The sequence below is a fragment of the Dysgonomonas reticulitermitis genome (assembly GCF_054601275.1).
The window spans coordinates 1-56,597 of sequence record NZ_BAAHWU010000013.1; the positions used below are offsets into that span (position 1 = coordinate 1).

The 56,597-nt window shown below is 39.1% G+C and carries 65 protein-coding genes and 3 pseudogenes; 15 read left to right on the plus strand and 53 right to left on the minus strand.

The genetic code is table 11. The features are described from left to right. Positions 1-122: 122 nt before the first annotated feature. Complete coding sequence (locus ACYPZI_RS07075) at positions 123-281, minus strand: hypothetical protein (protein WP_459600034.1); 159 nt, start codon at positions 279-281, stop codon at positions 123-125. Between the two features lie 184 nt (positions 282-465). Between ACYPZI_RS07075 and ACYPZI_RS07080 the strand changes: the two genes are divergently transcribed. From ACYPZI_RS07080 to ACYPZI_RS07110, 7 genes are all read left to right on the plus strand, one after another. Then, positions 466-810 (plus strand): hypothetical protein, encoded by a 345-nt coding sequence (locus ACYPZI_RS07080; protein ID WP_459600035.1) that lies wholly within the window; start codon positions 466-468, stop codon positions 808-810. 8 nt (positions 811-818) lie between these two features. Further along, positions 819-1,901, plus strand: a complete 1,083-nt coding sequence (locus ACYPZI_RS07085; protein ID WP_459600037.1) for a T9SS type A sorting domain-containing protein — start codon at positions 819-821, stop codon at positions 1,899-1,901. Positions 1,902-2,089: 188 nt separating this feature from the next. Next, entirely contained in the window at positions 2,090-3,844 is a 1,755-nt protein-coding gene (locus ACYPZI_RS07090; RefSeq protein WP_459600039.1) for an OmpA family protein, read from the plus strand. 44 nt (positions 3,845-3,888) lie between these two features. Beyond that, positions 3,889-4,341: a TraQ conjugal transfer family protein gene (locus tag ACYPZI_RS07095; protein WP_459600041.1), complete on the plus strand. Its 453-nt coding sequence runs from the start codon at positions 3,889-3,891 to the stop codon at positions 4,339-4,341. A 135-nt stretch (positions 4,342-4,476) separates the two neighbouring features. Continuing rightward, on the plus strand, positions 4,477-4,869 hold the full coding sequence (locus ACYPZI_RS07100) for a hypothetical protein (RefSeq protein WP_459600043.1): 393 nt from the start codon (positions 4,477-4,479) through the stop codon (positions 4,867-4,869). 218 nt (positions 4,870-5,087) lie between these two features. After that, entirely contained in the window at positions 5,088-6,488 is a 1,401-nt protein-coding gene (locus ACYPZI_RS07105; protein WP_459600045.1) for a DUF6047 family protein, read from the plus strand. Positions 6,489-6,527: 39 nt separating this feature from the next. After that, positions 6,528-7,490, plus strand: a complete 963-nt coding sequence (locus ACYPZI_RS07110) for a DUF2695 domain-containing protein (RefSeq protein ID WP_459600047.1) — start codon at positions 6,528-6,530, stop codon at positions 7,488-7,490. Between the two features lie 75 nt (positions 7,491-7,565). On the opposite strand, the gene ACYPZI_RS07115 is transcribed toward ACYPZI_RS07110, so the two are convergent. The 15 genes and pseudogenes from ACYPZI_RS07115 to ACYPZI_RS07185 form a co-directional block, all read right to left on the minus strand. Further along, entirely contained in the window at positions 7,566-8,009 is a 444-nt protein-coding gene (locus tag ACYPZI_RS07115; protein ID WP_459600049.1) for a hypothetical protein, read from the minus strand. A gap of 33 nt (positions 8,010-8,042) precedes the next feature. Continuing rightward, positions 8,043-8,588 (minus strand): fibroblast growth factor, encoded by a 546-nt coding sequence (locus tag ACYPZI_RS07120; RefSeq protein WP_459600051.1) that lies wholly within the window; start codon positions 8,586-8,588, stop codon positions 8,043-8,045. Beyond that, positions 8,575-8,733, minus strand: coding sequence for a hypothetical protein (locus tag ACYPZI_RS07125; RefSeq protein ID WP_459600053.1), 159 nt, complete (start codon positions 8,731-8,733; stop codon positions 8,575-8,577). The genes ACYPZI_RS07120 and ACYPZI_RS07125 overlap by 14 nt, the downstream gene beginning before the upstream one ends. Positions 8,734-8,767: 34 nt before the next feature. Then, positions 8,768-9,835: pseudogene (locus ACYPZI_RS07130) on the minus strand (LPD29 domain-containing protein). Between the two features lie 93 nt (positions 9,836-9,928). Further along, entirely contained in the window at positions 9,929-10,150 is a 222-nt protein-coding gene (locus ACYPZI_RS07135) for a hypothetical protein (RefSeq protein ID WP_459600055.1), read from the minus strand. Positions 10,151-10,168: 18 nt separating this feature from the next. Then, a complete protein-coding gene (locus tag ACYPZI_RS07140; protein ID WP_459600166.1) occupies positions 10,169-10,375 on the minus strand; it encodes a hypothetical protein in 207 nt (68 codons plus the stop codon). 148 nt (positions 10,376-10,523) lie between these two features. Further along, positions 10,524-10,778 (minus strand): hypothetical protein, encoded by a 255-nt coding sequence (locus ACYPZI_RS07145; RefSeq protein WP_459600057.1) that lies wholly within the window; start codon positions 10,776-10,778, stop codon positions 10,524-10,526. 22 nt (positions 10,779-10,800) lie between these two features. Beyond that, entirely contained in the window at positions 10,801-11,085 is a 285-nt protein-coding gene (locus tag ACYPZI_RS07150; RefSeq protein ID WP_459600059.1) for a DUF4120 family protein, read from the minus strand. Between the two features lie 94 nt (positions 11,086-11,179). After that, entirely contained in the window at positions 11,180-12,106 is a 927-nt protein-coding gene (locus tag ACYPZI_RS07155; protein ID WP_459600061.1) for a DUF932 domain-containing protein, read from the minus strand. A 76-nt stretch (positions 12,107-12,182) separates the two neighbouring features. Next, on the minus strand, positions 12,183-12,389 hold the full coding sequence (locus ACYPZI_RS07160) for a hypothetical protein (RefSeq protein WP_459600063.1): 207 nt from the start codon (positions 12,387-12,389) through the stop codon (positions 12,183-12,185). Beyond that, positions 12,386-12,634: a hypothetical protein gene (locus ACYPZI_RS07165; protein ID WP_459600065.1), complete on the minus strand. Its 249-nt coding sequence runs from the start codon at positions 12,632-12,634 to the stop codon at positions 12,386-12,388. Before ACYPZI_RS07165 ends, ACYPZI_RS07160 begins: the two co-directional genes overlap by 4 nt. Further along, entirely contained in the window at positions 12,631-13,581 is a 951-nt protein-coding gene (locus tag ACYPZI_RS07170) for a hypothetical protein (RefSeq protein ID WP_459600067.1), read from the minus strand. The genes ACYPZI_RS07165 and ACYPZI_RS07170 overlap by 4 nt, the downstream gene beginning before the upstream one ends. A gap of 100 nt (positions 13,582-13,681) precedes the next feature. Next, positions 13,682-13,987 carry a hypothetical protein gene (locus ACYPZI_RS07175; protein WP_379997225.1) on the minus strand — a complete coding sequence of 102 codons (306 nt, stop codon included), beginning with the start codon at positions 13,985-13,987 and terminating at the stop codon, positions 13,682-13,684. A gap of 11 nt (positions 13,988-13,998) precedes the next feature. Beyond that, positions 13,999-14,223, minus strand: coding sequence for a hypothetical protein (locus ACYPZI_RS07180; RefSeq protein ID WP_459600069.1), 225 nt, complete (start codon positions 14,221-14,223; stop codon positions 13,999-14,001). Between the two features lie 27 nt (positions 14,224-14,250). Continuing rightward, complete coding sequence (locus tag ACYPZI_RS07185) at positions 14,251-14,541, minus strand: DUF4326 domain-containing protein (RefSeq protein ID WP_459600071.1); 291 nt, start codon at positions 14,539-14,541, stop codon at positions 14,251-14,253. A gap of 334 nt (positions 14,542-14,875) precedes the next feature. Between ACYPZI_RS07185 and ACYPZI_RS07190 the strand changes: the two genes are divergently transcribed. Both ACYPZI_RS07190 and ACYPZI_RS07195 read left to right on the plus strand, forming a co-directional pair. After that, complete coding sequence (locus ACYPZI_RS07190; RefSeq protein WP_459600073.1) at positions 14,876-15,274, plus strand: hypothetical protein; 399 nt, start codon at positions 14,876-14,878, stop codon at positions 15,272-15,274. Between the two features lie 10 nt (positions 15,275-15,284). After that, complete coding sequence (locus ACYPZI_RS07195; RefSeq protein ID WP_459600075.1) at positions 15,285-16,013, plus strand: NYN domain-containing protein; 729 nt, start codon at positions 15,285-15,287, stop codon at positions 16,011-16,013. Between the two features lie 117 nt (positions 16,014-16,130). Here ACYPZI_RS07195 and ACYPZI_RS07200 read toward each other — a convergent pair whose 3' ends face one another. The 5 genes and pseudogenes from ACYPZI_RS07200 to ACYPZI_RS07220 form a co-directional block, all read right to left on the minus strand. Further along, on the minus strand, positions 16,131-16,307 hold the full coding sequence (locus ACYPZI_RS07200; protein WP_459600077.1) for a histone H1: 177 nt from the start codon (positions 16,305-16,307) through the stop codon (positions 16,131-16,133). A gap of 123 nt (positions 16,308-16,430) precedes the next feature. Next, positions 16,431-17,072: a nucleotidyl transferase AbiEii/AbiGii toxin family protein gene (locus tag ACYPZI_RS07205; RefSeq protein WP_379997217.1), complete on the minus strand. Its 642-nt coding sequence runs from the start codon at positions 17,070-17,072 to the stop codon at positions 16,431-16,433. Positions 17,073-17,076: 4 nt separating this feature from the next. Further along, the gene (locus ACYPZI_RS07210; RefSeq protein WP_459600079.1) at positions 17,077-17,589 is read right to left on the minus strand and encodes a helix-turn-helix transcriptional regulator; all 513 of its coding nucleotides are present in this window, start codon (positions 17,587-17,589) and stop codon (positions 17,077-17,079) included. 129 nt (positions 17,590-17,718) lie between these two features. Next, a pseudogene (locus tag ACYPZI_RS07215) lies at positions 17,719-20,722 on the minus strand (N-6 DNA methylase). Positions 20,723-20,740: 18 nt separating this feature from the next. Continuing rightward, positions 20,741-21,691, minus strand: a complete 951-nt coding sequence (locus ACYPZI_RS07220) for a hypothetical protein (RefSeq protein ID WP_459600081.1) — start codon at positions 21,689-21,691, stop codon at positions 20,741-20,743. A 16-nt stretch (positions 21,692-21,707) separates the two neighbouring features. Here ACYPZI_RS07220 and ACYPZI_RS07225 point away from each other — a divergent pair, with 16 nt between their 5' ends. The 3 genes from ACYPZI_RS07225 to ACYPZI_RS07235 all read left to right on the plus strand — a co-directional run bounded on the left by ACYPZI_RS07225 (position 21,708) and on the right by ACYPZI_RS07235 (position 22,737). After that, a complete protein-coding gene (locus ACYPZI_RS07225; RefSeq protein WP_459600082.1) occupies positions 21,708-22,043 on the plus strand; it encodes a hypothetical protein in 336 nt (111 codons plus the stop codon). A gap of 17 nt (positions 22,044-22,060) precedes the next feature. Next, positions 22,061-22,372, plus strand: a complete 312-nt coding sequence (locus ACYPZI_RS07230; protein ID WP_459600084.1) for a helix-turn-helix domain-containing protein — start codon at positions 22,061-22,063, stop codon at positions 22,370-22,372. Between the two features lie 68 nt (positions 22,373-22,440). Then, positions 22,441-22,737: a helix-turn-helix domain-containing protein gene (locus ACYPZI_RS07235; protein WP_459600086.1), complete on the plus strand. Its 297-nt coding sequence runs from the start codon at positions 22,441-22,443 to the stop codon at positions 22,735-22,737. Positions 22,738-22,832: 95 nt separating this feature from the next. Here the strand turns inward: ACYPZI_RS07235 and ACYPZI_RS07240 are convergent, their stop codons facing one another. Beyond that, positions 22,833-24,077, minus strand: coding sequence for a site-specific integrase (locus tag ACYPZI_RS07240; RefSeq protein WP_459600088.1), 1,245 nt, complete (start codon positions 24,075-24,077; stop codon positions 22,833-22,835). A gap of 58 nt (positions 24,078-24,135) precedes the next feature. Then, positions 24,136-25,362: a tyrosine-type recombinase/integrase gene (locus ACYPZI_RS07245; protein WP_459600090.1), complete on the minus strand. Its 1,227-nt coding sequence runs from the start codon at positions 25,360-25,362 to the stop codon at positions 24,136-24,138. Between the two features lie 360 nt (positions 25,363-25,722). On the opposite strand from ACYPZI_RS07245, the gene ACYPZI_RS07250 reads away from it, so the two are divergent. Both ACYPZI_RS07250 and ACYPZI_RS07255 read left to right on the plus strand, forming a co-directional pair. Then, a complete protein-coding gene (locus ACYPZI_RS07250; protein ID WP_459600092.1) occupies positions 25,723-26,283 on the plus strand; it encodes a hypothetical protein in 561 nt (186 codons plus the stop codon). 16 nt (positions 26,284-26,299) lie between these two features. Then, the gene (locus ACYPZI_RS07255) at positions 26,300-26,440 is read left to right on the plus strand and encodes a hypothetical protein (RefSeq protein WP_459600094.1); all 141 of its coding nucleotides are present in this window, start codon (positions 26,300-26,302) and stop codon (positions 26,438-26,440) included. A gap of 913 nt (positions 26,441-27,353) precedes the next feature. Here the strand turns inward: ACYPZI_RS07255 and ACYPZI_RS07260 are convergent. From ACYPZI_RS07260 to ACYPZI_RS07275, 4 genes are all read right to left on the minus strand, one after another. After that, the gene (locus tag ACYPZI_RS07260) at positions 27,354-27,743 is read right to left on the minus strand and encodes a DUF5053 domain-containing protein (RefSeq protein ID WP_459600096.1); all 390 of its coding nucleotides are present in this window, start codon (positions 27,741-27,743) and stop codon (positions 27,354-27,356) included. Positions 27,744-27,788: 45 nt separating this feature from the next. After that, positions 27,789-27,953: a hypothetical protein gene (locus tag ACYPZI_RS07265; protein ID WP_459600098.1), complete on the minus strand. Its 165-nt coding sequence runs from the start codon at positions 27,951-27,953 to the stop codon at positions 27,789-27,791. Positions 27,954-28,087: 134 nt separating this feature from the next. Next, a complete protein-coding gene (locus ACYPZI_RS07270; protein WP_459600100.1) occupies positions 28,088-28,282 on the minus strand; it encodes a hypothetical protein in 195 nt (64 codons plus the stop codon). Further along, positions 28,245-28,622 (minus strand): helix-turn-helix domain-containing protein, encoded by a 378-nt coding sequence (locus ACYPZI_RS07275; protein ID WP_459600102.1) that lies wholly within the window; start codon positions 28,620-28,622, stop codon positions 28,245-28,247. The genes ACYPZI_RS07270 and ACYPZI_RS07275 overlap by 38 nt, the downstream gene beginning before the upstream one ends. Positions 28,623-28,791: 169 nt before the next feature. Here ACYPZI_RS07275 and ACYPZI_RS07280 point away from each other — a divergent pair, with 169 nt between their 5' ends. Next, entirely contained in the window at positions 28,792-29,007 is a 216-nt protein-coding gene (locus ACYPZI_RS07280; protein ID WP_459600104.1) for a hypothetical protein, read from the plus strand. A 165-nt stretch (positions 29,008-29,172) separates the two neighbouring features. On the opposite strand, the gene ACYPZI_RS07285 is transcribed toward ACYPZI_RS07280, so the two are convergent. The 26 genes and pseudogenes from ACYPZI_RS07285 to ACYPZI_RS07410 all read right to left on the minus strand — a co-directional run bounded on the left by ACYPZI_RS07285 (position 29,173) and on the right by ACYPZI_RS07410 (position 56,388). Further along, a complete protein-coding gene (locus tag ACYPZI_RS07285) occupies positions 29,173-32,451 on the minus strand; it encodes an efflux RND transporter permease subunit (RefSeq protein ID WP_459600106.1) in 3,279 nt (1,092 codons plus the stop codon). A 35-nt stretch (positions 32,452-32,486) separates the two neighbouring features. Then, positions 32,487-33,971, minus strand: coding sequence for a TolC family protein (locus tag ACYPZI_RS07290; protein ID WP_459600108.1), 1,485 nt, complete (start codon positions 33,969-33,971; stop codon positions 32,487-32,489). Between the two features lie 10 nt (positions 33,972-33,981). Further along, positions 33,982-35,205, minus strand: coding sequence for a 6-bladed beta-propeller (locus tag ACYPZI_RS07295; protein WP_459600110.1), 1,224 nt, complete (start codon positions 35,203-35,205; stop codon positions 33,982-33,984). Then, positions 35,190-35,510 carry an NVEALA domain-containing protein gene (locus ACYPZI_RS07300; protein WP_459600112.1) on the minus strand — a complete coding sequence of 107 codons (321 nt, stop codon included), beginning with the start codon at positions 35,508-35,510 and terminating at the stop codon, positions 35,190-35,192. Before ACYPZI_RS07300 ends, ACYPZI_RS07295 begins: the two co-directional genes overlap by 16 nt. Positions 35,511-35,718: 208 nt before the next feature. Then, the gene (locus tag ACYPZI_RS07305; protein WP_459600114.1) at positions 35,719-38,814 is read right to left on the minus strand and encodes an efflux RND transporter permease subunit; all 3,096 of its coding nucleotides are present in this window, start codon (positions 38,812-38,814) and stop codon (positions 35,719-35,721) included. Positions 38,815-38,863: 49 nt separating this feature from the next. Continuing rightward, entirely contained in the window at positions 38,864-39,451 is a 588-nt protein-coding gene (locus tag ACYPZI_RS07310) for a hypothetical protein (protein ID WP_459600116.1), read from the minus strand. Then, the gene (locus tag ACYPZI_RS07315; protein WP_459600118.1) at positions 39,444-40,727 is read right to left on the minus strand and encodes a 6-bladed beta-propeller; all 1,284 of its coding nucleotides are present in this window, start codon (positions 40,725-40,727) and stop codon (positions 39,444-39,446) included. Before ACYPZI_RS07315 ends, ACYPZI_RS07310 begins: the two co-directional genes overlap by 8 nt. A 75-nt stretch (positions 40,728-40,802) precedes the next feature. Further along, the gene (locus ACYPZI_RS07320) at positions 40,803-41,183 is read right to left on the minus strand and encodes an NVEALA domain-containing protein (protein ID WP_459600120.1); all 381 of its coding nucleotides are present in this window, start codon (positions 41,181-41,183) and stop codon (positions 40,803-40,805) included. A 238-nt stretch (positions 41,184-41,421) separates the two neighbouring features. Then, entirely contained in the window at positions 41,422-42,489 is a 1,068-nt protein-coding gene (locus ACYPZI_RS07325) for an efflux RND transporter periplasmic adaptor subunit (protein WP_459600122.1), read from the minus strand. Positions 42,490-42,491: 2 nt separating this feature from the next. After that, entirely contained in the window at positions 42,492-44,318 is a 1,827-nt protein-coding gene (locus ACYPZI_RS07330; RefSeq protein WP_459600124.1) for an O-antigen ligase family protein, read from the minus strand. A 20-nt stretch (positions 44,319-44,338) separates the two neighbouring features. After that, positions 44,339-45,235, minus strand: coding sequence for a signal peptidase I (gene lepB, locus ACYPZI_RS07335; protein ID WP_459600126.1), 897 nt, complete (start codon positions 45,233-45,235; stop codon positions 44,339-44,341). Between the two features lie 359 nt (positions 45,236-45,594). Beyond that, a complete protein-coding gene (locus ACYPZI_RS07340) occupies positions 45,595-45,804 on the minus strand; it encodes an NVEALA domain-containing protein (RefSeq protein ID WP_459600128.1) in 210 nt (69 codons plus the stop codon). A gap of 274 nt (positions 45,805-46,078) precedes the next feature. Then, complete coding sequence (locus tag ACYPZI_RS07345; protein ID WP_459600130.1) at positions 46,079-46,732, minus strand: hypothetical protein; 654 nt, start codon at positions 46,730-46,732, stop codon at positions 46,079-46,081. A 12-nt stretch (positions 46,733-46,744) separates the two neighbouring features. Beyond that, positions 46,745-47,824: a 6-bladed beta-propeller gene (locus ACYPZI_RS07350; protein WP_459600132.1), complete on the minus strand. Its 1,080-nt coding sequence runs from the start codon at positions 47,822-47,824 to the stop codon at positions 46,745-46,747. A 150-nt stretch (positions 47,825-47,974) separates the two neighbouring features. Further along, positions 47,975-48,289, minus strand: coding sequence for an NVEALA domain-containing protein (locus tag ACYPZI_RS07355; RefSeq protein ID WP_459600134.1), 315 nt, complete (start codon positions 48,287-48,289; stop codon positions 47,975-47,977). 64 nt (positions 48,290-48,353) lie between these two features. Continuing rightward, positions 48,354-49,511 (minus strand): 6-bladed beta-propeller, encoded by a 1,158-nt coding sequence (locus tag ACYPZI_RS07360; RefSeq protein ID WP_459600136.1) that lies wholly within the window; start codon positions 49,509-49,511, stop codon positions 48,354-48,356. 268 nt (positions 49,512-49,779) lie between these two features. Continuing rightward, positions 49,780-50,181, minus strand: a complete 402-nt coding sequence (locus ACYPZI_RS07365; RefSeq protein ID WP_459600138.1) for an NVEALA domain-containing protein — start codon at positions 50,179-50,181, stop codon at positions 49,780-49,782. Between the two features lie 185 nt (positions 50,182-50,366). Then, positions 50,367-51,341, minus strand: coding sequence for a BF3164 family lipoprotein (locus tag ACYPZI_RS07370; protein ID WP_459600140.1), 975 nt, complete (start codon positions 51,339-51,341; stop codon positions 50,367-50,369). Positions 51,342-51,346: 5 nt separating this feature from the next. After that, positions 51,347-51,634 (minus strand): NVEALA domain-containing protein, encoded by a 288-nt coding sequence (locus tag ACYPZI_RS07375; RefSeq protein ID WP_459600142.1) that lies wholly within the window; start codon positions 51,632-51,634, stop codon positions 51,347-51,349. A 29-nt stretch (positions 51,635-51,663) separates the two neighbouring features. Then, positions 51,664-51,879: pseudogene (locus ACYPZI_RS07380) on the minus strand (hypothetical protein); the annotation flags it as partial. A gap of 76 nt (positions 51,880-51,955) precedes the next feature. Further along, on the minus strand, positions 51,956-52,549 hold the full coding sequence (locus tag ACYPZI_RS07385) for a hypothetical protein (RefSeq protein ID WP_459600144.1): 594 nt from the start codon (positions 52,547-52,549) through the stop codon (positions 51,956-51,958). Continuing rightward, the gene (locus ACYPZI_RS07390) at positions 52,539-53,783 is read right to left on the minus strand and encodes a 6-bladed beta-propeller (RefSeq protein WP_459600146.1); all 1,245 of its coding nucleotides are present in this window, start codon (positions 53,781-53,783) and stop codon (positions 52,539-52,541) included. The genes ACYPZI_RS07385 and ACYPZI_RS07390 overlap by 11 nt, the downstream gene beginning before the upstream one ends. A 65-nt stretch (positions 53,784-53,848) precedes the next feature. Beyond that, entirely contained in the window at positions 53,849-54,211 is a 363-nt protein-coding gene (locus ACYPZI_RS07395) for an NVEALA domain-containing protein (protein ID WP_459600148.1), read from the minus strand. A 61-nt stretch (positions 54,212-54,272) separates the two neighbouring features. Beyond that, a complete protein-coding gene (locus ACYPZI_RS07400) occupies positions 54,273-54,623 on the minus strand; it encodes a DUF1573 domain-containing protein (RefSeq protein WP_459600150.1) in 351 nt (116 codons plus the stop codon). A 60-nt stretch (positions 54,624-54,683) separates the two neighbouring features. Next, positions 54,684-55,856 carry a 6-bladed beta-propeller gene (locus tag ACYPZI_RS07405; RefSeq protein ID WP_459600152.1) on the minus strand — a complete coding sequence of 391 codons (1,173 nt, stop codon included), beginning with the start codon at positions 55,854-55,856 and terminating at the stop codon, positions 54,684-54,686. A gap of 154 nt (positions 55,857-56,010) precedes the next feature. After that, entirely contained in the window at positions 56,011-56,388 is a 378-nt protein-coding gene (locus ACYPZI_RS07410) for an NVEALA domain-containing protein (protein WP_459600154.1), read from the minus strand. Between the last annotated feature and the right edge of the window lie 209 nt (positions 56,389-56,597).

Sequence of the window (56,597 nt, forward strand, 5' to 3'; positions counted from 1 at the left end):
AGCGCATAGTCACTCGTTTCTTCTTTTGCATAAACTGATTGCTCGTTAAATGTTTGTTAACTCCTGATTATGCAAAGGTAAAGACTATGAATATCTCAAAAAAGATGCATCTGACCGAATGCTTACACCGTTACCAACGGCACAACGACGCCTACAGTCAGCCTTCCTGCCGGAACTGCAAGCGGGAATGTACTTAAATGGAACGGTACGGCATGGGTATCTTCATCCGAAACAGGTATCACTACAGAGGCGGATGGTATTATCGGAAATGAGGTTGTCAACGCTACAACAGATGGCGGCCTTGTCCGTGCAGGTTCCGGTACGGTAGCCGACCCTTACACGCTGGGCATAGCAGACAATGCTATTACATCGGCCAGGATAGCTAACGGTACGATTAAAGCCGAAGATTTAAACGGTATGGGTGCAAGCTACCGGCAGGTGCTTGCCTATGACGGGTTTGGCTGGGTGCCCTCTACGAATTATGCCTCTCCGGTAACTATAACGGAAGCGAGTACGAGCACGGGAAGCGTTACCTCCGGCGGTTACAGCGACGTATATACATGGACCAGCCTGCAACCCGGCCTGTACAGCCTGCGCGTCAGGATGAACGGAAACAGCACGGCCAGATTCAAGCTGGCATCGGACGTAGCCTTCGGTACTTCCGTCCTGTTCGAGGTCAATGGCGATTCCGCAGACCATACGGCGGAGATCATGTTCAACTTTTTTTATACAGGCACATTAAGGCTGAAAGCGGATTGTACGGGCAACTGTCCGACCCGCCTGCTTAATTTATACCTGGCGCGGTTTTAATAAACTGAATGGAAAAAGTAAAGGATATGAAACGAGGATATATTATAAAACTTACCTTCCAGCCGCTTTTGTACCTGTGCGCAATAGCAACGCAAGTAAGTGCGCAGGATATACAGACGGCATGGCATGGGAAGGTCAGTATCGGGGATGTCCCGGTACTAATGAATGGGAATATCGCCTTACAGTCCGATGGCGAGTTGTTTACAAACAACGGGCGTCTGGAACTTGAAGGCAGCTACTATGGCGAATCCGGCTCCAGGGCTTACCGCTATGTCAGTACAGCTATTGATACCGGTATAGACGCATCCCTTTTCCTTGATGCTTCCACAGTCGGAGGCTCCACAGAAATTATCCCTGAATTTGATGAAAGCTGGGACGGTTCTCCTGTAGCGCTGGTAAAGGCAAGGCAGGCTATTACAGAATCCGGCACAGACGTTGACACAGATATTAACACAAAAAACGGCGTCTTTTATATCGAATCCGTCCTGCCGGATTGCGGTGACTACTATGTGCAGTTGCAGCATAAGACAGATGAAAGCAACTCCCTCTGGTCTGTCACCGGAACTACCACTTTACCCCTGATAAAGCAGCTCCGTAACCATACTTTGCTAATCAATAACAACCCTGCTACCAATGAGAAGCATAGTTTCAGCTATTATAAATGGTACAAAGACGGTAGATTATTGAAGGAAGGCTCCCAGGCAGAACACGGCGGTAGCTATTACACAGGTGGAGGCAACCTCGATGCAGACGCGGCCTATATGGTCGAAGTGACGGATGCCGACGGCAAGCATTACTTCTCCTGCCCGTACAACTATACCCCTAACGCATTGCCTGCCAGCGTAAAAGTTTACCCGAATCCCGTCAGCAGGGATAACAGCCGCGTTTATGTGCAGGTGGAAACAACCAATGAAAAGCTGCTGGAGCACGCGGAAGTAGAGGTTTACAGCTATACGGGACGCTATTACGGTAAAGTACAGGCTAAGGGACAGCATACGATCCCTATTGACCTTCCGGGGGAAACAGGCGTCTATATACTGAAGTTCAAATCAAAAGAACTGGAAACAGGGCTCAAGGCGGTAGTACAATAATCAATGGGCTAATTTGAAAATGTGCCGATGTGCCAATTTAATTAGCAAATTAGCAGATTTGAAGATGAGCAAATGGTGCAAAGCGGTAAATTGTTAGCCTATAGCTTATGGTTTTCGTCGCTTTGCGCCGCTAATGGCTAATAGCTAACAGCTAACAGCTTTTTTACTGAATTTAAAAACAGAAAGAAATGAAGAATATAAAAGATAGAGAAAATATAGAAGAACGGACAGGACAGCCCAAGATACCTAAAATATGCCTGCACAGGCTGTATCCGCTGTTGCTGGCCTGCCTGATGGGATTCCAGACAGCCTGCGCCCAGACAGGGGATAATCAGGAATGGAAGGATGATACGGAAATAATAATAAACGACAGCCTGCTGCTGGCTCAATATCTGGAGGATGCTTATGTCCCCCATGAGCTGAACCTGTGGATGGCAGGCGGATTATCTACATTAAACTACCGGCCGAATATTGGAAAGGCCAATACAGGTACGGGCTATGCCTTCGGTATCGGCTATACGCGCTATATAAGCCGGAACTGGGGTGTTTCCACAGGACTGGAATATGCCTTCCATAGCAGGAACATAAGCATCGGTAATGTAAACAGTTCCTACACAACTTATGATGCAGACGGCAACCCTATCGAGTACCGCTCTCTGGTAGACAGCTACAGGGAATACCAGCGTAGCGGATTGCTGAATATCCCCATTTCCTTGATATACCGCATGGGAAAGGATAACAGGTACTATGCTTCCTTGGGATTCAAGCTGGGCATTCCAGTTTACGGCAGGTACACGGCAAGCGGCGGTATAGTTACCACTTCCGGATACTATACGGATTATTATCAGGAAGAGATATGGCAGAACGACCTCGGCTACGGGACTTTTCCCGTAAGGACAATGGAAAAGCCGTTAAAGATGGGATTATCCTATACCGGAACACTGGAAGCGGGCATGAAATGGAATGTAGGTATTGGTGCAGACTTATATACGGGTGTCTATATAGACTATGGCTTGAATAATGTTGTCCGGGGATACGGAAAGGAGAGGTTTGTCGGGTATAATTATGAAAATCCGTCTGATCCTCATATCAACGGCCTGCTGGCTTCCGTATATGGAAGCCCTGGCAACAGGTTGTCCTTTATGGAGAAGGTATCGCCATTAGCCATAGGCATAAAGCTAAAACTTGCCTTTGCCATCGGTAGCGGCGACTTGCTGGCCGAAAGGCGGAGATACAGGGAGATGCAGTATTCCGGCGGATGGGACGATATCTATGGTTATCCAGCAGGAAATACGGATACCGGAACAAAAGACAGGTCTGCGGAACCAATCCGGATACGGATGCAGGAACGAAAGAAGGAGCAGGAACAGCAACAAACACTGATTGAAAATGATTCCGCAACAGCAGATAAACCTGTCGAATCTAACACACCTGCTGTACCTGCTATAAATTCAGTCGTAAAAGATATGGAAGAAACAGTTGGCAATACCCAAAACGATTCTGTAGTGCCCCCGACAGGTACAGTTATCACCGATACGACCGTGGAAATAAAAGGGACAGGGGAACAAAACGCAGGTACAAAAGGGTGTGATTGCGGTTCCGGCTTACCGTCTGTAATAATCATAGGTGGTTACAAGCTGGGACAAACCGCGCTGTCGCCCGAACAAAGAATTGTGCTAGACGGATATATCAACTTATTGCAGGCAAACCCGCAGGCGCATATCGAAATCACCGGGCATACTTGTAATATAGGCACGGAAAAGGGCAATATTCGTATGGGACAAAAGCGGGCGGATAAAGCAAAGGATTATCTGGTGGGCAAAGGCATATCATCTGCATATATCAGTGCATACAGCAAGGGCGACACTGAGCCTGTCAGTCCGGATAATAACGACGAAAGCCGGAGTAAAAACCGCAGGCTGGAAGTAAGGATAAATAAATAATTTTTGACAATATAAAGTAATAACTAAAATATAAAAGGACAGCAATGAAAAATATGCTAACGAAAATAAAGCGTGCATTCGCGCAAATAATCTGGCTGGCAGCGATAATGCTGCTGGCCTGTGCCTGTAGCGGCAATCTTGATATTAAGCAGGATTATGAATTCAAGGTTACTCACCTGCCTGTGCCGAAAAAGATAAAGAAAGGGGAGACCATTGAAATCCGCTGCCAATTGGAGCAGGCCGGATATTATAAGGATACCGGGTATGTATTGAGATATTTCCAGACAGGAGGCCGCGGCCTTTTAAGGATGGGAAACAATGAGCCACTTTTGCCGAATGACCTGTATGAATTGAAAGAAGATACATTCCGCCTGTACTATACCTCACAGTCGGAAGAACAGGCTGTCATCGACATATATTTTTTTAGTTCGGAAGGCAACAGCTTCATACTCAGTTTCAGTTTTAATAATGACAATCCGGAGGGGGAACAGCCATGATGACAATGATGATCGTATCGTATATCCTCAATTGGGTATTTATAATTTATTCACTGGCGACTGCGAAAACGGATGCAGAACTGTGGAACGAAGAAATAGAATAAGAATATATTAAAAATCAAAAATTAAAAAATTATGTTATCAGATTTTTTTAGAATAAACCTGCCGTATGGTTTGGCAAGAAATGAAAACGGGGAATGGATGGCTTTCAACAGGGAGTATAAACCGTTGGGCTTCAATACGACAGAAACATCGACAGATGCCCGTACACTGAAAGAAAACAGCAGGGAACTGCCCCTGTTCTCTTTGTTCTTCGGCTTAACAAACCGTTTTATCCAAGAAATAACGGAATATGACGAGAGCGCTGTCAACAGGGATGAACAAGGCAATATCCATCGCTTCTGGCTTTATAACGACAGTACCAATCCGATGAACCAGCCGGATAAAGATAATGAATATTGGAGTATCTATTGGAAGAAGCTGGAAAAGATAGCCCGGTTGAATGTGCATCATAACACCAGATGGTAATACGGGTTTCCTTACCGCACATCTACAATTCGGGGAGGAAATCAGGTGCCGGGCAAAAATACATTTGTTTATTTTTGCCCGGCTGCCCACTGTCTATACAGTAATTAACCGGATGATATACAAATACCAATATTTATATTGCGGGTCCAATGCGGTTTAAGGGAAAATAAGTTTTTACATTGAGATCCGTTATTCAAAAAACTTTAAATTAATTATCTATGTCGGTTGAGAATCCGAAAAACGGGTATGACGGCTATAACGCTATTGAAACAGATAAGGGCGTATTGCTGTTCTCCAGAACAAAAGGAGGTTCCAGGCTGTTTCACGACTGTATGGCTTTATTTATGGACAACCTGTACAATCCCTTATGCAACAATACTTACTTCAATATCCACTATATCGAATCGGATAATCCTTCACTGCGGGAGAAATGCGATATCGCCCTGAAGTTTCCTGATAAGCATCTGCCGTTACAATTTCCGCTCAAAGACGAATGTTTTACGGATACGGGTGTCCTGCAAGACAGCATCGGTATAAAGATAAACGGCTGGGAGCCAAACCCGGAACAAATACAACGGATCACGAATCATGTTGACGGCGTACATATTCCCGTCAGGGGGGATACCTTCCATATAAGTACGTTGCAGGAAATAGCCGGGGGGATTTCATATAACAGGGTTCTGTTGAACGGAGCAATGCCGGACTTCAAATACGAAAAAGAATTTCTGGAGTTGGCAAAGAAAATGGAAGGGTGTTCCGGCGCCACGGCAAATAAACTTATGCAGGATATAAGGGAGCTGGCTTCCGGTATACTGAAACGCGATTATCCGGATATCCGGAAAGGGGCGGCAATACCGCTCAAAGAGAGACGGTATGGAGAGTATGACCATCTGAGAAAGGATGGACCGGGCTGTTATAATGCCATTGAAACGGATAATGGCGTACTGTTATTTTCCAGGACAGCGGAAGGGAAAGAGCTGTTTCAAAAGAACCTGGAAATGTATCTGGATAATTTTTATAATCCGGCATACGACAATACTTATTTTAATCTTCATTATCTGGAATGTGACAGCGGCGTTTTAAGGGGGATGAGTGATCTAGCCATCAGGTTCCCGATGGTACAGCAGGCCGGGTTTCCACCTGACCGGAGCTTCTTTTTGGATAAAAGTGTATTGCAATACAGCCTGCAGGAAGCGAAATTCAGTTGGGATGCGGAACCATATGCGGCAGCCGGTTTGATAAACAATATGTGGGATGGGAAATATTTACCTGTGAAATTGGATGGGGATACCTGTAATATCAGTGTCTTGAAAGAAATAGCCTCCATGGAATTTTATTATTTCACAAGTCTTTCCGGCCTTGCGGGCCATGGCATTTTGGGTATCGATCAGATGCCCGGCTTTAGGTATAAAGATGATTTCAGGGAGTTGGCCGGTAAGGCATTGGATTTTTCAGGGCATATACATGAGTATAAGGTATTGGGCGCTATGCGGGATAAAGCCAATGAGATATTGAAACGTGATTATCCAAACATCCGGAAGGATAACAGGCTTTCTGTCGAAAATAAGAAACCGGTAGTCCATAAGTCGCCGCAAAATAAAAAAGGGCGTGGATTATGAATATGCGAATCAAATAATAATTGTAATTTTACAATGCTTATGAATCCTGCAAATCAATATCCTGCAATTCGGCGATGCCCGGGGAGCGATACCTTTACCACCAAGGTATTGCAGCAGATAAAATTAAAGAATCCCGAGCCGCAGATCGCGAATATTGTTTGCGGTACGGGAGAGCAAGCCTTGTTGCTGGCCGGGACATACAGGAAAGGAACCGTTACAGCCGTCGATAGGGACGGATTGTTCTTTCCATCTATCCGGGCCAAAGCAAAAGGGAGTCGTATCGGGGACAGGATAAAAACACATTTGTCCTCATATACCGATTTGCCTTTTACGGAAGAAAGCCTGGATTTACTGCTATCCGAAGGCGCCTTTGAAGAATTGGATTTTGGTAAACGCTTGTCCCTGTGGAGAAAATATATCAGGCCCGGTGGTTACCTGGCTATGTCTGAATTATGCCTGCTGACAGATAAAGAGCTTCCCGGTGAAGTGTATGATTATTTTGAAAATGCCTTTCATAACCGGGAGTTGGAAAGCATAGACTATCACCTTGCCCGGATAAAAGAAGCAGGCTACAGGCTGCATACCCGTTTTACCCTGCCGGATGAATGCTGGTACGGTTATTTCGATTCAATGAAAAGGGGGATGGGCAAACAGTTTGCTTCCGCTATAGAGGAAGAACAGGAATTTTACCTGACATATAAGGACTGTTTTGCTTATGTCTATTTTGTTATGCGCAGGACTCCGCTTATCTCCGGCAATTCCGTTTATGCTACTGTCCTGGATAAGAAACAGCGGGATTCCCTCCGGAACCATCTGATTGAGAAACTGTCCTGCAAGGAGTGTAACAACACATTACGCTATACCGAAAATTGGCTTACGGATAATATTGTCTACGAAAATCATGCGGAAATCCTGTCCGGATTCAGGGAAGAAGGCGGATACTGCGATTGTGAAATCCTTGCCAATGTCTTTTATACGGTTATGGCAGATAAGGACGAATAGTATTATCTGTGATAATAGAATAAACAAGAAATCCGGCCTTTCCAATAAGTTTCGGATTTCTTATTTTTCACGAGTTCACTTATTTTCCATACTATCCAATATTTTACCTATAGGAAATATAGCCGTATAGAATTCTTCGCCTGTATATTTACCGTAAGCCTTGTAAAATCCGCTGCCGTCTTTGTACAGGACCAGCAACCCCTGTTCCAGCCGGGTTTCAGGTTTTTCGAATGATTCTTCTTCATCCTCGTTAAGCGTAACAAATTCCCATTCCTTTTCTCCTGATAATAATTCAGCTTCGTCATCTTTCGATTGGTAAAATTCCACGCTGCTATCATAGAATCTGAAAGAGATGAAACTGTCCGGAGCATTGAATGCCCCGATAGCGTCCAGTTTTTTCCTGAGTCCTTTTTTCCAGGAATCGTCACAGGTGATGACGGCAAAGTCGCAGCAATCCCATTCGCTTTGGCAATTAGCCTTTATCAGTATACGTTCTGTCGGTTTTGATGAAAGTTCCATTGTTTTTTAGTTTTTTAATTAAACATAGCCGCCTTACGGCAAGGCTGATTCTTTATTCTTCTGCCCGGAAATATGCCTCTGCGCCGCATGCCGGATGCTTTGATAAAGCAGATTGTAGTTCTCTTCTTTCTTTTTGAGTTTTTCCCTGAATTTAACCAGGTCTTCGTCGGTATTCTCATCAAAAAAGAGATTATTCTGCTTTTGAAAACAGAGGTATTCCTGTTCCCGTTTCTTTGCTATTGTAATCCGGGCTTTGGATGCTGCCAGCTTTGACAGGCACGAATTGAAACCCGTATTCATTCCCGTTCTTTTATCGTAATAGGAATGGTAAAGCTCTATTGACTCACGAGGGTACAGGCATTGGCACCTGGCCTTCCTCCACCGGATGACCCATCCGTATTTCTCATGGAGATCCCTTGGGAGGTCGTAGCGGTGAAGGACTATGCGCTCACCGCCTTTCTTCCGGTATTCGATGGATATGATTACCCATTTGTCAATTTGGAGTTCCCGTTCAGCTTTAGCCAGTTCCCTGGCTTCTTCCATCCAGTCGCTGACATCCTCCTGCTTATGCTTTTTCATTTTGGTATTTTTTATATTTGACTTTTACTTTTGCTGCCGGCTTATATTCAAGAAGGGACCGGACGAAAGATAAGAACTCCGGCGCATCGAATCCGGACAGAAGGCGGTCGATTATATCCGGCGTGTCTTTATCCTGCTGTATCATAGTTGTTTTATGACTTATTTATCAGTTCATACCGCTATAAATAAGAAGAGAGCCTTCCGGCTCCCTCCGCTTCCATATTTTCTTCATTCCCGTGTTCCAGATCCCAGGCTTTCTTCGCTTCAATCCACTCCTGCCTTTCCTTTTCGAGCAGCGCTTCCGTTTCGGGTGTATAACCGGTAAACCGGATATATCCGCCATTCCAGCCTGTTGTTTTACAAATGATACCCGCAGCCTGGAGTTTGTCTATCCTTTTTCGGGCCATTTTCCCGCTTGAATAGTTAAGCCCCCAGAAATGATGTTCGCCACCATCGCTGTAATGGTCTTCCCCTAGTATCAACATTCCACTGTATTTTTTACTTTCAATATAGCTGAAGCGTGCTTTCCCGAGCGCCTGCCTGATAGCTTTATGGGTTGCCCCTTCGGGATGTTTGAACACCGGAGGTAATGTTCCTTTCTTCGCTTGCAGCTTTGGTATCTCTATCTTATATGGTTTTTCCCAGGTGCCGATACCCATGTTCAGGTAGAAGTTGCAATGGAAATAATCCGTCATAGCATCGCTATCATCAAAATTATATGAATTAACAAAGCGATATACATTGTCCATTACCTCGCGGGCGCGATCTGTCAGATCCTTATCTTTTTCTATATGGTAATGGTTAAGCTGCTTTGAGCATTTGCAGGCGGATTCTTTGGAGAATGCTTAAAAGTCAGCCCTTATCAAATAAATACCGATTGAATCATAATGCTTCCTGGTTACGGAGAACTTATATCGCGGGTAAGTTTCTTTCAGCCATATACGCAATATATCCACGACTTCTTCCGGGGATTGACCTTTATAGTTGCTTCCCCGGTAGCGGTACTCATTATAGACATAATCGGTATATTCTTTTGCCGATGCTTCCGCATAATCGCTTTCGTAGCCTGTGGCTGTATCTGTGGTACTCGTGTCGTTTTTCCATACGGCAAACAGTTTCTCGAATTCGAGGTTTATCTGCTGCATGGCTTCCGTATTCCCTCCCTTATCAGGATGGTTTTGGATTGCAAGTTTGCGGTACTGCTTTTTCAGTTCCGCAAGGCTGTTTATCGTTGTAAAATATTTCATATGATAATAATTTTGTTTTCAATTGATAGATGGGACCTGCATGGTTTTTTATTATCATGGACTTTGGTGATTTGACAATAATCATGCTTCGATTCATGGTAATTCATCTTTATTTATGATTTCAATCAAGTCCAATTCCCGTGACCGGATGAAGATACCGGGCTTGCCTTCATCGCTTTTGAATACCAGCCCGAATCCGTCATACCCATTGAGGGTGTGTGAAAAAACGGCCGTTTCCCCGGCTCTCTGATGTCCTTCCTTTATCCTGATTCTTTTGCCTTTCCAACGGGTATCTATATCTTTGAAAAAACTCATGGCTATTCTAATTTAGGGTTAAGACGCTAAGGCGTTGATAAAATACGCTATGTAGTCGCGTTCCAGTCCAAGGTTATCGCACGCTGTTTCCATATCGCTATACCTCAGATCATCCAGATCACTTAACTCCCGGAGGTTGCCGGTCTCATCATCAAGGTACTCCTGCGCCTGTCCGCTATCGCAGCCGCATGAGTTGCAGATAGCGGAAATAATTGATTCTGTCATCATTGTATTTTATTTAAGTTGTTTTATATGTATAATCTTCCTTATCCCTGTTTTCAGGTTTCATATCAATGGGTTAATGGCTTGTTATACTTCAATGGTCAGGATATCCGTAAATACATTTATGGCTTCCCGGCTTGAATGCGATTATTTAAAATTTACCGAACCCGTAAAAGAACCGGCTGCTTTTCTCGTCGCACTCTGCATCGAAGGCAACCATTTTATAATGCTGCCATGTGTGGAGTGTATAAGGCTCCATCTCCCGGATGCCGGGAAATCTCATCCGGTTCTTTTTGCAAAACTTTTTTGCTTCCGCTTCCGGATGATCTGTTTCCTTATTAAAAAAGAAAGTTTTCTTCTTATCTGCCGGAATATTGAATGTAGTGACCAATTCGTCGCTTGCCATAGCTATCGTTTAAATGATGGGGTTAAGTATGTATTTGCCAGCCTTTTGCAGGATCGAATGTAACCGCCCGGGATTCATCCGGGTTTCCATGATAGAGCAATCCTCCGTTCATTACCCGTTTGCCGGATTGGTCGTTCATTTCAAAGTAAAATGACAGGGGTGCGTGATCGTAGCAGAGGGTAATCACGCATTTTTGGTTTATCTCCCATTGCTTGAGCCTGTCTAAACAATCCTGCAATGTTTTATCTCCGGTTTTCTCCGCATAAGCCACTGCTTCGGCATATCTTGCTTCGCATTTGATTTCCATAATTCGTGTCTTTATTTTTTTAAGTTATATTGCTATAAATAAGAAGGGAGCCTTCCTACCACTCGTGACGGAAGGCTCCCTTCAATTCTTATTATCAGGAAACGAATACAGCCTCCACATCTATCACTTCTTTATCCTTAAACTGACAGAAGCTGTCGAGCGCTGATACGAACGCGACGTTCTGATGTACAAGGGATGGGATCGAGGTCTTTTCCGGCTTGTAATATTCTGTCGCTATATTGTAAAGCTCCCATGCCGAAATGGTATCGCGTCCTTTCATCTTTTTAAGCACATCTTCTGTAAACGCTGAGATTTGCGATTGATTCAGCGGGTAGTTTTCCACCCCGGCCGAAAGTGTTTCATCCGGGCTGTCATGGGCGACACGCAATGCTGTAAGCAAACCGATATAGGTATATACTTCCCGCTGGTTGATGCTCGTCCCTTTCAAACGCCTGATCCGCTCACGGTCTTCGGTCATCTGGGTTTCGAACCTGCTTAGCCACCCGTCTACTGTATTGAATAACTCCTCCGTGCTAACCTTATTTTTTCCATAATTCGAAACGATGCGCTCGGCGCTCAGGATACATTGGTTATGGCAAGCCTTCACACATGGTCCGATTGCAGCCTGGATACCGTCCTGGTGATAAGTCAATACAATCGTGGTGGTTAGCTCGTCAGTTTCGTAATCATTGATACGGATAGTCGCCCATATCCTTCTCAGGATATGGGCGACTACCGATTTCTCCCCGTGGGCAATTTCCTCTTTCTTCAAAACGGTAACACCCGGAAGATGCTTGCTGTTGTTATGCGCCGCGAATATTTCTTCGACATCATAATTAAGGTTGTATTTATTACAGATGCCTATTACATTTTCAATTGCCTGAAAATGATAGAGCCCGCGAAGGGGATTGCCTTCGTAATCATCTTCCATGTGGGTACGCTTCAGTGTCGGCAGATCCATGGTCTCTACTTTGTTTGTCTGGAAATCGAATGTTTCCTTTCTTGTCATCAATTCGTTCATAATTGTGATTTTTAAGATTGTTAAAAAATGATTTTTATATTCTCTTTACTGTTTGAGAAAGTTTAACCGATACAGGTTAGGATGCTAAAGCATTGATGAAATATTCTACATAGTCACGCTCTAATCCAAGGTTATCGCATGCTACTTCCATATCGCCGGAGCGGAGATCGTCCAAATCCCTTAATTCACGGAGATTCCGGATTTCGTCTTCGAGATACTCCTGCGCCTGCCGGCTATCGCAACTGCATGAGTTACCGATAGCGGAAATAATTGATTCTGTCATAATTGTATTTTATTTGAGTTGGTTATTTCTCTTTTTTTAAGTTGCTTTATATCTGCTATTTCCGTTTCCGGATGAATGCCAAAATCCCAGTCAACGTCTTTTTCGTCAAGGGTTGTATGAATATTACCACCCATTAGCAGGCCGCAGTGTTTTTCAACATTTTCGCGTGCCTTTTCCCGATTCTCCGCGTTCACCCGGAATATCCCTTCAAAGACGAACCTTGTTTTTACTTCATATTGTTTCATACTGTTTGAGGTATCTGAGGTTGATTAATAATGTCCAGGGGCTTACCATAGAATGAGTCAATGACTCCATACACCTGCCTGATGGAATAATTATAGCCTTTACCGTCCTCTTCCACCCTTAGCCGGAAACGGGGATATCCGCCTGAGGCTAGATGTAATCTTACATCGTCCTGCAACTCCATTTCCATCAGGCTGCCGCCTCCCTGCATGGAGCTGAACAGGCCGCAGGCATTACCTTTGGGTATTATTATTTCCGGCAGGTTGAAATCCGCTTCATATAGTTTTTGCAAATCTATTGTCGCGGCATAGGTCAGCAGGTTTGCCCCGCAGCAGGAATTTTCCAGTTCTTCGTAGAACTGTTCATAGGAAACCTGTTCCTTTCCGTTCCTGGAACGCTTATCCGGGAATATACCGGTCGTTTTCTCTCCGCGCCCTGTTAATACTTCTTTCACTTTAGCCGGGTTAAGGTTCAGGGCATCGACCATATCCCCAAAGTAGGATTCCTCGGAGCTGTACCCGCCGGACGATTCCAGCCGGTGCGAGTTGATACAGTCGTAATTGGATAACAGCTCTACACGGACAGGTATTTTACCTGTATTCCCCAGGAGGTCTTTCAGCGGATCGGAGTCGTCCCGGCTGTAGATAGCCTCTTTGATCCCTTCTGCGTTCTCCTCAAAGAATTTTTCGGCTTCCCATTTCTTATAGCCCATGTCAGCCAGGTCTCTTTTGAGGCCTTCCATAATATCCAGTACCGATTCTTCCATTTGCGGGAAATACCATTCGTCCACATCTTCAATAAGCGCATCGCCATTTTTTGCCTCGAGGCATTTTGCAATGGCGGCGGTTTTTTTATTAAGGTTTTCGTCATAACCGACATAGGCCAGTGAATAGCTTTCATCCATTAATCCGGTTACCATATCCATATCGATTTCTTTTTGTGTATCCATCGTTTTTATCTGTTTAACTGTTGTAAAATGAGAGAAGAGCAGCCTTACGGCTACTTTTCCGTGTTTATTTCCTTTATTCGATATTCCTTTATGTGTTAAATTAATGAGTCGTTATATTTGCCCTTCGCCGGTCTTTGCATACCAGCGTCACATAGTGCAATTCAATCAGCTTATGCCCGAAGCATATATCCGAACCGGAACCTACCCGCTGCCATAAACTGAATGTATAGTTTGCAAACGACCAGGAGAAATGGGCGGATAACCTGCCGGATCGGTTCCTTTGCAACAGGTTCCTGTTAAACTCCACAATGTTATCCGACAGGAGTATCATATTCAGTATATCCGTAAACGCGTTCACCGCTTTCCGGCTTGTAGGGTAAACCGGCCCTAAGAATTCTATCTGCATGGCTGTATTTGTTAATCGTAATTATCATTGAATATTTCAAACGAATTGCGTTCAATATCAAAGAAACTGCTGGTAACGCTTTGATAGGCAGGAGCATCATCCGTTATTTCCATCGTGTCATTTTCAAATTCAGGACAGGATGTGTGGTTGTCCCGGTAATTCGTAACCAGCAGGTGAGGATCGTCCACAGCTATATCATGCCCGTGATAACTGCACCAGGCCAGGGATAGATTCATAATCCAAATAGTTTATGATTACACTTATTATGAAAGCGATTCCAGGTATCCGGCAATAATATCTCCATGACAGGGATGCGGCTTACAGAAACAGCCCAATCTTTTCCCTTTAAGGGCATGAACTTTTTCCCTGAACTGCGGATCTGTCTGAATACGCTTATAGAAATATTCCTTATATTTTTCCAGTGTCGAGCCTCTGGCTGACTTATCTTCTAACGTAAACGGATTCCCGAAATATCCGTCTTTCCCTTTTCCGGCCCTGCCGATATACACGTCATATTCTTCATTGCGTATATTCACTACTGTTGTTTTTTTCATATTATGTTCTTTTTTAATGAATACCCATGTGGAAACCGTCATTTTTCAGTCCACAGGCTTAAAAGGGCGCGTGTACAGGCGGTGCAGGGCTTTCCGGAAAAATACCGGAGCGTAGCGAGGATGATTTTTCCCGGAAACCGCTTTAGCGGCTCCGGCCTTGCTCCGCCGTTAAGGACACGCAGGCTACCTTTGCCTGTGGGACTGAAAACGGCGGTCTTTTACATCTTCCCCTTTTTCCCGTTTATCCATCAAAAGGGGGAACCTATAATTATGAATGGGCTATCTCTTATTTTTCTATTTTTCCTTACCTTTACAGCAAGAAAAAACAGAAGGAATGACAGAGCGTTTTTATGATATAAAACATTTGACGACAGGACAGCTGCGGGAGTTGTTTTCATCCTACCGGAAACAGGGTTGGGTCGATTTTGAATACTATGAGCTAAGCGGAAGTAAGCCCCCGGTACTGGCGGATGCTGAAATTATCCTGAATATACAGGCGGAGAATGAGGAGAACTATTTTGTGTTTATGCTTGGACATGAAGACGAAAAGGACGGGGTGATGGTCGGTTTCGGACTGACGTACCATGAAGAATTTTCCGCCTTCCTGCATCTGCCGACACGGTTCCTGGATGAACTCGTTGAAAAGTACGGGCTGGAGAATTCACATGAGGAAAAAGATTATACGATTGCCGAATTCCTTGTGGAGGATTATAAGGGAAAGCCGCTTAACTGACCGGGAACAGATGAAAAAAGATAAAATATGCATGGAGAATCAGGTACAGAGGGTTGCCGTACTGATCGACGGGGATAACGCGTCCTCCGCTAAACTGCAGGATGTAACGGAACTGGCCGCACGCTATGGAAATGTCATTGTCAGGAAAATTTATGGGGACTGGACTAAAACCAGCCTGTCCTCATGGAAAGAGCCCGCAAGGGAGTTTTCTTACCGTCTGGTAGAGACGCTGTCTTATGTGAAAGGGAAAAACACAACCGATATGACGCTTGTTATTGAGGCAATGGATTTGTTGAATTCAGGAAATACGGATGTTTTCTGCATCGTTTCCAGCGATAGCGATTACACCCCTCTGGCTATGCGTATAAGGGAGGAGGGGCTTATCGTGATTGGATACGGTGAAAGTAAAACGCCTGCCGCTTTTGTCAATTCATGCAAAAGGTTCGTGTTTTCAGACCAGGCCGCGCAGTCCGGTAAAGGGGATACTCCTGAGATACTGCTCAAGAAAGAGGCGGACTTGTTTGATAAGGCATATGAACTGGCTGTCGATGGCAAGGAGGAAGTAACCCTCTCCCAAATAGGCATGGCTTTAAAAAGGATCAGGCCAAAGTTTAAAGCCAAACGTTATGGTTGTAAAACGTTAGGGGCAATCTATGAGAAATTGGACGGCTACGAGGTGATACAGACAGGAATAAAAGGAATTTATAATGTTGTCCGGAAGAAAAGTAGTTTACAGTGAGGAGCGGCAACCTCCTGTTTTTATTTATGAATGCCCTTTTTGGGATAATTGTTATCAAATAAAAAAGGTTATTTTGATAAAAAAACAACCTTTTACAACTACAGATAAGAATGGGGATTACTTTTTGGAAGCATCCAGTGAGGCTTTGCGGAATTCTTTCAGTGCCTTTTCGATTGCCAAAGATGTTTTTCTGGCGCGTTGTCCGGCTGCTTTATTTCCACTTTCTACCTGGGAGTTTGCATCTTTCCCAAACTCGGCAAATAGTTGGGCTAAGTTCTCTGTTAAATTTTTCATTGTTGTTTTGTTTTTACATTTAAAATTCACGCAAAGATAATGTCAAGTCTTGTATTCATAAAATTTGCATGCTGCTTTTTGAAAAAAATAAGCGCCATATCCTATGATGATGGCCTGAAAATATTATTTTGTATTTATGGTTTCAACAAAATCAAGCTTGATTAAATCCCAGTATTTCCCTTTCAGACACACCGGATCCGGATCGTTTTCAGCAAAATCGAACTGTGTGAGGTTATTAATAACTTCCTGCTCGTTTTCGGCATAAGGGTAACGTTCCGTATAGAATGAAAGCATCCGGTCGATGCTGTAGCTGTTTAATAACTCATGCAAGTCCCAGAAATCTTTTTTCCGACCGTTGCGGGAGAATATATCCAGTTTCATCGCTATAATATCCTCGACATCCGTTAGCCGGATATTGTCAACTTCTTTTACGGGGCGGATAAAAGGATCCGTGTAGTATAAATCCAGCTTAATATAATTAGAAGCGGATTCTCCTATATAGTAAGATTTTCCGAATCCGACCAAATCAATTTCCGATGTCGAAACATAAGGAAATACCCTGTCCAGATAATCCTTTATAGCCTCAAAATCAATACTGCCGTATTCAGAATCCGTAAACAGGTCAATATCGACAGACTCCCTGTGGCCAAGCTGCAAGCTTAAAGCTGTGCCGCCGACCAGCCTGAACGGTTTCAATATACCGGCCTGCATCAGTTTATTTAACGATGCGAGCAGCAAAGGCGTAATCGTGTTATAGTATAGCATAATCTTATACTTTTGATAGAAACTTATTTGCCTTGTCCCTGACAGAAGGCTTAATATCGGTATAAAAACTCAAAGCCTCATTTATAGTGTCTTTTCCATAGAAACGGAAAATTTCTGCTTTTTCCTGCTCGTTTCCCCGTTCAAAAATCCGCCGGATAACCGAGCGTTTATTTTTTACCCAGTCGATATTTTCTATTCTCGTATCCCAGAACAGGGTCGGATTTATCTTTGTCAAATCCGGATGATAGTCCTTGCACTTTTTCTTTTTTAAGAGAGCAATATCATGATACACCTGTAATATCATGAAAAATCCCTCTTCAATATTCAGGGCCTGTTCTATCTTTAATGCAAGCTCAGGATTCATCCGTCTTTTTCCCTTAGTTATTGCTACTAAAGTCTGCGGATATTCATCAATAGATAAGGCAAAGCGGCTTTTGGCCATCTTTCTCTTCTTTAATTCCCGGTCAAGATAAATACCGGGATGGATACCTTTTATTAGGTCTATTATTGGATTCATAAGAATACATTTACTCGTTTTCGTTACAAAGATAATAAAAATAAACACTTCTGTTTTCTTTATTTTGTTTCTTTTTTGATTCTGTTATAATAGAAAGGGCAGGCTTAATCCTTTCTCAGTAGCCATTATTTAACACACCAGCCTCTGGCTACCCCAGCTGATATGGAATTTCCCTTCACTGTCCTGTTCGCGGGTAAGCAGGCTTTCGATTACGGACATGGTGATATCGAACTCCTCGAATATCTCCGACTGTTCTTTTAGTTCACCTGATTTGATAAATTCGTTCAGCCGTTCCTTTGTCAGTACCAGGGCCATCAGGTTCTGTTCAATCGAATCTTCGTAAGATACAAAATGCACCCGCGTCCGGTCTCTGGAATCGAGCCGGATAAAGCGGAAGTAAAACTGTTCCATCTTCGGGATATTCCATTGCAGGGATTCGAGTATCACATCGTTGCAGGTCGGGATATTCGCCGAACTCTTCAGCGATTGCTGCGTACAGATAAGGATGCCGTTCAGGGTATCCTCAAATTCGGTAATAATATTTTGCCGTTTTTTGAATGTGACATCCCCCTTGATCATAAATACGGGCCTGCCGGGAAATTGTCCGGATATATACTGCCCGTACATATCCAAAGCGGCCAAAGTAGTACATCCGACAGTAACCTTGCCGGGTATCGCTTTTATCATATTCCGGATATATCTTGTTTTGCCGGGATAAGGATCGCCAAAGTAGCCGTCTATCAGGTTGGGAACGGAACAGGCTTTAATCAATAGTTTTATTTGCCTCATCAGGGCGCAATCCGGCTTCCTTTTTTGTGTCTCCGGTACTGTTATAGTATAATTCACATATCCGGCAGAATTCCTCGACAATGACGCGATAGACCTCCCGTTCTCCATCGGCGGGAGTTACCGGATGGGTCCTTACCTCATATTTCTCCCCAGCGAAGTCCCTGAACTTGCGGGTGATAATCGTTTTTCCGATCAGGTCGAACAATTCCTCTTTATTGTAGATATCCTGGTTCTGCTTTTCAATGCCGAATACACTGGCCTTGCCCGGACAGAAGCAAGCCTTGAACAGGTTATGTCCCTGATAGGCGGGAAAAGGTTCACCGTAACAGTCATTGACCTTTCTTACAATATCCCCGCCTTTATCCTGGTGATAGATCCTGTCGCACCAACACATCATATTGATGGAGTTGTTATACAGCAGCTCAAACTGGCTGTATAACTCGGTGATGTGGTTCCGGGTGGTGGTTCCCGTATCGAGTATTTTGTAATTCAACCTTCGGAATATACTCAGCGCCGCTTTGGTTCGTTGTGATACCGGGTTGGTGATCTCATCCGATTCGTCGAATATCAGGCAAAATTTCCGTGAATGACACTTTACCAGCCTGTTCAAATCCCGTTTCAATTTACTGAGCATGGATATACTGACCACAAGGAAAACTCCTTCGGGGATGTTCCTGAAGTCCTTATAGCTCCGCAAGGTATAATACCGCTCCCTGTTCACTTTCAAAAATGTTTCCCATGTGAGATTGGTTGCTATTGCCGGGGCCAGCACGATCGCATTCCTTACTTTCCGGTATTTGAGCAGGTATTTCGCATAATGGTATACCGCCGCCGTTTTACCCGAACCCTGCTGCCAGTTCAACAGGGAGTATCTTTTTTGAAGGATCAGGTTCAGGTCATGTTTCTGTAAATTAGTAAACCGGCAAACCTCCCGTTCCTTATTGATAAACGTCGCGTTATCCAGATAGTCCTGGATTTTGGGATCGGTATCCATTTCAGAGAATATAAGGCTTTGTCTTTCATATTCCCGTTGCTTCCTGCTGATCAGCCTTTTTGCGGCTTTTATCTGCTTTCTTATCCCGGGAGTATATTCGGGAGGAACCGGAAGACTTTCCCTGCCCAGGACGAGATCGTTTATACCTGCAAAGCGGTGCTTTATCCCATCCAGCAGGCGGGGAGCATATTGCTTCAACCTGAAACCATAAGCCGTCTTAACCAAAGCGACCTCTTTGCGGGGTATTACATATTGGCTGGTGATATACTTGCGGATGATGCCCAGTACTTTGGTCGTCGTCAGCTTATTTCTCTCCCATTCCCTGTACTGTTCATTGGTGCAATCCTCCGGAGGCTGCTGGTTGTGGAACTTGGCAACAAGCGCGACTGCTTTGTCATAGTGCTTTTGGAGATGCCTGTGTGTCTTCAACTCAAAGAGGTACTTATTTAACTTATATTCGAATCGCTCCAGTTCCTCCCTGTTTATCGAATGCATCTCCCTTATCAGGCTCACCTTCAGGTTGGCTTTGAGTATTTTGGCGGCATCGATCCGTTTACCCAGCTCTTCCCATGAAAGAAACTCCTCTGCATTGTACGGGGTCATTTCAATGTGCCGCGATTCACGCATAAACACCATTACCCTGGTATTGAAATTATGTACTCCGACTGAGGCAAAAGCATTGGCGTCCAGTTTGGCCTGTCCTATAAAAGAAAAATCACGGTTTACGGCCGTGACTTTTGTTTTCTCCCAAAATTCGTTTTGCAGGAAAGAGCAGGGGACGATTATCATCAGTATGCCTGCCGGATTCAGGACGGAATGGGCTTTTCCCATATAATAGAACTGGGATAGCTGCCTGTCTGTTTCCAGATTGAACGGCGGGTTTCCAATGATCATATCAAAGCGTTTATCCGGCTTGTATTGGACAATGTCGCATTTTTCGATATGGGCGTCGGGATATAAGTAACGGGCGACTGAAACAGCCTTGCCGTCGATATCGAAACCATATATATTATGTTGGTTCGGCAGATGGTTAAAGAAATTCCCCATACCGCAGCACATATCGAGTACCATATCCGATTCTCCGGGCTTTATCAATCCGGCCATATCCCTGCAAATCTCGTGCGGCGTAAAGAACTGGCCCATCTCGAATTCTTTCTTTGCCTGGGAATATGCATGATAGCTGGCAAAATCTTCCTGCTTGAAGTTATGCAGCCCGCCGACGCCTGTGTAGCAGTTGTAGATAGTTTCAGGCGGCAACTCATTCTTGACTGTGCCGATGGAGAATAAAATTTTCTCATTGATTTCCGCCCGCCTGTCCTGCGGTATCTGTTGGGGAATTATCCGGTACATAATGGTTTTGTTTAAAGGTTAGTCTTCATCGTTTCTTAATTCAAGCGTATCCAGTTTCAGTTTATAGAAACAGGCGTCTGCCGTTTTAGTATCTTTAAACTTGACGTCGATACGCCCGTTCCTGAAGAATTTCATTTCTTCGGCATTGCTTATTGACAAAGTATATGGGCTTGAGATGTCCACATTATCGTCATCGAACCGGATTATCATGGATGTGCCTCCATGCAGGGTATTATCCGCGCCGAAGGCTATCCCGGCGCACAGGTCTTCGAGCTCCTTCCGGTAGTTATAATGCAGTTTGTTCTTCTCTGTCCAGAATGTATCGAAGCTGATTACATCGGGAAATACGATTTTGTCTTTCTTCAGTTCGGGTTTCACCTTGCTCCAGCGGCCGGGACTTACCGCGTGAAGGAATCTCCTGATCAGTTCATCTTCCGCCGTATCCCGGAAGCTGCGTCCTCCCAGATGTTCGATTACCTGGTCCACATAGCTTTGATAAAGCGGACGGAATCCCACCGGTAGCTTCTCCTTATCTATTTCAGGATATGGCGCCGACACGTTATATGTGTTGTTAAAATAGGCGACGATCGATTTGGCAAAAGCCAGTACGGCGTTGTAGTTCTTTTCAGCCAGTTTGTCGATGTCGTCAAACGGCTTGAATTCAAATTCCGTATAGTCCGTCCTGATAGTTTCATAACCGCGGTACGGTTCATGCATTTTGACTTTCCCGTTGGCCAGGTAGGTCACTTTATGGCTTTCCGTGTATTTGGCGGCTTCCCCGGCAAATATGTTGTACCAGCGGCCGATTTCATCCAGGCTGCGGTAGAGGCTTGCCTGTTGCCTTTCGCAGAATATGCGGTCTGCATCGGATATTTTCTCCTCGTTACGGATTTGAATTTTGTAGATTGAAGAAAGCAGGTCCAGTTCCGCACCTTCTGCTGCATTACGCTTTGTTTCTTTCTGTAGCATATTTATTTTTCTTTTTTTGTTAATCCGGCTTGTGGGGCCGGAGATACCCATAGCTACAGGCCGGAAAAGGCCGGGTCCAGGCGGGGCAGGGTTTTCCGGAAAAATACCGGAGCAAAGCGAGGATGATTTTTCCCGGAAACCGGAAGGCCTGACCTTGCCCCGCCGTTCAGGACACGGGAATACCTTTGCCTGTGGCTATGGGGATTTCCGGTTTTATTTGACGGAGCTTTTCCCCTTCATCTTTATGATCTCAAAAACCTCCTGCCCGGTGACATATGATGATAAAGGATGCAACAGGTCGTCAGCGGCATACATCCTTTTACTTTTTGTATTTTGTTTGCATCAGGAATAAATTAAAAGAGGAATGTTATGGAAATTGTAAATATCGACGCGGAACTATTTGAGAAAATGCTCTCGGCTTTTGAACGTTTTATCACCCGCATGGAAACCCTTTGCCGTTTACATGCCGGTAAGGAAGCCGGCGAATGGCTGGACAACCAGGATGTATGCCTGCTGCTTAGTATATCACAAAGGACTTTACAGACGCTCCGGGATAACGGCGCGTTGGGTTTTAGCAAGATCAGCCGCAAAGTCTATTATAAGCCGGAAGATGTGGAGAAGATCATTCCGCTGGTGGATTACCTGCGAAAAGCAGCCGTTAAGAAAGGGAAGCGGATATAATCACGAAAGGAAAATGTTAATCGTACCCCAGGTATGAGTTTTAGAATATAATATAAACCGGAAAATATATGGGTAATCAATTAATTACATCTGAAAATGAACGGATAAAATCATTGCTCCATTCATTGGATCGCCTCTCTTCGTCTTTAGAGCGCTTGTTTTCTGCCCGGAAGCCGACATTGAACGGGGAGAGCTTTTATACGGACGAGGAATTGTCGAAAAAACTGAAGGTCAGCCGGAGCAGTTTGCAGGATTACCGCGACCAAGGGCGTATCCCGTATATCAAGCTGGCCGGTAAAATCCTTTACCGCGCTTCTGATATCGAAAAACTACTGGAAGATAATTACAGGGAGAAGTTCAGGTAATTTCCGTCTGGTAAGTATTTTGCAGGATACTATGATACTGTGAAACGGCAGGCTATTCATGTGAAGCCTGCCGTTGGTATTATAGTTTGGATATGTCATTGGTTGTCATGTATCCCTGCTGTCTTATCCAGGCCTGCATCTGTTACCGGAGCGTCTTTTTTCCTGCGTATCATTAACCTGTCCATATCTTCCGATATTTTTTGTTCTGTGATTTGTGCATAACCCTGTGTCGTGGAAATATTTGCATGCCCCATCATTTTAGCGATACTCTCGATGGAAAGTCCCGCCGAAATCGCCAGTGTCCCGAAGCTGTGCCGGCTTTGATGGTAGGAAAGGTTCTCTTTAAATCCCATGGAAACCCCGATTTGGTTTATATCCCACCAGATCATATCGCGGACAGGCAAAGGAAATACAGGCTTACTGTCATCGGTGGTATTGTAAAGTGAAAGTATCTGCCCGGCTATCGGGTGCAAGGGTATAAATGCTTCTACATGTGTCTTTACTCGCTGTTTCCGGATATAGAGCCTGCCTTCCGCCGTTTTTCCGATATGGCGGGGATAAAGGCGGTGCATATCCACGTAAGCCAGACCGGTTAGCGACGAAAAGATGAAAGCCCTGCGCACCAGTTCCAGCCGTGGTTCAGGCATTGGAGTTTCCATTATCCGCTTTAAATCATTTTTGCTTATATAGCGGTGCCTGGCCGGTTCTTTCTTTTCGTACCGTACATCTTCAAGCGGATTGCTCCTCAATACCTCCTGGTCGATGGCAATATAGATAAGGCGGTTCAGCCAGGTCAGACTCCGGTTTATATAGGAATTCTTCCGGTTGTGCCCTGTTTTCAGGTAGATTTTGAATGATTCCCCGAACTCCCCGGTGATATCCGTAAAAGCAATATCTTCCATCCCCCTGGAGAGCAGAAATTCCCGCAGGTTGGTTTGCATAAGCCTGGACTCCCGGTGGGTTGAATTTGAGTTTATCTCTGTCGAACGAATCCGTAAACGTTCCAGTTCCACTGTACCTGCTTCAAGCAGGCAGGTAGGAATAGAGTTTATACCGGCTATCGTATTTTTCAAAAGTTCGCTGCTGACCGCTCCCTGTTGTTTAAGGATATGCTCATAGGTATTTATAATACGGTTACGGAACTCTGTCAGGCGATGGTTATCCCTTGCCGTTTTAATTACACCTTTTTTGGCGTTCCATTCTTCAGGCGGACAGTAAATACCTGTCGTGAGAACGGATATTTTGCCGTCGATGCTGATCCGGCACATAACGGCTGTTGTGCCGTCGGACTTTACTTTTGCCCGGTTGATATAGAATAACAGTTTGAATGTACTGCGCATGGTTTATAAATTTAAAGATTTAATATTCAAAAATTTAAAGGTTGACGGGATCAGGAGACTAAAGGATCAGCTTCAAATCGCCGGTTGCTTCTATAAACCTGTCCATATCTTCGAAAAGCTTCTTCGGGGTGACGCGGGCATAAATTTGTGTCGTCTGGATATTGCTATGCCCGAGCATCCGGCTGATCGTTTCTATCGGAACGCCCTCTTCGAGCGTAATAAGGCTTGCAAAGCTGTGGCGCCCTGAATGGTAGGTCATTGGCTCTTTTATATCCGCCAGAACCCGCAAGCCTTTCATATTCGCTTTTACCATGTCTGCCGATTGCATCGGGAACAGGGTATCCCTGTTTTCATCCTTGTATTTCTCAATCAGGGCGATTGCTTCGGGCAAAAGCTTGACACGCGCCCGGTAGTCTGTTTTCTTCCTCCGGTATTTGAGCCACAGGCCGCCCTCTTCATCCGTATACAGGTTCTCCCCCGTAATGCGGACCACATCCGCGTAGGATGTGCCTGTATAGCAGGCGAACAGGAACAAATCCCTTGTGAAACGGGTCGAAGGGTAGTTTGGGGGGATCTCCAGGTCCCGCATTTTCTCAAAGCTCTCCCGGCTTAATGCTTTCGGGGTTGTCTCTTTCTGTTTGGGCAGCTTGTAATGGGCAAAATGAAATTTCTCGGATAGGCCTTCCTTAAAGGCAATCTTACAGATTTTCTTCAGGATAGCCAGGTAATGGCGGACGGTATCCATCGAATATCCTTCGCTCAACACAAAATCCTGGTATTCCCGGATGAATTGCTCGTTCAGCTGCCCGAAGGCAATGTCTTTCATCTTGAACTTCTTTTGAATGAACTTACCGAGCGAACGGTGCGTGTAAACGTAAGTACTTAACGTGGTCGGGGCGACGTCGATTCCGATACGGGTCCTTAATCCCTCCATGTGCCGGTCGAGAAGGGTAAGCAGGGTCGTTTGCGCATTCATGCTTCCCTGGTATAAAACCTTCACTGACTCAGCGTCAAAAGGCTTATTGCGTTTCACAAGGCTGTCAAATGCATGGTGCACTGCCAATAGTAATTTATCTATTTTGGCATTGGCTTCGACCGCTTCATTACTTTTGCCGTCCAACCGGCTCTCGCGGGGATTCCACAAAGTGGGGGTACAGGATAGCTTGCTGCTGAACTGTACCTTTGATTGGTTTACGGTAATGCGTCCCATGATGGGGGCTTTACCCGATTTGTCTAAACTACTCTTTTTAAGATAGAGCAGCACTTTGAATTTTTCTACTTTCATACGCTTATGTTTTAACTGGTGAAATTACCTGTTTTATAAGCGTTCTTTGTCATGCAAAATGCTTCAAATCAGTGGATAATAAACAGATTGAGGTGCTATGGTTTACACTCTGTTACCTGTTTGTATTCCGGTAACAAGCGGCTAACGGTTTGGTAACTGAAATACCCTGATATTTTACAATTGCTCGCTTTTTATTCAGACCTTGAATAGTTGTCAAACAGCTAACTAACAACCGAATACCATATAGTTTCACCATTTTGTTTTTGCTCGCTTTTCTCAAAATTACTCACTTGGTGCGCACTTGGTACGCAAAAAAATACAAATATAATAATCAGGTTTAGGACACTTTAAAATTTATATATGGATAATGAACGTATGTCAATCCGGAAGTTTGCCAAGTTAATCGATCTATCAGAAGGCGCGGTTAGGAAAGCTATTAATATAGGGAAAATAAAAGACGGGGTAGATAACTCAGGAAATAGGCCAATGATAATACCCAGTATAGCCAGAAAGGAGGTTGAGGACTTAGGTATAGGGCTTAAATCAAAAGGCAGTTTCCTCAAAAACGGTCTGGATTTATCCAACCTTACAGATGAAGAAAGGAAAAATATAGAGGTTCTTACAGTCGATACGGCGACGTTTAAAGAATCGAAGCGGCGGGAAGCTTATTATATGAGTGAACTTGCCCGGCTGGAGTTTGAAGAAAAGAACGGGACTTTAGTAAAAAAAGATGAAGTATATAAGGAATTATTTGATTTTGGAAGCGAAATAAAATCGCGTATATTATCTATTCCGGATCGTATAACAGATGAATTGATTTCTTTATCTGATGACAGGACTGCGTTTTATAATCTATTTTACAAAAACCAACGTGACGCACTCGAAATATTAAGCAAATCGGATACAGTTTTAGATAAGTAACTAATTTTAATATATTATGACAGAATCAAATAATACGACAACACCGGAACAGGAAAGCGATGTAGCGATATTTGTTAGAAATGCCTTTTGCGCCGGGCTTGCACATGATGGGAATGATAACGAGAAAAAAACCGGAACCGAAACAGCAAATAATTAAAAGCCCTGATATATGAAAAAATTACCGTCAAACGATAAGGGGAGAGCCCCGCCCTGATTTTTTATGGTTAATAAATTATATTTCATCCGCCGTCCTTTGTTGTGATAATAAGGGACGGTATTTTTTTTATCGGGAAATGATGTTTTAGAAAGTTTTATTATATTTGTATTGTTATCCAATAATTGATTACGGTGGGCTCCCCTTTGGCCGGTATAAATTCTTTTCTTATGAAACCGGAACAAATAATAGATATAGTTTGTAAAGTAACTGAAATTAGTATTGATGAAGTGAAATCACTTAGCCGTAAGAGAAAAGTTATATATGGCAGGAAATTAGCTATCTCCTACTTAAGTACTATAATCCCAAATCCGGAATATCTTAGTACATATATCAATATTTCGGTTTCGTCAATATATTATCACAGGGCGAATTTTAAAAATGAGATAGAAACTGATCGGATGCTTTCATATCTCAAAAAACTATGTGATAACGAATTACAGTTATTACATAATTAAGGCTTCTTTTTTTTGTTCTATATATTTTATTTTTAATATTGGAAATACGCCCGAATAATACCGGGTGTATTTTTTTTGATGAGGAAAAAACAGTATATTTGTATACATCTATGTTCCATTTAGCAGGCTCCGTATTTATACGGGACTTGCTTTTTTTTATTCCCGGAACTAAAAGCCGAATTACTTAAGGATGCTTACAAAATGATAGCTATAAATTAGTGAAATGCCTATTTTGTCAAATACGGAGATAAAGCAAAATGTCAGTATTCGGGGTTTACATAGGGGAAATTCCCCTTATGTAAAATCAAAGAAATAAAGTAAAATGTCAGGATTTAGGGTATAGAGAAAGAAAAAGCCCCCGGATGAGGGGGGCGGGGCTCCGTGTCAAATATAAGCTATTACAAAGAAATGCTTACAGAGCCTAATTTTTTAGATAGATCGTTAAGGGCGTATTTTAGTTTATCGATTTCGGACGGGGTAAACCTGGCCGGCTTGCCGTTTACCGTATTGCCGTTTATACGCTGGTATAACCATGCGTCCGTTTTATTAAAGTATGTTTTTGCGATATACACAAGGGATACCGCCGGGATTATATCCTGTAGCTTTTGTTTCATTGCCAGCTCTGTAGCTTTAGCGGCCGTATCCTTTGCAGATTCTACCATACCCGCCGCAAATTGATCAGGATCTTTATTTATAAGTTCCTGCATTTGCCTGTCTATATTATTGCGTTCCGTGTCTGTATTCGCATTGACAAAGGCCTTTTTCAGTTCGTCTATTTTTTCTTTCATAGGATTTTGTTTTTTTATCCCCCTCCGGATGGGAGGGGGCTTTTGTTAATGTCCGATTTCTTTTAACCTCTCTGTAATGATCTCTATTTGCTCGTCAAAGTATTGTTTTAGCTTTTCGCCCCTGGCAGATACTTCTTTGTAGTAAGAGAGAAGAAAAACAAGTTCTTTTTCAAGTTCCCTTTTTTCCTTTTTCAGTTCTTTGTTCAACATATTAAATAGCTCTTTATATTTGACTACACAAATATAATAATGTTTTCATTATTAAGCAAGCGAAAGGATATGTTTTTTAGCAGAAATCAAAATATTTTTTACTCAACAAAAAAGCCTATCATATCGATAGGCCTTTATTTTTCCTTTATTATCACCAGATCGCCTAAATATATCGTGCCGTCCTGTGATGTGCAATGATAGGTATCGGAGCTTTTGTTATATTCCTGTGTCAACATCTTAAAGCCGGTTTTTTTATCCTCAACCAGAACACCCAGGGAGATTATACCGGGTTCAGGGAACAGGATCAGGCGGGGCGGGTGTGTCCTCATCCTTTTCTTTATTACCCTCCTGAGCTTTGACCGGGGGTGTAGGGGCGGTATTTATAACAGGCCGGGGCTTGGTATTGGTGGTATAGTTAGCCCCGTCTTTTTCCAGCCTTATTTTATTGCCGCAATACGGGCAATTGACGGTATTGTCTTGCGGCTGGGTGAAGAGGTCGGTAAATGGTACACCTAAAACAACGGCGATACGTTCTAAGGTATCGAGTGAAGGTTTTGTTTTACCCGTCATTATATTACTCATATTTGCTTGCGTCATTCCGATATCATTTGAAAGCTGCAAAGCTGTCATTCCTTTATCCTTTAAAATTTCTTTTATTCTAAATTCCATTATATATTTTTTTATTGCAAATATATAACAATATATATTAATAGTATATATATAAATGTTAAAAATATATTTTTAGTATATTTTTTTATTTGATTTATTTTTGTGTTATATATTTATACTATATATTTGCGTCTGTAAATTATAGTATAAATATATAAAATTAAAACGTATGGAAACAACAAATGCAACAGCAACTAAAAGACTGGAAGGGTTACAGGAAGATTCTAATAACGAAATAGACGTATTAAGGAATCAATTAGCGGACGTTATATGTGATCTCATTCACTGGGAATCGGACATTTCAGACAATAATAAGGATGAACATATAATAAACCTTGTTTCTTTAAGACAAACTTTACATGATTTGAAAGGGGAGGTTTATTAAAAAATGGCTTTTACACTTTTTTTACACCTTGAATAGTTGGTTTGTGAGGGTAAGTAATTGATAATATTATTGATATAATATATTTTGAGCAGCTTACAATGGATTAAACTCATGCTTGACAGAATCAAATTTTAAGATTTAAACAGTTTCTGAGTGTTTACTACATTATGTCTGAGTGTCTTGATTCTGGTTCCGTTTCCCCACCCCCATAAACAATGGCAGGAAAATGAATAATGCAATAAAAGACAATATCAATCCGCTGATTGTCCCTGCTGCCAAAGGAAACCAAAAAGCCTCTTTATATTCACCTATCATAAAAGGAATAAACCCAAGGACAGTAGATATAATTGTAAGAAATATAGGCCTTATTTTAGTATTCCATGCTTTTATATAAGCTTTTACCGGTTTTATCTGAGGATTGGCATTCCTTATATTATTATATTCATTCAGTATGTAAATATTCGCATTAACCGATATTCCCGCCAAGAGAATAAAAGCGGCAAATCCGCCTTGATCAAAATTCAAATCGAATATATAGAATGTCAGGAAGATACCAATAAACGAAAGGGGTATGATAAATATAACAACTAATGGCTGCCTTAATGAATTGAATAAAATACTCGTGGTGAAGAATATTATCACTATTATCAGCAATAATAACCAATATTGGCTTGTTCCTCCCTGGTCCCACCAATATCTGGAAGAATCACTTTCGGCCTTATAGCCTAGCGGGACTGTTTTGTTGAAAGACTGAATCGCACGTTCCATCACATTCCAGGCCTGCTGGTAGCTGCCGATGTATTCATATTGCAGGCAAAGGCGGTATTGCTGGTTTTCTTTTGCAATATCCTGGGGAACCTGAGCCTTTTCTATTGTTGCTATTTCTGTAAGCTTATACCCTTTCTCTCCAACTCTGCCCGGATAATTTTCCATGTTCCATATATCCAACTTACCGATTTGTTCGGGAAAAAGCCGGATAGGTTCTATTCTGCTATTATTAACCCAGTCTCCGGCATGTACATTCTTTTCAAACATCGGTGTTAATGAATGAAATAAATCGGATGGCAGGATATTTTCCTGGGCCAGCCTTTCTTTATCGAGGTTAAAGACAAATTCCATATAGTCATTTTTATACCAGCTGAATTTTGAATCTATCGTTACTTCTTTTATTCTGCGATGTTGCATCAGCGAATCCTTCATAGCCAACGCTAATACATTGAGATCGTCATAACTATATCCCAGAAGTTTTATTCTACTGGAGCCTGCCTGCTCTTTTACATCGTTGTTGAATCCGTCACCCAAACCGTATACGCTCCAACTTCCGCCTCCCAGTTCGAGCGCTTTGCTTATAAGCCTCGATTTCAACATATGAGGGAATGAACTTCGTTGATGTTTTTTTACAAATAATATGCGTATGCCGGCTCTCCTTCCACTTTCAATATTCGTTTCAAATTGCTTCACTTCCGGGTATTGTTTTATATAATCTTCCATTTTTTGTATCAAGGTATTCATCTGCTCCCTGGTAGAACCGTTAGGCAAGGTTGCTGCTATATTCAGAGATGTTTCGCTGCGCTCTCCGGATGAATATGACCCATTCTTTACTTTTTGCGCGAATAAGCGCATCGTTCCGCCAAGCACAACATCAGAAACCGGTTTTATAGATTCTTTATAGAATGCCGAACCTAATGTTTTGTTGTAAAAATCACCCCAAAAGCCCAATTCTTTATCTTCACTTATAGTGAGGTAATCCCTTTCGGCTTTCTTCTCAATTTTTTCAGGCAGGAGAAAAACAGGCAATCCAAAAGCAAATATAAGGATTACGGCAAACCATACTCTTTTGCGGTACATGAACATAATAACTTTCTCGTAGATACGGTTGAAAATTATCAATGAATTCCTGTTTTTGATCAAGCGAATTACTTTGTTCTTACTGAAATTTCGATTCTTTTTCTTTTTTACGATATTGAGTTTGTCTATTAAGGCGGGAACCAAAAATAAAGCAGTAAATAGCGACACGACCAGATTTATCATAATTACCCATACAAAATCCAATAAATTGAGCCGGACGCCCTCATCCATAAAAAATATGATAACCAAGGCTCCCATTGTTGTAATAGTAGCGGTAAGTATAGCAAAAAACGCCTTTTTGTTACCCCGTTGGATAATCTGGTCAGACATTATAATTGCATTATCGATGATTAACGTTAACGAGATTGTCAATCCGGCCAAAGAAAACATCTGTAGCTCTATTTTCAATAAATAATAAAAAATAACCCCAACAGAGATATTTGCGATTAATGAAAATATGATAAGAAGCGAATATTTCAAATTTCGATAAATAACAAAAACGAAGCATAAGAGAATCAATACCGTAAGTCCCGAACGGAAATATATCTTGCTCATTTCGTCCTTTATATATTCGCTTGCATCATACGATAGATGAAATTCATAACCGGATGGTAAAGATTCTTCGAGTTCGGCCATTAGTTGTTGGACTTGATTGCTCAGTTTTAATTGATTAGCGGCATCTTCGGCAGTAAGCGATAAATAAATCGAATTCAACCCGTTTATACGGAAATAGCTTGCAGTTTCTTCCTCTTCAAAACTGGTATTGGCCAGTTGATCCAGGTAAATAATCGTTCCATCATTATTTTTTACCTGAATTACAGCGGGATCGAATGGTTGATCTCTGTTTTCTGAAACAAGAGCTATACGAATCCACTGTTCTTGGTCTTCTTCATCGTCTATCTTCCCTATCCCAAGGAATTCCTTATTGAGATATGACTGTATCGCTGATTTTATGTCATTGACAGAAACTTTATAGTTTTGTAATTGTACAAAATCATATTCAAGTTTATAAATCATTCTGCCGCCACCTGTAACATCTACCCGGTCAATGCCTTTTATTTCCGCTAATTTTGTTTTTATATTATTATCCGCATATTCCTGTATAAGAATTGGAGAAATAGGTGCATTAATTGTGTAACGGAGAAACGGATAATTCGCTTCTTCTGTAGTACCTGACATATTGATAGAAGGATAACTCACACCTGAGGGTAATGTCGGCCATGTTTGCCGGATAACGGTGGACATTTCGAATCTTGCCATATCGGGATCGGCATGTTCAGATAATCTTACTGTTATGTTGCCGTATCCGTTAGATGAATAGGAACTTATTTCCTGAACACCTTTTATCCGGCTAAGCATTGCCTCCAACTTAGAGGTTACTTCCATTTCTATTACCCTCGCCGATTGTCCCCACATATTGAAAGAGACATTTACTACCGGATGTTTCCTTGATGGATTAAGTTTTACAGACAGTTGGGGAACCAGTATCAGTCCGAGAAAGAGCAGACAGGTAAAAATAATTATAACAGAAAAAGAAGAAAGTAGCCTCTTCGGTTTTTCGGTTTCTTTATATAGTATTACGTTGTTTTCAGGCATATGTATATTCTCGTTATAACAAGTGGATTTTAATATTACTCTCTTATACCTTCTATCCGGTCAAACTGTTCGGTCAGTATCTCCTGCCCTAAAAAGTCGAATAGGGTCAGCTTGCGCAACTTATAGTAACTCAACCAATAATCCCTGAGGGTTAGAATATAGTTTTGATGTGCATTTTTTTGTCTATCTAAAGACAGGGTCAGGCTATTCAGGTCTGCTTTGCCTATAATAAACCGCTCTTTGGTCACATTATAAGCTATTGTCGCCAGGTTCAGCGCTTCTTCTGCGCTGCTGATCAGGTTCTGCCGGGTATTAAAATCATTAACAGTCATGATGACATCCTGCTCCAAACTCAATTCTTTTTGCCGGATAGAAATTTTAACCACATTCAGGTTATTACGTGCCATGTTAGCCCGGCCTTTGCGTACCCCCCAATCTACAAGAGGAATAGTCAGTCCGATACTTACAACGTCTTGTTGCAAAGGTTTTCTATAAGCTCCTGCAAAATTATCAGCCACCTGGTTGAACCCTACGCTGGCCGAAAAGCTGGCCTCGAAATTGGAACTTTTCTTTGTCCTGTCCACTTCTCTTTCAGCCTCGAGTATTTCCTGCCTGTATCCCATGAAGTCAGGGTTGTTTTCCCTGGCATACTGAAGCGCCATATCGGCTGATATATTAATCTCTTCCGGGCGTTCAGGTAATTCTAATATGACTTCTGTTTCTTTATCCATATTCAGGAAAGATACAAAGCTGAACATCGATCTTTTCAGATCCATTTCCGCATTCTTCAGAGAGTTTTGGGCATTTACTACATCGAGTTTCAGCGTTAATAAATCGGACTGGGATATAGAGGCGATTTTATGCCTTTCTTCACCTATACGGTAGAGTGTGTCGGATGAGGATACATTCCCCTGAGCCATATCATATTCCATCTGAGCCATAGCCAGAGAGAAAAAATACGAGATGACAGTCTCCGATATCTCCTGCATTGAATATAGAAACTGCTTTTTAGCTTTTTCATATTTGAGGGGTTCTATCTTTTTCTCCCATTTAAAGCTGTTAAATCCGAACAGTGCCTGGGAATACCCTATACGTATCGGTACGGAACTGAACTGCGAATAGGTATTGTCCCCGAAATTACGCATATAGCCCAGTTCCGAATCTATGAAAAACGTACCGCCGGTAAGGTCGAAGTTCTGGCTTATAGACAGGTTCCCATAAGTATATAAGGATTGTTGCTGTCTGTATACGTCAATATTGTTCTCCGAATCGTAGCGCCGTGTAAAATCACGCTGGTATTGAATAGGTGTCGCCCTTAAGGACAGAGAAGGCAGCCTGCCTGCCTTAAAAGAACGGTATTCCCAATAGTTTGACATATAGAGATTCTTCGCCCGGAACGCCTGCAGGGAACTGTCGGTGGCTATTTCGATACTATGACTCAGATCAAGCTTTATTGTCTGAGAATAAGATAAGACAATAAAACAATAAAGAAAAGTAGAAAGGATTGTTATTTTTTTCATCAGTAATATATTATTTCCTAAAATAATAAAGGAAGATAATCGGATTATCGTCTTCTGTGATTTCTGAAATTATTTTTTCAAGAATCAGATTTTGATTGTCTTCTTTTGGGAGATTATAAATTAAAAGTAAATCTTCTACGGAAAGGCTTCCTAATATATAATCATCTGTTACATCCGAGAATGGTGGGCAACAATAGCTCATATCATCATATAACGTTCCAATGTAAACTTTATCTTCTTTTTTAGAATATAATACCTGATAAAATTCCTGATTGACGTATATATTGAAAGAATAATATTTATTATTTTCCCAGAATGAATTTAAGCCATATGCATATTTAGATTCTCCTATATCATCTGTAGTGTTGTTGTCGAAATAGTTATCAGGCAAATTATATTTCCCAAAGTCGAAGTGATATTTTATATATAAACTATCGCCTTTTATTGAATATATATTATTCGAAAACGGCATAAAAAAGCGAATCTCACCGTCATAATGACAGAATGCATTTGGTGAATTATAACTATGTACGCTACCGTATCGTTTATCGGGCTTGAAAGGAAGTTTTCCTTCCACTGTGTTTTTATTTTCATTAAAAAGAAACAGATAATTATTTACCCCAGAGTTATCTTTCTCGTTGGAAGCCGTGCCTGCATAAATGAACATTTGATTCTCATCATAAGCGAAAGAATTGCCTCCTAATTTAATATTGTATTTTTTGACAAAATTTCCCAATAGATCATAAACTAGAATTTTGTCTCTATGACTAAACAGATATATTTTATTATTTTCCGCATCGATATCAAAATCGGTGAGTTGTGTATACTCTTGAGGACCCTGTCCAAGACTATGAATTTTCCAACATAATTTTCCTCCCATATCGAAACAAAATACAGTTTGGCTTCTTTTATCCAGAATATAAATCTTTTCGTCTACATATTTTAACCGTGTTATTTCTTTAATAAGAATGTCATCTGTAGTTTCCAAACAGATATATTTCAGACTATCAAATAATTCAGAATACAGTACTTTATTCTTATTCGTGCTGAGGTTAATCTCAATAATATTCTCAGCGAAAAGATTATTAGCTTGTTTATTACCAGTTTTACATCCGACAATTATTAACAAACAAAAAACATATATAAAAACTGATATAATTTTTTTCATATTTTTAATTTTTAGATTAAGGGAGAGGGCTACTCTCCCGTTTTTAATTATTAACATGGCATCCATGAGGTCCATGTTCCATTACTATTTTTAACTTGATATCTACAACTAGGAGTACATGATGTTAGTGGTCCTCCTATAGAACATGTAATAATTACACTTTTTTTATATACAGTTCCGTTCATAGAAGATGTGGTCTCATTCTTATTTTCGTCCCAACCTTCTCCCTTTTCATTCTGAGCTAATGCTTCTATATTAGCTAGAACCAATATTGACGGATCACTTTTCTGCCTCAAATTAAAACTCACATTAAATGCAATAACACCAGAAATCACTATAATAAAAAGACTTCCTATAATTTTCTTTTTCATTATTTTATAAAATTTATTGTTTTAAAAACTATTTATTTGTTTTTAACTGTATCTATCATTTCAACAGTCCCGAAATTACGCAGATTTCAAATTCTAATAACTACTTTCGCATTACCTCCTTTTTTTAGTGAGGGAAGATTGGGGCGGAGGGTATTGTCGTATCTTTTGCGAGTGTAGACAATGTTCCGCCTCTTTTTCTTCCTTTATTCTATTTCTTTTCCAATAAATTTCTTTTTTCTTCCTTTCTGTATATCCACCAGTATACAAGCGGAACTACAAACAAGCTTACGGGGGTTCCCATGACCATTCCCCCGATAGTGGCTATAGCGAGGGGTTTTTCCATGTTAGACCCCAGGTCATCCGTAAATAAGAGGGGAATCATACAGACAATGGATGTCATACTTGTCATTAAAATGGCTTTCAATCGCCGCCGGCCTGCTTCGTGTATAGCCTCCATTAGGGTGAAGCCTTCTTTGCGCAGTTGGTTCATCACGTCCACTTTCAGGATGGAATCATTGATAATAATCCCACAGGTGACAACTATTCCTATGGCCGACATCAGGTTTAGGGTATGCCCGGTTATCATCAGCAGGCCCAAGGCTGCTGCTACGTCAACCGGAATTTCGAGCAATACGATAAGCGGTTGCCTGAAATCTTCAAACTGCGCGGCCAGGATAAAGTACATAAGCATTATGGAAACAAAGAGGATTACAATCATTTCATTAATCATCTTTCTATTCGAAAAAAATCCCCCCGAGAAATCAACTTCCCAGTCCGTATCTTTCACAGCTTCAGCTTTTACTTTCCCGATAATTCGTTCCACATTATTTGTTTCATAGTACGAAAATGGAATATACTCTCCGGTTTTGCCCGCGATTATGGTCTTTAAGTCTTCTGTCGGTGTAGCTGTTACAAAGGTAGAGAGGGCAACTTTATTTTTTGTACCATCATTGTTACTGGAAATTTCTACCAGTGTATTATTTATAACCTCTGTAATTGTTTTCTCTTCATCTCCTAACACTATAGGAAGGTATTGCTGTTGGGAACGTAGCGTCGCGAACTGGTTTTCTTTAAACGCGGTTCTGAGTGTACGGTATACCAGATCGTAATGGACATTGTAAAGCAATAGTTTTTCCCTGTCGATACGCAGGTTTATCTGGTTTTGGAATGAATTACCTACAGGAGCTTCTCCTGTTATGTCTTTCAGTTTTTTTTCTATAGCGAGGATTGTTTCCGCATCTAAATTCCGTGTCTTATCAGTAGAGTAGTATTCTACAACAAGATCGGCTTCACCGGTTGCAAATATTTTTTCAAAAATATTGCCTACCGGCGAAAATGTTATCAAAGCATACGGATATTGTTGTAAAAAATACTTTTGAATACTTTTTTTCAAATGATTTATTTCATCTGCTGTTTTGACTTTTATATAAATTTCCGCTTCGGTAGAAGATAAATCACGGTCTCTATTCAATAGAAATTGTTGCTGGCCTACTAATCCGGCATTTTCTTCCGTTTGGGACTCTAATGCTTTAAAGAAAAGGATACAACGCCCATAATTTTCCTTTATGTGAATATTCTCGTTCCATTCAATATGAACCATTACCTCATTCTGATTGATATCCGGCATCTTTTCTTTCTTGATAGTCATAAATAATCCAATGCACAAAGGAGACAGGACAAGCATAAAAATCAAAGTCAATATCTTGTGAGAGAAGACCCAATCGATCCCTTTATGATAAATCTTCTGGGCTATGGATTCTTTTTCCTCCTTCTGTATTTCCGTATCTTTGTTGATTTGGAAGAAACAAGGTATCTTCACCGAATATACAAGTCTGTAAAGTACAGGAAGAAGTGTCATCCCTGTAAGGTATGAAACCAGGAGTCCGACTGTAACGGAAAATGCCTGATCGAAAAATATAGCTCCGGCTATCCCACTCATAAAAATAAGAGGAAGGAATACTGAAATATTAGTCAATGCAGAGCTCAGCATCGGAATACTCACTTCCTTGGTTCCCACGACGCAGGCTCCGTCTATCACCATACCCCGGCTCCGGTACTGACCGATATTATCGGTGACGACAATAGAATTATCTATCATGTTTCCCGATGCCAGAATCAAGCCTGTCAACGAGACTACATTCAGTGAAACATGAAACAGATAGAAAAATAAGAGGCTGATTATAAGTGAAACAAACAGACTCAAACCGATAATGACAGAAGAACGTCCGTCTTTCAGAAAAATGACAGAAATCAGAAATACAAAAATAAACGCTAGAATAAGGTTCTGTTGCAGATTGGATATTGTATAGTCGAGAAGTTCTGTCTGATTTTGCGTCATATTGAATTCTATCTCAGGAAAGTCCTTTCTGAATTGCTCTACAACTTCATTCATGGCATTCTGCATGCTACTCATATTTTCATCCGATTGCTTTATAACCGAAAGCACAATTGCACGCTTGCCGTTGTATATAGCCATACCTTGTTCTTTTTCCGGAGCAAATTCAACTTTAGCCAAGTCTTTCAGCTGATATATACGTTCATTCTTACGGATGTAAATATTCTCAATATCTTCCAGTGTTCTTAGTATGGAGGAAAAACGAATGACATATTCGTAGTACCCGTCACGAACAACCATGCTCCCCGGGTCGACATTGTTATTATTCAACGCGCCTTCTATATCTGATAAGGTTATCCCGCTGATGTCTAATTTTTTCTGATCGGGTGAGATTATGATTTGCTTTTTTATCATCCCCGACATATCTATCATCGCCACTTGCGGCAATTGTTCGAAACGGCGCCGGATGACGCTTTCAGCAAATTCGCTCAGCTCGATGAACTTAGTGACGTCGGTTTGTTCGAAACTACTGTCGGTACGCAGGGTGAGATCAAGGCTAAATACCGGGATATCTGTCGCGCTGGCTTTTATCACCCGGGGACGGGCTATCTCGCGGGGCAGGTAGTTCATAGCCGCATCGATCTTCTCATTCACCTCGATGAAGGCTAGGTCGGTATTGGCTCCATATTCGAAACTCATGTGAATTACTGCATTGCCATCGCGAGTTTCGCTGCGTATATCGCGCAACTTCCCCACCTGCATCAATTGCTGACGTACCTTGCTGACAACTGTATTCTCTAATTCCCGGGCAGAAGTATTCTGCCCGGATATCTGAACTGATATTTCGGGTATGGCGATATCGGGCAGCAAGGATACCGGGATATTGATATAGGTAATTATACCCAATATAAAAAGCGCCGTAAAGGCCATCAATACCGATATGGGACGGTGAATGAGATGTTTGATCATAGGTTAGCTCTGTATTTGTATCAATGTCATTATCTATATCTTATATATTTCACAAAACCTTTTTTATTTCCGAAAGATAATCTTCGGTCAATCTCCTATAGCCAAAATGAGGGAAGAAAACCATTGATATTTCGTCCTCCTTATTAAGAACGGCGAAATAGCGTTGTTGATTTTCCTCATATTGATAATCAGGGATTTTCAGTAAATTTAAAGGAGTATTGATATAATTGAATTTAGCCAGTTCATTCCTCAGCTTGATTCTATTCTCTCTATTATCTTCAAATGCCGGCAAAACCAGTACCTTATCTTTACCTTCTTCTTTCTGAAAATTTAATAATTCTTCAATATCCTCGTTGTAGCAACTTTTACACATATATTCCGGATATCTGTATATTAAAACAGGCTTTTTCAGATTATTTTTCCAATATTCCCGGTTCATATAAAAGCTTTGATATATTTCTGCGGACAGTTGAACCGAATGTAGTAACATCCGTGGATCGATGCGGCTATCCTCATGCTGCAAATTGCCTGTGATATCTTCTTTTTTCTTATTACGGGAATCGATATTTATATAAAGGATAATAAGAATAGCGAAGATAACTGCGCCTCCGGTAATAATATATATAACTTTATTCATATTCATAGTAAAATAATATAGGGTTAGAATCCTCTGTTAGTTTCATTAGTTTTTCCACCTGTATATTATCCAGATTGAGCTTACCCTCATGTACATGCCTGATAAATTCTTCCATAAAATGCATATCAACATAACCATAAATACCATCCTTATCCGAATATATAAAGTCGGGAAGTATTCCAAATTCCTGTTTATCGAAATTTGTTTTGTAAATCAGATCATCCAATATAAATGAAACAAAATCTGTCGAATTTTCTTTTGTATTGTACATTACCGTTCCTATTTGAGTACTGGTACTATACTCAAAATAAATAAAATCCCGCCCCTCAACATAGTCTCTAATTTGATAGACCTTTTTCATTTGTGTAAGCCTGCTTGAAAGAGAAATTTCACTATTACCATCATTTTTTCTTGCCTTTTGTATATCTTCTGTCGTAATAAAGTTTTCACTCTTGACCGATAAAAAAGGAACTACTCCATTTTTGTCCAGGGCTATAATCGTATCCATACATGACTGCACAAATTTAGGTCCGGAATACGGAGAATCATAGAATGGATTTTCTGCAGTAAAAAAAATATTATCCCCATGCCGGCAATTGAAGCCTTTATTATATTCCTTATTACTAAGCCAGCATGCGGTTTGCTTTCCCGTCTTCAGGTCTATTTCACGGAGCATGCATTCATCCTCCACATCCACATAACTGTTGGCATCCGCATACATTTTTCCGTTATAATACTGGATGTAATTGCTGCGGATATTTTCATCCTGTAATTTTACGGAACTGATAAATTCGCCCCCGGGTAACCTGTAACAGTTGATTTTCCGTTGGTTGTCTATAATATACAACAATTGGTTATCCGTATCGATGGTGAAATCACTTGGCCTGATATATTCTCCCGGGCCGTCCCCTATCCTGCCGATCCTCCTAACGAACTCGCCTGTTTTGTTAAAGGCAAAGACCCCTTTGGCAACCCTGAAGTCTATGACCAGTATCAGGTCATTATATACTGCAATCTTATCTATTGAGCTTAGTAGCGATTCAGGCGTGGTTTCCAGGATTACAGGCGTGGCTTTCTTAAATAAGAAAGAAGTATATTGGATATTATACCCATTTTTAGCTATATTCTGGTCTAAATCGATGCTTATAATATTTTCATTCTTATTTAACTTGGAAATGGATAAACTATTTTTCAAGCCCTTTTTCCCTCCAGAACAGGAAACAAGGATGCCAGACAAAACAATGTATACTATAAATGAGGTAGTTTTATTTTTCATATTATTTGGGTTTACTTGGTAAACAACAAGGGAACAGGAAACCTCCCGTTCCGTTGTTGTTTGGTTTATACTAATTTAAAACAGAGAACAGCTTTTGGTGCTTGTGAAGTCATGTCTACTATGTACCATATCGCATACATAATATGTATGAATTTGTCCTATCTTACAGCTACCATAAACTTCAGTCGTAGCGCTACAAGTATAGACTTCAGTCTCTTGATATGTTTTTGGACCATAAGTACCATTACAAAATTGAATATCCGTATATATAAGTTTATTATAACCTGGTTCACATTTAAAGATACCCTGACCACCATTTTCACCTGCCAGCGCTTCCACATTAGCCAATGCCAATGCCGACATACTGCTCTCCTGAGCTAGATTCAAATTCACGTTAAACGCCGCTACAGTAGCAATAGCTAATACTATAAGACTTCCAAAAATTTTCTGTTTCATTTGTATTAATTTTAATTTTTAAATTATTTTGTTGTTTTTAGCTGCATTTATCCTTTGGCTCCGCCGATTTACGCTTCGCTTCAATTCAACAGCCATGAAATCGCATAGATTTCAGTTTTCAATTATTTATCTTTGCAGTCACCTCCTTTCTTTTTTAGGAGGAAGCCGGGGCGGAGCTTATGTTGCAAACTTTGCGGGAATGTATAATAGCCCGCCCTTTTCTTCTATTCTTAATAATTTACTGTTTGAGTATTACGGGCACCTGATCCATCAAATTCATATTACCTTCATATATGATGCTATCCCCGGCATTTATTTTATCAGGAATAACAACATAGCTGTCGGAATTCTCCTGCGCTGTTTCCACATACTTCCATATGGCCTTGTTATCTTTCAATGTAAATACCACTTTCCTATTCGTCCTTAATACCAGTGCCGATTTAGGGATTACAAGCTGTTTACCCAATAAGCGCTGAACACGGACCTTTACATTCATACCTTCGTGGACTTTGCTGTCACGGTTGCTTATTACCGCTTTTACCCTAACCATCCCATTTTTATCTATTATAGGGTTCATTTCTGATACCCGTCCTTCCATTGTATACGAGGTTTCCGAGAATGGGGATATTATAACCTTATCATTTAGTTTGATTAACGGCAATTCGTTTTCGAGGATATTAAACACTACTTCGGGGCTCTGATTATCAATAATTGTGCAAAAAGGCTCGCTGCCAGGTAGGTTATACTCCTTTGCTGTCAGATTTGCCACTACTCCGCTAAATGGTGCATATAATGTCGCCATGTCCAAGTTGTACTTAGCCATTATATAATTATTACGGCTTTGTTCATAATTACTCCTGATTTTCGCTATTCTCATTACCTCCTGTGGTATCCGTGTGGAATCGCTGAGAGAATATCCCTGACCAATAAGTACATCCTGCAAATCCAATTTAGCCCGTTCTAATGATTCCAGCGCCTGTTCCATACTATTCTCTAACTTGAACCTATCCAGCTCCGCCAACTTTTGGCCTTTAGTCACCCTCTGTCCATTTTTTACATGTATCTTCACTATATGCTCTTGCGACTGAAAACGTAAGTCAGCTTTATTCAAAGCGGCGATTATGCCATTGGAAATCAGTTCATAATTGAAATCTTGATATTCCAGAAGTTTAGCTCTTACTTCCACCGGTTTATCATTGGCTATTTCGGTTACTTTGTCATTTTCTTCCTTTTCATTTTCCTTATTGGCTGAGCATGAATATAATACCGACATTAGAGCGATGCAAAATATAATCTTCTTTTCCATAATTATTTAATTTTATATTTTTCACATATTGATTTCATTTCTTCTCTCATTTCATTTACAGCCATAGAATGGATTTTGGCTTCTTTCAATTGGATAAATTCAGCCATCTGACAAACTTTTTCTTTATCTCCCATTTCATCATAGAGTTTTGCCAGAAGATAATAAGGGTATAGTCGGCTTGGTACAATCCTAGCTGATTTGTTAAAGTATTCTTCTGCAAGATTATAATTTTTAAGATACTGGTAATTCTTCCCCATTATGTTATACAGCATCGGATCGCAGCTTATTGCCATAGCTCGGTTTAATACGGTGTTGCTTTCCTCATATAGTCCTGTTTTTGAGAGGGATTGGGCATATTCGAAGAGGAACTGGACTTCATGGGACAAATAAGGGGCAATATTCTTACATTCTTTTACAACATCTGTATATAGATTGTTTGTATATAAGGTTTTGCTCTTATCCCATTTTTTATAGGCATTGTACATCGGGTATCTGTTATAAAGGCATATACTGACAATGAGGGTGGAAATACCCAAAGCACAATATACCTTTATATTCTTGCAGGAAACACTGCCCGGTTGTCGTTTACCGGAGCAAGCCGCAACTAAAAAAACAAAAGAAATAAGAAATGGCTGCATACGGAACGGATATGACATACCAGCAAAGACTAATAAGGCAAAAAAGGTGCTTACAGAAGCATATTGCCTGTTTCTCATCCCGTTGAATATAACGTATACAATAATAGCTAAGAATATTAAAAATGGTACTATTCCAAATTCAATACATATTTGCAGGTATTCATTAAATGCATATTCAGGATTTCCCGCCACGAACTGTTCCTGCTCTGATGCGTCTTCACGCATCAAGTATTTGGCCTGCATACTGCCATAATTATCTGCGAAACGACCAATTCCTACTCCCAGAGGATTTTCTTTGATTGTTTCCATGCACACTTTCCATATTAAAGCCCTGCCGTCTGCGGAGTCTTTTTTCAGATGGTAAAGTAAAAGGGATGATATGATTACAAAAACAATAATGGATGTAAATATTAAGAACACCTTCCTTTTGTTCTTTTCCATGTAATTTTTTAATCGTTTAGGTTTGCCTTTTTGCTTAAAAAAGTAAAAAGCAAAAGCGATAAGACATCCTGTAACGGTTGCTACCCACGAGGCCCTGCTCATTGTTGCCGGTAAAACTAAAAGAATGCTTAGGGAAGTTACCGCGGAGACGCCCCACCTGAAATAAAAAGGAAGATAAGAGCGGTTGATCCTTTTATTAAATACTTTATAGTCATTTAGCAGATGATAAAATGCAAGGGGTAAGATCATAGCTAAATATCCGGCATAAGGACCCGGGTTGAAAAAAGATCCTGTTGTCCGGAATAATGAATGTAGTGACGGCGAATACCCATAGAGCTGCTTCAATCCCCATATAGCCTCGGCAAACCCTGTAAAGATGAAGAATATTACCAACAAGGAAAGAGCCCATTTCTGCTGGATGAAAAGTACCTTGAAATGAAAATACAATATGGTTATTAATACTAATAAAACGAGCTTATTCGTTATTATATCTCCATTATAACAGGAAACGACACAAACTGATATTGAAAATAAGACAACGAATAAGTCAAGATATGAAAATACAACATCTTTTTTGTTTAACAGGAATAATACAAAAGATGAGCCGGATGTTAAACTGGCAGACAGGAAAAACCAAAAATATTTTCCTGAAACACCTCCATTTGCAAGGTCGTGGCTTACGATGAAAACTGTACACAATACCAGTATAAATGGTAATATCAGGATTAGATTAAGTATTCGCTTTAACATTATCGGTTCTTATATTTTTATTATTCGACTGGTTTAAGAAACCGTCCCCATGATTTTTTCTTCGTATTAACGTCTGTGTTATTCCATATAAAGGCAACTTTCCCTGCAATGTGATCTTCCGGCAACAATCCCCAGTAACGGGAATCTTTGGAATCAAAGACGTAGTCCCCGGCCATAAAATAGTAATTTTTCATGAATGTGTATTCCCTGATGATGCTGTCCCCCAGCATGACAGTCCCGTCTTTGATTTTTATATGTTTTGTCGTTTCGTAGCTTATCAGGTTTTTATACAATATGGCATTCAGTGTATCAATCGTTATATTATCACCTTGCGCAGGAACATACAGGGGCCCGAAATTCTTAATGTTCCAGTTATAATACCCATTATAAGGGTAGCAATGGAATATATGAAAGTCGAACTCTTTATTTTTCTTTCCGGACAAAGCCTGCTGGTTTTTAAGGCAACCCAGCGTATCCGGCAACCCTTTGACCTTATATATCCCATCTTCTATGTAGAAAGTATCTCCCGGGATAGCAACACAACGTTTGGCATAGTATACGTTCATGTCCAAGTCCAGACGTTCCCAGTCGGAATAAGGGAAATTGAAGATAAGGACATCGTTGCGCTTTACACCAAATCCTCTCAGCCTTTTAAAGATTGGTTTCTCTCCCTTGCCTAATGAGAAGAAGTTTTTTATAATGCGTGGGCCGGGTATAAGTTTATTCACCACCACATGGTCGCCGGACATTATTGCCGGCTCCATGGATGGGGTGGGGATAGTATAGGTATCGAATATGAAAACTCGTAGGGAGATAGCTAATACAAAGGCTACCAAAATAAAAAGTAACCACTGAAGTATGCTTTTTGACATTTTCTTTAAGGATACATTACTTGTATGAAAAACTTTTTTCACCATTTATTTTTATTATTAGTACAACTACCTGTAATTAACATCATCGAAACTCATTACTATCCGTAACGGGGACGTGCCGGACTACACCGGAAGTACCTCTTATGCATATTGTACATTCATACTGGGTATCATTGGAATAGGCCTGTATTAACTTTTTATTTTTCAGGTTCGCTAGTTAAAACTATGCACTTCAGTGCAAGGCTTTCAGCTTCTATAAATATTTAAATATCTCTATGTCAATCATATTCTGTTGAGAGTTTTAGTATTGATATTCGATCAATATTGATGAGGTTGTATTCATCATATTATTGTGCATACCAAAGAACTTTCAGTTCATCTTTCAATCGACTTATAGTCGACACTCACGCGAATCCTTCTTGATTATATGTTTCAGATGTATATGTACTACAATTCCATATTACTCCACCTCCACTTTCCTGCGCCAGTGCCTCCACATTAGCCAATGCTAACGGTGACATATTACTCTCCTGAACTAGATTCATATTCACATTAAACGCCGCCAGAGCAGCAATAGCTAATATTGCTATACCTCCTAATATTTTCTTTTTCATAAATAATTTAATTTCGTATTAATAATTGTTCATTAGAGTTTATATTGAATAAGAGTTTATTTTAATTGATTATCAAGTATTTACAAAATAATATATTTTTTAATATACTGAAAATAAGCAGTTTGATATTTTTTAATTATAACTAATTGATAATCATTAGTCTCAAAGTTTATTCTATATAATGTCTATTATATACAGAAAACTCTCTTTAATAATTTCTAATAAAAAAGGATCCACCTAAAGGTAGGGATTTCACCCATCCCTGAATTATAAATTAAAGTGTTTGACGTACATCAGGAGATCCTGCGTCAAGCGTGGAATGACAGGGTATGTTAAGAATTGTTTTCATGATACTCAAATAATTATCAGTTTGATCTGGTATTTCTTTTTTTGGTATAAAAAAATGAGTTGGCCTTAAATTTTTATTTATTAAAAACATGAATGGCTTATGTATTTGTTCTATTGGGATATTTAATGACTCTATGTTATAAAATATCTTATCATCAAATTGATGAGAACGGGCAAAAACAAATAAATCTCTTAACCGATACTTTGAGGCAAAAATCAAAATCTTATTAGTTTCTGTATTTAACAAGAAATTTCTTAATTGAGTTAAGCTATAATTTACACAATCACCACAGTGTTCTGACGAAAAAAATAACACTAAATAAGTACCATTTAAGAAAAGGCTGTCAATCTTTATTGGATTATTTTTTAAATCAGTCAAAATTAAAGTTGTGTCTAAAAAACATCCTTCATTTTGTATTAATGCATTTTGATCTTCCTTCAAATCATTATTTAAAAATAAAATATTGGAAGAAGTCTGTTTACATTCTTCTTTCTCTTGCTGTAATTTCGAATAAGAGTTCAACCACATAGTAGTTGTTGCTATGGCAATAATTACAATAATTACACAAATATATTTCATATTATTTTTATTTTACTTTTCTCTGAAAATAGTTTCATCAAAAACAACCAAATACGGATTATTTTCTATGTCGGTTTCTGACATGATAGATAAATAGATGTACCCATTGTTATAATAGGCATATCCACCAACTGTATTGAATTTGCTATTTTTATCCTCAAAACGATATGCTTTGGATGTTTTATTCAATTTGTCATAAAATACATAATGAGTTTGTTCTCTAAAACCAAATCTAAACCTCAGATAATGATCATCTTCGTTGATATATCCAATAACACTTGCAAATCTATTTCTATTTTCCTGCTTATTTGTAAAATCTATCAAATCATAAATATCTCTATTTCTTTCGCTTCGAGGTATTGAATATTGCTCAAAATCAATAAAATATTTTGGTTCAAATTTTTTATAATCAACAATGGAAAAAATAGTATCATTCAGCAGTTCCCAATAAAGTATTTGATCGTTGTATTGATAAAAATTATCACTCATTGTCATTCCGGAGGTAATATTTCTTCCTTCAACAGTATTAACAAACTGATAGTTTTCGTCTAATACACTTCCTGCTGGGATAACCATGTGATCGCCTTGAAACATATTTTTTCCAATAAATTTGCCATTTTTCAAAGGGTAAATATCCGTCAACGGATAGCGGTCATTTTGGTTTATCTTCGTCGAAGATATAAAATTCCCATCTTCGTCGAAACACAAGATTTTTTTAGACATGTGGTCGAATAAATGAATAAATCCATTTACAACAAATATATTTGCAAGATTGAAATATTCATTGGGAGCTTCTCCCTTACCGCTGATATTAAAAAGGAATTTTCCATTTTTATCAAAGACAACGACTTTCTCTCTCGACAAAATAATCATTTTTTCTTTTAAAAACTCAATTTGCTGAATTTCGTATAATAATGATAAATCCGTAGTTTCCAATTCAATCAATTTTCCCTCACTAATATCTATTGACTTTGCAGCATCAACATTAATAGACAGAACTTCTGTCGAATGGGTTACTGATTTTTTACAAGAAAATAATGACATTGCAAATAGTAAAACTATAATAACTGATTTGATATTTTTTTTCTCCATAATTTGATATTTTTTATGTTAGTAACTTACTTAAATATGCTTAAGATGGTTTGAAGATTTCAGGAATAGATGCCTCTAAAGGGCATCTATTCCTGGTCTTTTTGTATCCAAGAAACATAATTTATTTGTAACTATTTAGTTATAAATAAATTATGAATTTGAAACACATGTGCAACGGATACTACAACAAGCATAATAACCTGTAATACAAGTAACAGTACAGCCTTTAGTTACACCACCTAATATCACGATAGTAATTCCAGAACTAATTGCACATGATGTAGCTCCTACTCCTCCATTATGACAGTAAGGATTATTGTTGGTTTCACTCTGCGCTAACGCCTCCACATTAGCCAATGCTAACGGTGACATATTACTCTCCTGAACTGGATTCATATTCACATTAAACGCCGCCACAGCAGCAATAGCTATTACTATAAGACTTCCAAAAATTTTCTTTTTCACGGGTCGAATATTTACGTATGAAATAGTGAGACGATACCACTCCTTTTTTCCTTTGAATCAATATTCACTGATAAAAGAATAATACGGGATTATCATCGTATTTTAAAGTTTCGACAAGATGTTTTAACTTGATCAACTGATTATTTTCTCCTGTAACTATTTTCTCCTTTATATCTATCAAGTGTTGAGCTTCTGCTATTCCGACAAAAGCATTATCATAAGCATGTTTTATCTGAAAAAAAGGAAATTCTTTAATTTCATTATCAATTGTATTCAAATAATAATCTCCTTCTAAAGTGTCTTTATTTCCCATATAAAATCCCAGAAGGATTCCTTTGTGTTTATATTCCAAAAGTATTTTATTTTTTGTTTCATAAATGGAAATAAAACCGGTAAAGAAACCATCCTTACCATACTTAGACACAAGACGGGAATAGGATTGTTCCACACTCGTTTGAAATTTTTCTCGAGGAGCAATTTGCGCCGGTATATCAACAAGGTATTTAGCTTCCATATTTCCATTGGAATAACTAAAGATGGTGTCGCATAACGGCATAATTAAATCAACGCCGTTCTCACTCCTTGTCATTTGATGTTTACTAAGAGAATACATATACTTTTCTACCGTAATCGGATTGTATGGGAGATAAGAAGTAAAATCTTCAGGCGTTTTCTCGTTTAACGAGGTATATGCCATGTTGTCTTCAAAATTGATGTAATGGTTTAAAAGCAAATTTTCTTCCTCTATAAATATGGCTTGTTGAGTTGATTTAATGGCTTGCAAAGGAACACGAACAGATTCAATATAGTTCCCTCTAAAATCATATTTAATCAATGAATTTTTCATTGCATCAATAATTACAATTTGTTGTTTTTTATCATCAACATAAAATGTACTCAAATCAATATATTCTTCAGGAGCTTCTCCGTATTTGCCAACCTGAGAAATAAAAACACCATTTCTCTTGAATATGTAAAGGTTCCCAATGTCCTTTATGAAAATTAAAGAATCACATATATCAATTGTTTCAATGTTACGCAGTAAACATTCGGGTGATGATTCGAGAGGGACAATTTCGATGTTTGCAAATTGAGGTTGAGTCTGTAATGGCTCTGATTCAGTATTATTGAATGTTAACCGAATTAATTCCGTTTCTTGTTTTACCACATTACAGGAATATAGCGCCACAATTAAAAGTATCAAATAATTTATTTTCTTCATGTCATTTATTTTTATATCATTGTGGAAATTTATTTTGTTATATAATAGAGTTTATATTGAATAAGAGTTTATTTTAATTGATTATCAAGTATTTACAAAATAATATATTTTTTAATATACTGAAAATAAGCAGTTTGAAATTTTTTAATTATAACTAATTGATAATCACTAGTCTCAAAGTTTATTCTATATAATGTCTAATATCTCTCAGCTATTTTTCGCATAGAATAAGTACGCAAAAAATAGCTGAGAGAACTTATTAACAAAACTATGATAATATATGTATTCCTTGGGATGATGCAATACAGCAATTCCCTGTGGAATTTATGCACGACCAATTTTCCCAAGCAACAGTATATGTTTTTCCTTGTTTAAATGAACCATCAATAATTGTAAATCCCAAGATTACTAATTTACCGGAAACTTCACAGGTTTGACTTGTCACGCCACTGGAAGAACAGACTAAAGCCATATTCCAATATCCACCATTATTTTGACAATCAATTTGCGTTGTTATCCCTGCTCCAGTTTCAGGCGTTGCCAATGCTTCTATATTAGCCAATGCCAATGCCGACATATTACTCTCCTGAGCTAGATTCATATTCACATTAAACGCCGCCACAGCAGCAATAGCTATTACTATAAGACTTCCAAAAATTTTCTTTTTCATTTGTATTAATTTTAATTTTTAAATTATTTTGTTGTTTTTAGCTGCATTTATCCTTTGGCTCCGCCGATTTACGCTTCGCTTCAATTCAACAGCCATGAAATCACGCAGATTTCAAAATTTTAAACTCTAAATTACACTATACGAGAATAGAAATTTATATACATCTTCCTCTATTATATATCGATTCACAATTCAGGAAATTTATATATAAATGAAGAATCTTCATCATTGAAATTAAAACCAATAATAGACTTGTTAGATTCATCAACAGCAAACAAAGGAATAGGTTTGTCCAATATGTTTTTCATTATCGGATTTCCATCAAAATCATATATCTCTAAAAGGTGTCTACGATGATTATCTACTTTATATGCATAAATATACTTATCTGTGATTACAACGTTGGTATAGTATCTTATTAAATCGTATTGATCTGTATCTAGACCATTTATTTCAGTAATATATCGTTTTTTTAAAGACATACTTTCCTTATCATAAATGTCAATTTGATTCTTATACATATAAGCATAAACTATATATTCAGAATTTACATCCATTGTTCCCCGATTTGAATAAAAAGCAGAAGACCTATCATTATCAATATCTTTTTCAAAATTAATAGACTCCTCTTTCAAGGAATTTAAAAATATTTTCTTTATGAGTAAATTGTTTACATCATAATAATAAAATATACTATCCTTGGAAATACTCATAAAATTGAAAGCTTCGTAATAAGGCAATATGATATCTTTATCTTTTACGAAAATGTCTCCCTCATTCTTTGAATATTTCCTAATAGTAACAGGAGAAAATCCCCATAAATATAAAGTCTCATCCTGAGAATCTCCCTTACAAAACATAGGGAAATTTGCTATCTCATCGGGACCTATTCCTTTATTACCCCAACTTCTAATATACGACATATCTAGATTATACTCATGAACCATTGTGTCGGAAATGCCAGATAATACAAGAATCTTATCATCTATTTTAGAAACAAAATCGGGTCTCATTACCTCATTTATTTCTTTTTCTACATATACTTTCCTTATTATTTCTTTTTCAAAAGAGATTGTATATAAACTATATTTTACATCTCCATTACATCCTGAAAGTACGATCAATAGAAACGTAATTGTTAAAATTATTATTTTTTTCATTCTTTTTAAAGAGGATATATATGGTTACATGACCCACTATTAGACCATGTTCTGGCTAATTGAGCATCGCACGAGCCACAATATGTCACATGAGTAGGATTGCCAGAACCTTCCATACTTATTGTTTGATGGCAAGATCTTGTATCAGCTATAGGATTTTCATTTTGTGCTAATGCTTCTATGTTAGCTAAACTTAGCGATGAGGTAGTTTTCTCATTACTGCTTATGTTTAGATTAAATGCAGCAAAAAGAATTATAGCGCCAATAGATAATATAATGCAAGATTTTTTCATAGATTTTAATGTTTAATTTATATACTTTATTATTTAGATTTACACGTTGATGCACTACTATAAGAAGTCGCAAGAACAGCACTGCATGAACCACAATATGTTACATGAGTACTCAACACAGGATTATCCAAAGTCCGATCATTAGTGACTGTATTCCAACAATTAAGTGTCATACCACCTCCGCCTTCACTCTGCGCCAGTGCTTCTACGTTAGCCAATGCCAATATAGATAAGTGCTCTCCGGGTTTAGATTCAAATTCACATTAAACGCCGCCACAGCAGCAATAGCTAATATTATAAGACTTCCAAAAATTTTCTTTTTCATTTTATTCTTTTTGATATTTCTGAAAAATAGGTTTGAGTTAGTTCTTGCTTTCCTCTAATTGGAAAAAAAATCATACTTATTTTTCCAATACTATCTATACAAGCAAAATAACGTTTAGTAATCATGTCTAAATCAACAGGAACAAGTAAATTATGACCGGATAGATTTTTATAATTAAAACGAGAGAGTTCATTCATAAGAATAATTTTATCATCTCTTGTGTCATCGTAAGCGGGAAGGACAAGTATCTTGTCTTTCCCTATTATAGACTGATAATTATATAATTCCGACAAATCTTCTTCAATACAGCTATTACACATATTTTTTGAATATCGATATATCAATAGTGAATATTTTCCATTAAAAAATTCAACAAAGGAAGTTTTATTTTTGAAATAACTATCTTGTATCTCAGCAGACAATTTCATATAACAGATAAAAGATTCATTTTCTTTCTGGTCTAAATTATTTACAACACTTGATTCGATTGTATGCTTATCTGCCTTTTTGTTATAGATATTAAAAAAAGCAGGCAACAGTGTCAAAGCAATCCATAGGAATAACAATAATGGGCTAATCTTAATATTCATAACAAAATATGATTGGGTTGGAATCTTGTGTCAATCTTATCAATTCCTTATTTGTACTCATTTCATTCGATAAATATCCATCTTTAGATAATTCTATAAAGCGATTTATCTCGTGAGGCTGAAGCACACCATAAACCATGCCTGAATTAGCATAATAAAATGTAGGAAGTATTGTCCGGGCAATATCTTTAGAATAAACCAAATCATCAATAAATGCTCCAGCTATCCGCGTTTTTTTAGTTTCAGAGCTATATAAAACAGGATACATCGAATTTTTTTGTTGAAATTTAAAATAAATATACTTACCAAATTCTAAATAGTCTTTAATTCCATATATTTTATTAACCTGCATCAAAGAAGAATATCTGTCATTCGCTTCTTTATCCTTTGTTTCTTGAAGGTCTTGTTTCGTAAGTAAATCTCTGCTTTGTATGGCAAGATAAGGTGAGATACCATCAGACGTTATACTTACAATCGTATCCATAAATATCTGATTGAAACGAGCAAAAGAAGTAGTATTTGAGATAAATTGATTATTTCGCTCAAAAAATAATTCACCCCAGCCTTTATTGTATTGACTCTCGCTCATCCAGCAAGACTCTTGTTCACCGGAAGAAAGATTTAAGGTTCTCAACAAAAAATTATTTTCCGATTGAACCGGGGAATAAGCATCGGCATAGATTTTCCCTCCAACATACTGAATATGATAGCTTCTCACATAATCATTTTTAATTCTTATTGAATTAATAAAATTGCCGGAAGAAATTTCGTACCAATTAATTCTCTGAGAATGTGAGTCTAATAAATAAACAATATGATTGTCCGAATCTATTGTGAAGTCTGATATATCAACAAATTCTCCTGGACCATTTCCAATATGTCCTATTTTTCGAATAAATTTGCCTCCTTTATCGAAAATAAATAAACTTTTGGAAAACGATTTATCCAAGATAAAGATAAATTCATCAAGCACTATTATTTTAGTAACCCTTCCAATCAATGTTTCTTCACTATTTTCTAAAGCAATTGGCTGGACTTTTTTAAAATAATCCGATAGGTAGATAAATTTTTCTCTTTGGATATTGTCTATATCTATAATAATAGTATTTTGATTAGTATTCAATGCCGTAAATTTATTAGAATCTTCATGATTCCCTCGTTTGGTAGGGGAAGAGCAAGATGCTAAAATCAAATAAATGTTCAAATAAAAAATGGGTATTTTTAATGGTTTCATAATTTTGTGTTTTTATATACAGAGAGGTTTGATACACCTCTCTGTATAGTTTTAAAATAGATTAATTATAGACATCCCGAAGTATTAGTCTGATTATTTACCGATGACACAGATCCATTACAATTATAATATGTTGTAATATAGCCAGGATAACACCAAGTGATAATTCCATTGTTACAGGATCTCGTTTCCCATTTGGATACTATATAATATCCACAATCGTAATCATATCCTTCTTGATTATATGTTTCAGATGTATATGTACTACAATTCCATGTTACTCCACCTCCACTTTCCTGTGCCAGTGCTTCTACGTTAGCCAATGCCAAAGTAGACAAATTGCTATCCTGTGTATTCAAATTTACATTAAACGCCGCCACAGCAGCAATAGCTAAAACCAAAAGACTTCCAAAAATTTTCTTTTTCATGAGCCAATAAATTTCGGGATGACATATTTAATTTTCTCATCCTGTCTTTTTTGTTAGTAATCTAGCGTTTTACAACCTTTCCTTTTATCATAAAGTGAACAGGGAATTCCTTCTTTTTTAAATACAGAAACAGATTTTTCTCAGTATAACCAAGATCTGTAGGTGTATAATTAATATCGATAATAGAAGAATCACCTCTTTCAACTACAAATTTTCTTGGAATTGCTGTTATACATCCACAAGGAGTATCGATATAATCAATAATCACGATATCATCTGTAAGATTGGTATAAGACACTTGAATCTTTACTGTGTCACCGATTAAAGATGTACCCCATCCAAACGGAGATGGATTTATCATTGATGTATGCACTTCTTCTTTTTTTGTACAATTACACACCAATATTGCCATTATTAAATATATTGATACTGTTATTATTAAATATCTGATACTACTCCACATATCTATTCTTTAATTAAAACTATAAAATACTAAAATGGGATTATCATCTTCCTGTGAATTCTTCAGTATTTGTGTCATATCAGAGCTTATTTCCCTATTTTCAGAAAGGGCTTCTTCCACAGGGATTGCGCAGACAAAAGCCTTATCGGTTGTTGCTATCAGGTTATTAAAAGATGTGTATGTATCTGTCGGTACCATTTCATAATATGAACCTAGACCTGAATCCATATCAAAGAAAACACGATATGCTTTCCCATCCATATTAAACGTGAAATGCAGATACTTTTCCGTTGAATATAATTCAATTACCCCTGTTGATAAATTTTTATTTTTTGCTGTTGATATAGCCTCCAATCCCAATTCATAATCATTCCCGTCAAAATCTTCTTTTGTAGCAGGCTTTAATCCATTTCTGAATATCCAATGGGGAATAACCGCAGTTGTTTTGCTATCATATTTATAGATCGTATCAGATAAAAATGCACACATATAGGTTGATTTGCCGGCTTGCGCAAATGTTGGTTTTCCAAATGACAAACTCATATTTCCAACAGCCATATATGGTAAATATTCTTTCCTGTCATTCTTTTTTGTATCAAAAACCAAATAATTAAATAAGGACGAATGATCATTATCTTGTAGCATTAACAGGTGATTATCATCTAATAATGCAACTTTAGATGTATTTCTCAACAAATCACGGTCAAGCTTAACCTTTTCCAATAATTCCCCTGAATAAGAATACTTAAATATTTCCGACTTATATATGTCAAGAATGTTTACAGTATTTTCTTTTTTATCCAGATAAAAATCAAACATGTTTAATAGCTCGTCCGGTCCGGGACCTATTTTTCCTATTGTCTGCAAATACATTCCTTCGTTATCGAAAACAAACAATTTATCATTGGAGTCTTTAATGAAAATTTTCTCATCATCGAATTCCATTTTTAATATTGCTGCGATAAGACAGTCATCTGTTGTTTCTAATTTTATGAATCGGCATTTATCAATATTGTCTTCTATTATATTCCTGTTTGATAATGAATCTATTAATATATAGGAATAACTATCATCGGTTTCTTGCCTTTCACCTTTGCAGGAGTAGATAAAAATTATAAAAATTATTAATAGAAACTGTACTTTCTTCAGAATAAACAATCTGGTATACTTTAGTATATTCATTTTATAATATTTGGTTTGAAGTGAATTGCCATATTAGAAAGCGGCAACCATGAAAATTATTTATTAATATTTCTTTGACAAAAAAGCATTGTTAGAAATGCTAAATAAAATTCTATGGCTACCGCTTCTTTTCATTTTACTTAATTGGGTTATATTAATAATACTTTGGGGAATTATTGATAAAGCTCTTTAGACAACAATTACCATTACTCGCAACACAGTCTGGGATTCCGACACTTCCACCAACAGTTGCTCCAAATCCTAGTTTAATTATTCTACTACCAATTTTAGCATGTAACCCAAGTTCTGCATTATATTGAACTGTAGTTGTCACATATTGCTCCTTGTTATTTCGGTTATAGATAAGTATGTTACATTTTTCCACGCCACCTTCACTCTGCGCCAAAGCCTCTATATTCGCCAACGCTAGCGGTGACATATTACTCTCCTGAGCTAGATTCAAATTCACATTAAACGCCGCCACAGCAGCAATAGCCAATATTGCTATACCTCCTATTATTTTCTTTTTCATAAATAATTTAATTTCGTATTAATAATTGTTCATTTTATTTGGCTGCATCTATCCTTTGGCTCCGCCGATTTACGCTTCGCTTCAATTCAACAGCCATGAAATCACGCAGATTTCAAAATCTAATTCTTAACTTTGCAATTACCTCCTTTCTTTTTATTAAGCAGGGAAGGTGGGGCGGGGTGCTATTGTCGTACTTTGCAAGAGGAGAC

Bases quoted from the DNA above. Each gene is read 5' to 3' on its own strand.
- ACYPZI_RS07085 (WP_459600037.1), top strand. From the start codon at position 819: ATGGAAAAAGTAAAGGATATGAAACGAGGATATATTATAAAACTTACC.
- ACYPZI_RS07090 (WP_459600039.1), top strand. From the start codon at position 2,090: ATGAAGAATATAAAAGATAGAGAAAATATAGAAGAACGGACAGGACAG.
- ACYPZI_RS07095 (WP_459600041.1), top strand. From the start codon at position 3,889: ATGAAAAATATGCTAACGAAAATAAAGCGTGCATTCGCGCAAATAATC.
- ACYPZI_RS07100 (WP_459600043.1), top strand. From the start codon at position 4,477: ATGTTATCAGATTTTTTTAGAATAAACCTGCCGTATGGTTTGGCAAGA.
- ACYPZI_RS07105 (WP_459600045.1), top strand. From the start codon at position 5,088: ATGTCGGTTGAGAATCCGAAAAACGGGTATGACGGCTATAACGCTATT.
- ACYPZI_RS07110 (WP_459600047.1), top strand. From the start codon at position 6,528: ATGAATCCTGCAAATCAATATCCTGCAATTCGGCGATGCCCGGGGAGC.
- ACYPZI_RS07115 (WP_459600049.1), bottom strand. From the start codon at position 8,009: ATGGAACTTTCATCAAAACCGACAGAACGTATACTGATAAAGGCTAAT.
- ACYPZI_RS07120 (WP_459600051.1), bottom strand. From the start codon at position 8,588: ATGAAAAAGCATAAGCAGGAGGATGTCAGCGACTGGATGGAAGAAGCC.
- ACYPZI_RS07125 (WP_459600053.1), bottom strand. From the start codon at position 8,733: ATGATACAGCAGGATAAAGACACGCCGGATATAATCGACCGCCTTCTG.
- ACYPZI_RS07135 (WP_459600055.1), bottom strand. From the start codon at position 10,150: ATGAGTTTTTTCAAAGATATAGATACCCGTTGGAAAGGCAAAAGAATC.
- ACYPZI_RS07140 (WP_459600166.1), bottom strand. From the start codon at position 10,375: ATGACAGAATCAATTATTTCCGCTATCTGCAACTCATGCGGCTGCGAT.
- ACYPZI_RS07145 (WP_459600057.1), bottom strand. From the start codon at position 10,778: ATGGCAAGCGACGAATTGGTCACTACATTCAATATTCCGGCAGATAAG.
- ACYPZI_RS07150 (WP_459600059.1), bottom strand. From the start codon at position 11,085: ATGGAAATCAAATGCGAAGCAAGATATGCCGAAGCAGTGGCTTATGCG.
- ACYPZI_RS07155 (WP_459600061.1), bottom strand. From the start codon at position 12,106: ATGAACGAATTGATGACAAGAAAGGAAACATTCGATTTCCAGACAAAC.
- ACYPZI_RS07160 (WP_459600063.1), bottom strand. From the start codon at position 12,389: ATGACAGAATCAATTATTTCCGCTATCGGTAACTCATGCAGTTGCGAT.
- ACYPZI_RS07165 (WP_459600065.1), bottom strand. From the start codon at position 12,634: ATGAAACAATATGAAGTAAAAACAAGGTTCGTCTTTGAAGGGATATTC.
- ACYPZI_RS07170 (WP_459600067.1), bottom strand. From the start codon at position 13,581: ATGGATACACAAAAAGAAATCGATATGGATATGGTAACCGGATTAATG.
- ACYPZI_RS07175 (WP_379997225.1), bottom strand. From the start codon at position 13,987: ATGCAGATAGAATTCTTAGGGCCGGTTTACCCTACAAGCCGGAAAGCG.
- ACYPZI_RS07180 (WP_459600069.1), bottom strand. From the start codon at position 14,223: ATGAATCTATCCCTGGCCTGGTGCAGTTATCACGGGCATGATATAGCT.
- ACYPZI_RS07185 (WP_459600071.1), bottom strand. From the start codon at position 14,541: ATGAAAAAAACAACAGTAGTGAATATACGCAATGAAGAATATGACGTG.
- ACYPZI_RS07190 (WP_459600073.1), top strand. From the start codon at position 14,876: ATGACAGAGCGTTTTTATGATATAAAACATTTGACGACAGGACAGCTG.
- ACYPZI_RS07195 (WP_459600075.1), top strand. From the start codon at position 15,285: ATGAAAAAAGATAAAATATGCATGGAGAATCAGGTACAGAGGGTTGCC.
- ACYPZI_RS07200 (WP_459600077.1), bottom strand. From the start codon at position 16,307: ATGAAAAATTTAACAGAGAACTTAGCCCAACTATTTGCCGAGTTTGGG.
- ACYPZI_RS07205 (WP_379997217.1), bottom strand. From the start codon at position 17,072: ATGCTATACTATAACACGATTACGCCTTTGCTGCTCGCATCGTTAAAT.
- ACYPZI_RS07210 (WP_459600079.1), bottom strand. From the start codon at position 17,589: ATGAATCCAATAATAGACCTAATAAAAGGTATCCATCCCGGTATTTAT.
- ACYPZI_RS07220 (WP_459600081.1), bottom strand. From the start codon at position 21,691: ATGCTACAGAAAGAAACAAAGCGTAATGCAGCAGAAGGTGCGGAACTG.
- ACYPZI_RS07230 (WP_459600084.1), top strand. From the start codon at position 22,061: ATGGAAATTGTAAATATCGACGCGGAACTATTTGAGAAAATGCTCTCG.
- ACYPZI_RS07235 (WP_459600086.1), top strand. From the start codon at position 22,441: ATGGGTAATCAATTAATTACATCTGAAAATGAACGGATAAAATCATTG.
- ACYPZI_RS07240 (WP_459600088.1), bottom strand. From the start codon at position 24,077: ATGCGCAGTACATTCAAACTGTTATTCTATATCAACCGGGCAAAAGTA.
- ACYPZI_RS07245 (WP_459600090.1), bottom strand. From the start codon at position 25,362: ATGAAAGTAGAAAAATTCAAAGTGCTGCTCTATCTTAAAAAGAGTAGT.
- ACYPZI_RS07250 (WP_459600092.1), top strand. From the start codon at position 25,723: ATGGATAATGAACGTATGTCAATCCGGAAGTTTGCCAAGTTAATCGAT.
- ACYPZI_RS07255 (WP_459600094.1), top strand. From the start codon at position 26,300: ATGACAGAATCAAATAATACGACAACACCGGAACAGGAAAGCGATGTA.
- ACYPZI_RS07260 (WP_459600096.1), bottom strand. From the start codon at position 27,743: ATGAAAGAAAAAATAGACGAACTGAAAAAGGCCTTTGTCAATGCGAAT.
- ACYPZI_RS07265 (WP_459600098.1), bottom strand. From the start codon at position 27,953: ATGTTGAACAAAGAACTGAAAAAGGAAAAAAGGGAACTTGAAAAAGAA.
- ACYPZI_RS07270 (WP_459600100.1), bottom strand. From the start codon at position 28,282: ATGAGGACACACCCGCCCCGCCTGATCCTGTTCCCTGAACCCGGTATA.
- ACYPZI_RS07275 (WP_459600102.1), bottom strand. From the start codon at position 28,622: ATGGAATTTAGAATAAAAGAAATTTTAAAGGATAAAGGAATGACAGCT.
- ACYPZI_RS07280 (WP_459600104.1), top strand. From the start codon at position 28,792: ATGGAAACAACAAATGCAACAGCAACTAAAAGACTGGAAGGGTTACAG.
- ACYPZI_RS07285 (WP_459600106.1), bottom strand. From the start codon at position 32,451: ATGCCTGAAAACAACGTAATACTATATAAAGAAACCGAAAAACCGAAG.
- ACYPZI_RS07290 (WP_459600108.1), bottom strand. From the start codon at position 33,971: ATGAAAAAAATAACAATCCTTTCTACTTTTCTTTATTGTTTTATTGTC.
- ACYPZI_RS07295 (WP_459600110.1), bottom strand. From the start codon at position 35,205: ATGGATGCCATGTTAATAATTAAAAACGGGAGAGTAGCCCTCTCCCTT.
- ACYPZI_RS07300 (WP_459600112.1), bottom strand. From the start codon at position 35,510: ATGAAAAAGAAAATTATAGGAAGTCTTTTTATTATAGTGATTTCTGGT.
- ACYPZI_RS07305 (WP_459600114.1), bottom strand. From the start codon at position 38,814: ATGATCAAACATCTCATTCACCGTCCCATATCGGTATTGATGGCCTTT.
- ACYPZI_RS07310 (WP_459600116.1), bottom strand. From the start codon at position 39,451: ATGAATAAAGTTATATATATTATTACCGGAGGCGCAGTTATCTTCGCT.
- ACYPZI_RS07315 (WP_459600118.1), bottom strand. From the start codon at position 40,727: ATGAAAAATAAAACTACCTCATTTATAGTATACATTGTTTTGTCTGGC.
- ACYPZI_RS07320 (WP_459600120.1), bottom strand. From the start codon at position 41,183: ATGAAACAGAAAATTTTTGGAAGTCTTATAGTATTAGCTATTGCTACT.
- ACYPZI_RS07325 (WP_459600122.1), bottom strand. From the start codon at position 42,489: ATGGAAAAGAAGATTATATTTTGCATCGCTCTAATGTCGGTATTATAT.
- ACYPZI_RS07330 (WP_459600124.1), bottom strand. From the start codon at position 44,318: ATGTTAAAGCGAATACTTAATCTAATCCTGATATTACCATTTATACTG.
- lepB (WP_459600126.1), bottom strand. From the start codon at position 45,235: ATGGTGAAAAAAGTTTTTCATACAAGTAATGTATCCTTAAAGAAAATG.
- ACYPZI_RS07340 (WP_459600128.1), bottom strand. From the start codon at position 45,804: ATGAAAAAGAAAATATTAGGAGGTATAGCAATATTAGCTATTGCTGCT.
- ACYPZI_RS07345 (WP_459600130.1), bottom strand. From the start codon at position 46,732: ATGAAATATATTTGTGTAATTATTGTAATTATTGCCATAGCAACAACT.
- ACYPZI_RS07350 (WP_459600132.1), bottom strand. From the start codon at position 47,824: ATGGAGAAAAAAAATATCAAATCAGTTATTATAGTTTTACTATTTGCA.
- ACYPZI_RS07360 (WP_459600136.1), bottom strand. From the start codon at position 49,511: ATGAAGAAAATAAATTATTTGATACTTTTAATTGTGGCGCTATATTCC.
- ACYPZI_RS07365 (WP_459600138.1), bottom strand. From the start codon at position 50,181: ATGAAAAAGAAAATTTTTGGAAGTCTTATAGTAATAGCTATTGCTGCT.
- ACYPZI_RS07370 (WP_459600140.1), bottom strand. From the start codon at position 51,341: ATGAAAAAAATAATAATTTTAACAATTACGTTTCTATTGATCGTACTT.
- ACYPZI_RS07375 (WP_459600142.1), bottom strand. From the start codon at position 51,634: ATGAAAAAATCTTGCATTATATTATCTATTGGCGCTATAATTCTTTTT.
- ACYPZI_RS07385 (WP_459600144.1), bottom strand. From the start codon at position 52,549: ATGAATATTAAGATTAGCCCATTATTGTTATTCCTATGGATTGCTTTG.
- ACYPZI_RS07390 (WP_459600146.1), bottom strand. From the start codon at position 53,783: ATGAAACCATTAAAAATACCCATTTTTTATTTGAACATTTATTTGATT.
- ACYPZI_RS07395 (WP_459600148.1), bottom strand. From the start codon at position 54,211: ATGAAAAAGAAAATTTTTGGAAGTCTTTTGGTTTTAGCTATTGCTGCT.
- ACYPZI_RS07400 (WP_459600150.1), bottom strand. From the start codon at position 54,623: ATGGCAATATTGGTGTGTAATTGTACAAAAAAAGAAGAAGTGCATACA.
- ACYPZI_RS07405 (WP_459600152.1), bottom strand. From the start codon at position 55,856: ATGAATATACTAAAGTATACCAGATTGTTTATTCTGAAGAAAGTACAG.
- ACYPZI_RS07410 (WP_459600154.1), bottom strand. From the start codon at position 56,388: ATGAAAAAGAAAATAATAGGAGGTATAGCAATATTGGCTATTGCTGCT.